Consider the following 57,671-nt stretch of genomic DNA (forward strand, 5'->3'; position numbering starts at 1 on the left):
CGTCAAATCGACCGAAAATACGCTTGATCGACTTACTGTTCGACCATTTGGCGCGTCAATTTCGCTAGGAAAGCGAATTGATCAGCGCTTCCCTAAGTCGCCCCGCCAACTACGAAGCATAAAAGTCTTTCCAAGACCCCATTCAGCATTAATTGCAAGAACAAAACCTTCCTCTGTTCTTCTTGCGCGATATCTTTCCGTTAAATATGTTGTCAGGTAGTTTGCATTATTTTTACGATCAAGTACATCACCTTCCCAAACATTTGCACTCATCTATAAACCTCTAAAAATTCTATCTAACAATATTAGGAAGATTGTCCGCATATGCAGCAAGATGAGATGCAGAAAAATGCGCATATCGCCTTACCATATTTGCACTTTCCCAGCCGCCTAACTCCTGCAAAACATTCAGTGGGGTACCATTTTGCACATGCCAGCTTGCCCAAGTATGCCTTAGATCATGCCAACGAAAATCCTCGATTCAACAACGATTTAGCGCCTTATACCATGCGGCAGTAGTAACTTGAAGAACTGGCTCCCCTTTATAGCTAAAAACTCTAACGGGATGCCTTCCACGTTGCAAAGTGATCACTCGCACTGCGTCTGCATTAAGTGGAACAGCAATAGCTCTTCGCGATTTGGACTGATCGGGATGCACCCATGCTATACGCCGACTCAAATCGACCTGATTCCAACATAAACCTGTTACATTGCTTTTCCTTAGCCCTGTAGCCAACGAGAAGGCAGCCATCTCTGCAAGATGCGGTGGAAGCTGCAAAAGGAGAGATTCGGCCTGTGCACTAGTAAGGTATCGCACCCTGCGTACAGGTTCGCGTAATAGCCTTACTTTTGGCACGACTGGTAACCATTCCCAATCAACAGATGCCCGAATCAAAATTGAACGTAACAATGCAAGCATCCTATTAACCGTACCATTTGCTACGGCATCAAGGTCAGTTCTGCCATTCAGACACGGCCTCAACCTTAATCACCGTAATTTAGTCAATAACCGTAGCTCTACCTGCTATGAGGGTCACAATAGATGTGAAGTGCGATGCTCAACTTTAGATAGATAATGACAAACATTCCTGCCCGCTCAGTATGAAGTTTTTAATCAAGGTTCAGTAGTGCTCCTTCTCCCCTTCTAATCCCGCGTCAGCACTTCCAGCAACTCAATCTCAAACACCAGATCAGCATTCGGCGGTATCAAGCCCCCCTGGCGCTCGCCATACGCCAAGTGCGCCGGCACCCGCAGCTTGCGCTTGCCGCCGACCTGCATGCCTTTCAAGCCGATAATCCAGCCCTGGATGACCTTGTTATTGCTCAGCACGCACTGGAACGCAGCGCCGCGCTGGTGCGAGGAATCGAATTCGGTGCCGTCTTCCAGCCAGCCATGGTAATGGGCCGTGATCAGCGCGCCGCGCTCGGCGGCCTTGCCGGTGCCGACTATGATGTCTTCGATGTTCAGTTCTGCCGTCATGGTCTTGTCTTCCTGTAAAAGTGCGTCTGCGGCTATGTGATCGCGCCATGCAAAAAGCCCCGGCAGTTACCTGGCGGGGCTTTCATCTACTGCTCGAAATTCTGGTGGGCCTCCCGTGAGTCGAACACGGCACCAACGGATTATGAGTCCGCTGCTCTAACCAAGCATGAGCTAGAGGCCCAGGGTATTGCTGGCGTGAGGCGCTGCTGAACTTGCCTCTCGCTGCCGTTTTGGAAACGGACACGCGAGGATAGGGGTATCAGCGCCGCACGTCAAGTCCTATTGGCCTTTAGTTACCTTCCAAGAAGCTTTTCAGCTTGTCGGAACGCGATGGGTGGCGCAATTTACGCAGCGCTTTCGCTTCGATCTGGCGGATGCGCTCGCGCGTCACGTCGAATTGCTTGCCCACTTCTTCCAGGGTGTGGTCGGTGGACATTTCGATGCCGAAACGCATGCGCAGCACTTTGGCTTCGCGTGGTGTCAGGGAATCGAGCACGTCCTTGACCACGCCGCGCATGGAAGCATGCAGGGCGGCATCGGCGGGCGCCAGGGTGTTGTTGTCTTCGATGAAGTCGCCCAGATGGGAGTCGTCGTCGTCGCCGATCGGTGTTTCCATCGAGATCGGTTCCTTGGCGATTTTCATGATCTTGCGGATCTTGTCCTCGGGCATTTCCATCTTGATCGCCAGGGTGGCCGGATCGGGTTCTGCGCCGGTTTCCTGCAGGATCTGGCGCGAGATACGGTTCATCTTGTTGATCGTCTCGATCATGTGCACCGGGATGCGGATGGTGCGTGCCTGGTCGGCGATCGAACGCGTGATCGCCTGGCGTATCCACCAGGTGGCGTAGGTGGAAAACTTGTAGCCGCGGCGGTATTCGAACTTGTCGACGGCCTTCATCAGGCCGATATTGCCTTCCTGGATCAGGTCGAGGAATTGCAGGCCGCGGTTGGTGTATTTCTTGGCGATAGAGATGACCAGGCGCAAGTTGGCCTCGGTCATTTCACGTTTGGCCTTGCGCGCCTTCATTTCACCGGCCGCCATTTGACGGTTGATGTTGCGCAAGTCCGGCAGCGGCAAGACGACGCGCGCCTGCAGGTCGATCAATCGTTGCTGCAGTTCCTTGACGGTCGGAATGTTGCGGCCCAGGATGGCGCTGTAGGCGTGGCCGGCATTGACTTCGCCATCGACCCAGTCGAGGTTGGTTTCATTGCCGGGGAAGACCTTGATGAAGTGGGCGCGCGGCATGCCGCAGCGGTTCACGGCCACGTCGAGGATTTGTTTCTCGATATGGCGCACTTCATCGACCTGGCCGCGCAAGGTGTCGCATAGTTTCTCCACGACCTTGGCCGTGAAGCGGATGCCCAGCAATTCTTGCGAGATGGCTTCCTGCGCCTTGGCGTAGGGCTTGGAGTTGTAGCCTTCCTTTTCAAAGGCGCGGCGCATCTTGTCGAATTGCTGGGAAATCACGGCGAATTTTTCCAGCGCCGTGCGTTTCAGCGTTTCCAGCTGCTCGGCCGAGAAGCCGGCGGCACCTGAGGCGCTGGCCTCTTCCTCTTCTTCCTCTTCTTGCTCTTCCTCGTCGCTTTCTTCCTCGTCTTCTTCGACAGGGGCGGCGACGACAGGGGCGGCGACCGGTTCGTTGTCATCGACCAGGCCGTCGACGATTTCGTCGATCTTGATCTCTTCGTTGGAGATGCGGTCGGCGGCGGCGATGATTTCGGCGATCGTCACGGGGCAGGCGGAAATGGCCTGTATCATGTCTTTCAAGCCATCTTCGATGCGCTTGGCAATCTCGATCTCGCCTTCGCGGGTCAGCAGCTCAACCGAGCCCATCTCGCGCATATACATGCGCACGGGGTCGGTGGTGCGGCCGAAATCGGAATCGACGGTGGACAGCGCAGCCTCGGCCGCCGCTTCCGCCTCGTCGTCGCTGGTGACGACGGCAACGTTATCGGACAGCAACAAGGTTTCGGCGTCCGGCGCGTGCTCGTAGACGGCGATGCCCATGTCGTTGAAGGTGCCGATGATGCCTTCGATGGCTTCCGGATCGACGATGTTTTCGGGCAGGTGATCGTTGATTTCGGCGTAGGTCAGGAAACCGCGTTCCTTGCCGAACTTGATCAGGGTCTTGAGTTTCTGGCGCCGGCGTTCGAGTTCTTCTTCGCTCGCTTCCGTATCGGACGAAAATGCGTCTTTCAGCAGCGCGCGCTCTTTCGCCTTGCGGTCCTTGGCCTTGGCCTTGTCGACGGCCTTCAGCTCGGCCCGCTCGACGGCGTTCAGCGCGGCAACTTCGTCATTTTCTGGCTGGAATTCTTTGGGCTTGCGGCCGCGGCGGCCAGGCACTTTTACCGACGGCAAGACATAGCCAGAGGTATCGATGGCAGCCAGGGTGGCGGCATCGGTGGTCTGGCTGACCGCTGGCGGCGCGCTGGTAACGCGTGCTTCTGGCCGGTCGAGCGCCTTTTCGGCTTTCGTGGTAACTTTAGTGGGCTTTACAGCCGCTTTGGATTCGGGTTTCTTGATTGGCACAGGCGCTTTCGATTACACAACGACTTGCTTTACGGTGGATTAGGATAAAGTTTGCTGCCGGTTCCCTGTCTACCTGCGGGAACCACCATCTTTCGAACCTGTCGACGACCCAGGTCCGACACTGTTACGTTACTTACACCTCATCGGCCACGATCTGCGGGAACCCGCAACCATTCCTTCCCACCGGCTGTCACCAGCCGAAGCGGCAGAAATTGCTGCATCCGACCATGTAGGGAGCGAGAGCCTGGCGCGGTTTGCCTGCGGTGCGTACCCTGCCGCAACACCGAAAAACGCCAGTTGGCCCCGGCTGCCGACACAATCTACCGCGCCGATCAAGAGCCTAACTTACTGAAAACAAATACTATTTACGAAACAGAACTAGCTTGCCAAAGCACACAATACTTAGCATTTAATTATAGCACGCGAAAAATCTTTTTCCAGTTCGCGCCACCCCAGCAGCAAGATTACCGATTTACCAACTCGGCATCGCGCTGACGTTGCAGCTCTCCCTGCTCCTGGGTGATTTCGCGGTAGCGTACACCAATTTTATCGGATGGCAAACCCGACGCAAACAATTGTGCCAGCTCCGCCTTCAAAGCATTCAATTTGATCTCGCGTATCGTGCTCACCAGCCACGATAATTCACTGTCGTAATCGGACTCGGTACCGGCCGCAATCTCGCCGATGATCTCATCATACTCGCTGCCAAATTCCTTCAATTGCTGAGCCAGTGCGGCAAAGCTGCCATGTTCGCCCAAGGCCTGACCAGCCGCCACCAGCTGGCCCAGACTCTGCGCCGCATCGGGGCCCAGGTGCTGGAATGCCGCCAGTGCTGCCGCGTCCACATGCAAGGTCAGGGGCGGATGCGCCACCAGCATGCGCGTGATTTTTAATTCCAGCCCCACCGGCACCGGACGGCCCGACTTGGGCGGTGCGCGGTGCGCGACGGAAACGGGCTTGGCCAGTTCAAACAAGCCTTCAATCTCGGCCGGCGTCGATTGCGTCAGCTGCGCCAGTCCACGCACGATCTGCAGGCGCAGGGACGACGGCGCCATCAGCTGCAGCAGCGGCTTGGCGTCGAACTGCACGCGGGCACGTCCTTCCGGCTCCGATAGATCATGCTCGCCAGACACTTCCTTGAGCAGGAATTGCGACAGCGGCATCGCTTCGTGCACTTGCTGCTCGAAACCTGCCGTGCCGAATTCACGGATATAACTGTCCGGATCATGTTCGGACGGCAAAAACAGGAATTTGATGGTTTTATTGTCCGACACATGGGCCAGGCTCGCTTCGAGCGCGCGGCGCGCGGCGCGGCGGCCAGCCTTGTCGCCATCGAAGCTGAAGATCACGTTATCGGTCTGGCGCAGCAGTTTTTGCACGTGGGTCGGCGTGCACGCCGTGCCCAGGGTGGCCACTGCCTGCGGGAAACCCATCTGCGCCAGGGCGACCACATCCATATAACCTTCCGTCACCAGCACGTAGCCGGCGTCGCGGATGGCCTGGCGCGCCTCGAACAAGCCATACAGCTCGAAACCCTTGGAAAACAGCGGTGTTTCAGGCGAGTTCAGGTATTTCGGTTCGCCATGGTCGAGCACGCGGCCGCCAAAGGCGATCACTTGCCCCTTGGTATTGCGGATCGGGAACATGATGCGTTCGCGGAAACGGTCATAGCGCTTGCGGTTATTGCCGTCTTCATCGACCTTGTCGATCACCAGACCGGCTTCAACCAGGGCCAACACTTCGTAGTCGGGGAACACGGAACGCAGATTATCCCAGCCGCCAGGCGCGTAACCCATGCCGAAGCGGGCGGCGATTTCGCCCGTCAAGCCACGGTTTTTCAGGTAGGCGATGGCGTCGGGCGCGTGGCGCAGCTGGCCGCGATAATAATCGCAAGCTTGCGTCATGGCATCGGACAAGGCCAGGCTTTGCGCCTGGATTTGCGCACGCTGGGCCGGCGGGATCTTGTCATCGGCTTCCGGCACCACCATGCCCACGCCTTGCGCCAGGTCCTTGACGGCATCGACAAAGCCCATGCCCGAATACTCGATCAGGAAACCGATGGACGTGCCATGCGCGCCGCAACCGAAGCAATGGTAAAACTGCTTGGTAGGGCTGACGGTAAAGCTGGGCGATTTTTCACTGTGGAACGGGCACAAGCCCATGAAATTCGCGCCACCTTTTTTCAGCTGCACATAGCGCCCCACGATGTCGACGATATCAACACGGTTGAGCAAATCGGAAATGAAAGATTGAGGTATCACTGGGCTGGGGCGGTGTTGTTATAGGTCAGACTATACTACCGCACGTGGCCTGAGGTTGAGCCAGGTCAACGTGTGGGCTGTTGAATGGCTGCCAGCATGGAAGCTGGCAACCGTCACTACTATTTTGGGGCTTAGGCGGCTGGCGTCAAGGCTTTCTTGATCAGACCGGAAACGACCGACATATCGGCGCGGCCAGCCAGCTTCGGCTTGATAATGGCCATGACCTTGCCCATGTCTTGCGGACCAGCGGCGCCCGAGGCGGCCACGGCGGCAGCGACTTCAGCAGCCACTTCTTCGTCGGACAGGGCGGCAGGCATGTAGCCAGCCAGATGCACCAGTTCGGCTTTTTCGATGTCAGCCAGGTCGGCACGGCCACCGGCTTCGAACTGGGTGATCGAATCCTTGCGCTGCTTGATCATCTTTTCCACGATGGTCAGGATTTGGGTATCGTTCAGCTCGATGCGCTCATCGACTTCCTTGCGCTTGATTTCAGCCAGCAAGAGGCGAATCGTGCCCAGCTTGCCCGCTTCCTTGGCACGCATGGCGTTCTTCATGTCTTCGGTAATTTGTGCTTTCAAGCTCATGGCATTCCTCGTTGGTTATCAGTGAATTGAGTGAATTGGATAATACTGCACAAGCAGCCCAGAAAAACGAAAACCCGCTGCGGCGAACCGGAGCGGGTATGCGACTCATCTGAAGCAGAAGCTCAGGCGAATCAAAACAGAACCCGTGGCGAACAATGCGCCGTGCTACCCGGGTTGGTTCTGATTGAACAGTCTTAGAATAATTTTTTAGGCAGTTGTTGGCTGCGGATGCGTTTGTAGTGACGCTTCACTGCAGCTGCCAGCTTGCGCTTACGCTCAGCCGTTGGTTTTTCGTAGAATTCGCGAGCGCGCAATTCGGTCAGCAGACCAGTTTTTTCGATGGTGCGTTTGAAGCGACGCATTGCGACTTCGAACGGCTCGTTTTCTTTAAGGCGAATAGTGGTCATGTAAAATTCAAACCGTTGAGGTGGTGTATAGGAAGAGATAGATAGTAGCAGCTTTTATTCGAAAAAGGAAGCCCCTGCCCATTTGCGTGCGGCATGCAGCCTGAGAAGCTTGCCAAAATGTGGTGTAAACCACGCATCATCCTGGCAAGAACTGGCGCGCTGCGGCGCCAGCCCCATTCTACACAGGAGATTTACTGCAGCGCAACTCCTGCCGCCATGCCCGAGGCCCAGGCCCACTGGAAGTTGTAGCCACCCAGCCAACCCGTCACGTCGACCGATTCGCCGATAAAGTACAAACCCGGCACTTTATTGGTCATCATGGTCTGCTGCGACAACTCGCGCGTATCGATGCCGCCCCGTGTCACTTCCGCCTTGCGGTAGCCTTCCGAGCCGTTCGGCACGATGGACCAGGCGTTGATCGCCTGCCCCAGCTTGCGCAGTTGCGCATCGGGCAAGTCGGCAATGCGCGCATCGGCGGCCAGGCCATGCACGGCCAGCAGGCAGTCGGCCAGGCGCTGCGGCAGCCATTGCGCCACCAGATTGCCCAATTGCTTTTTCAAGGTGCCCTTGCCTTCGATCAGGGTTTGCGCCACATCGATCTCTGGTAACAGATTGATGACGATCGGCGTGCCGGGTTGCCAGAAGCTGGAAATTTGCAGAATCGCCGGGCCCGACAAGCCACGATGGGTAAACAACAAGTCTTCGCGGAAACGCCCGCCCGTCGCCTTGCGGCCTTTCAGGCTGCCTGTCTCCACGTCCACTTCCAGCGCGATACCCGACAATTCCGCGAACGGCGCCCAGCTGGCAGGGTCAAACGTCAGCGGCACCAGGGCCGGGCGTGGCTCGACCATTTGCAAATCAAACTGCCTGGCGATGCGGTAGGCAAAGTCGGTGGCGCCGATCTTCGGGATCGACAGGCCGCCCGTGGCGATGACCACACTGCCCGCTTCGATCTCGCCGCTGTCGGTGTGCAGCAAAAAGCTGCCATCATCTTGTTTCGAAACATTATCGACCTTGCACGGCATGCGCCAGTGCACGCCGCCAGCGGCGCACTCATCCTTGAGCATGTCGATGATCTGCTCGGCCGATTCGTTGCAGAATTGCTGGCCCTTGTGCTTTTCGTGATAGCCGATGCGGTACTTTTTCACCAGCGCCAAAAAGTCTTGCGGCGTGTAGCGCGACAAGGCGCTCTTGCAGAAATGCGGGTTTTCCGACAAAAAGTTTTGCGGCCCCGCCTGGATATTGGTGAAGTTACAACGACCGCCACCCGAGATGCGGATTTTTTCGGCCAGTTTGGCCGCATGATCGATCAATACCACGCGCTTGCCCTGCTGGGCGGCCACGGCCGCACACATCATGCCGGCCGCGCCCGCGCCGATCACTGCCACATCAAATTGTTTTGCCATAAGAATTCCGGTCACGCCTGATTACAAAGACGCCATTGTAAACGGACCTGCCCTTTATCCACTGACCTTCGCTGCCTGCAGGCATTGCTCCACCTGTTCCGCAATCGATGCCGGCACGGCGATCTCGCCGCGCAGCACGGCCGCGATCCAGTGAGCGGTAGTGGCCGCGTCACGCTCGGCTGGCAAGTGCGGCAATTGCTCCACCTGCAATTGTTTCTCGACCAACACGGTGCGCTGATGGACATGAAACCAGTCGATCTGCTGCGCCTTGTTGGCGTTGGCCACCGTCTCGCCTTCCGTGCCGCGCATCAGGAAAGCGCCACCGCGCTCGGCGGGCGCTGCCGTGGTGAAATACTCGCCCAGCATTTCCAGGTATTCCGGGTGCGTGTAGGACACCAGGCGCAGGGCCGGGCCGGCAAACGGCTGCATGATCTTGACTAAAGTATGGGTGGAATTGCGCACGCCCAAGACCCTGCGCAGCGACAGCAGATGCGCCATTTCCGGCGCCAGCGCTTCAATGGGCAGGAAGGCAACGTCACCACGGAGCATGGCCGCTTCCGCTACGCTGTGGCTGGCACAAGCCGGAACACCGAGCTCGGCCAGCACTTCGGCGGTCGTGACGCGACCCGGATCGCTGCTGACGCCATGCACCAGCACGGGCGCACCGGCGCGTGCCAGCAGCAGCGCCAGCAAAGCCGTCAAATTGGCCATCTTGCGCGCGCCGTTGTAGCTGGGAATCACAATCGGCAGATAGGCGCCGGCCGGCGCGGCCAAGGGAGCAAACGATGCTTCGGCCGCATCGAGGAAGCCGGCGATTTCATCGACGGACTCGCCCTTGATGCGCATGGACAACAAAATGCCGCCCAGTTCCAGGTCCGATACGCGCCCTTCCAGCATGGCGCGGTACAGGGCGCAGGCATCATCGCGCGTCATGCTGCGGGCGCCGTTCTTGCCGCGGCCTATCTCCTTGATGAAGCGGGCGGCAGGAAAAGGCTCTCCAGCCAGGTCGTGATGGGGTATGGATACAGTAGTCATGGCGCCAGCTTACACGGATTTTTCACTCGGGCGCCAGGCCCGCCGCCATGAACGGCAAAGATGCAACAGCACCGCAGAAAAATATTTCCTTACAGAATTGAATCCAGCTTGAATCCAGCGCAAGCACCCCTGCGTATAAAGCTGCAAGGGAGGAATCATCATGGAACACATCGCCAAACAGGAAACCGCCTTCGTCGGCATCGAAACAGGCAAACTGCTGCTCAAGACCGTGCTGCTGTCCGGCGGCCAGGTGCTGTGCAAGGTGGTCGAGAACGACCAGGCCGGCTACCGCTGGCTGCGCAGCTGGCTGCAGCGCAACGATGTGCCTGTGATGGGCTTGCGCGTCTGCATGCGCCTCGATGCACCGTTCAGCGAAGCGCCCGCACTAGGCCTGGCCGCCATGGGCATACTGGTGTGCGACGCCCAGGGTGCGCCGCTGCTGCAATTCGTGCACAAGTGCGGCCTGGACGAGGAAGCGGGGCACAGGGCGGTCGTACTGGCCCATTATTGCGCAGCAGCCCGCCCCGATCCCTGGACGCCGCCCTCGCCCGCCTATCTGGAACTGCGGCTGTGGCTGCGCCGCCTGCAAGCGATACAGCAGGTGCGCAAGCAGGAAGTGACCCTTCTGGACGAGCATTTGCGCAATGGCCAGCAGGCGCTGCACCAGCTGCTGCGCCAGCAAATACGCTGCCTCGATGCGCAGATAGTTGCACATGAAGCATTGATCATGGAACACGTGCGGCGCCACCCGGGCATGCCCAAGCCGCCGGAACTGGCGGGTAGCCGCCGCAATATCGCCCGCTACGCCTTCGGCCATGGCGTGAGCAGCGGCCGCTGAAAACCGCCCTCCATGGCAGGCCCGGCTTACGGCAGAGCCTGCCATAAAAACAACTGATCCCTCCCGTTTTGCTCCCTGCTGCTCCGCCAGGCCGCATTTCCGCTACACTATTGCCTCTTAAGAACGCAATATCGAAAGCCGAGCCAGAATCATGAATACGCCAGACATCGAAAATATCAACGTCACCTCCTTCGCGCCGATGCCTACGCCGGCCGACCTGCACGCCAAACTGCCGCTGTCGGCCAGCGCGTTCGACACCGTCAACCGCGGCCGCGAAACGCTGCGCAACATCATCGACCGCAAAGACCAGCGTTTGTTCGTGGTCGTGGGCCCTTGCTCCATCCACGACCCGGTCGCCGGCCTCGATTACGCGCGCCGCCTGAAAGCGCTGCAAGAGGAAGTCAAGGACACCATGCTGCTGGTAATGCGCGTGTATTTCGAAAAACCGCGTACCACCACGGGCTGGAAAGGCTATATCAACGATCCGTACATGGATGACTCGTTCAAGGTCAACGAAGGCATGGAAAAGGCCCGCCAATTCCTGCTGGACGTGTGCGAGCTGGGTTTGCCGACCGCCACCGAAGCGCTGGACCCGATCTCGCCGCAATACCTGGGCGACCTGATCGCCTGGACCGCCATCGGCGCGCGCACCACCGAATCGCAAACCCATCGCGAAATGTCGTCGGGCCTGTCGACCCCGGTCGGCTTCAAGAACGGCACCGATGGCGACATCAGCATCGCCGTCAACGCGATTTTGTCGTCGGCGCACCCGCACTCCTTTTTGGGCATTAACAGCGAAGGCAATGTGGCCATCGTGCGCACGCGCGGCAACGCCTATGGCCACGTGGTGCTGCGCGGCGGGGATGGCCGTCCGAACTACGATTCGGTCTCGGTGGCGATCGCCGAACAGGCGCTGGCCAAGGCCAAGCTGCCAGCCAACCTGGTGGTGGACTGCTCGCACGCCAACAGCTACAAGAAACCGGAACTGCAACCGCTGGTGATGGCCGACGTGATCAACCAGATCCGCCAGGGCAACCGCTCGCTGGTCGGCGTGATGATCGAATCGAACATCGTTGGCGGCAACCAGAAAATCCCGCAAGACCTGTCGCAACTGACCTACGGCTGCTCCGTCACCGACGGCTGCATCGACTGGGACACAACAGAAACCATGCTGCGCGACGCGCATAATCACTTGCTGAACCGCCCGGCTTAAGGCCTGCGGCTCTACCAGGAACGGCGCCTTGTGCGCCGTTTTTTTGCTTGCTGGCTTTACCCCACCATCTGCACATGCGGCAGCACCGCGTAAGAGCCGGCCAACGCCTGCTCGGCCTTGCTGGCCGGGGTATTCAATTCATTTAAATCCAGGTAGACGCGGCCGTCGAGGATGCGCACCGCGTACAGGCGCGCCATGCCGGTCATCGGCGATACCAGGCAGCCCGCCTCGAGATCGATATTCCAGCTATCGTGCGGCCCCACCAGGCTGTGACCGCGCAATTCTCCGTGCGCCAGCGGCCCGCCCAGGCAGGGCAGCAGGTCCAGCAGCGCATACACCGTATCGTCAGCCGCATGGAACAGGGCCACGCCCGGCAAATCCTGCCAGGCCAGGCCCCGCTGCACCATGCGCGCGCCGGCCTGCGGCAGTTCTTTCAGGCGGCAGATCATTTTCCATTGTTCGGACATCGCTAGCTCCCCAAGAAAGGTATGCTGCTTACCAAGCAAAAGCAGTGCCAGTGAAAAAATGCCATCCACCAGAGTGGCCAAGCCCTGTGAAACCGGCTGCGGCCGCACTGCGCAAGTGCACACTGCCGCCGAAATGGTGCGCCGGCCGCACGGTGGGCCGGCCGGCTTTCCTTTACAATGGCGGATTACTCCCCCCTTACTAGCACCTTCATGATTGTTCTTGGCGTCGAATCCTCCTGTGACGAAACCGGCCTGGCCCTGTACGACACGCAACGCGGCCTGCTGTCGCACGCCCTTTATTCGCAAGTGGCCATGCATGAACAGTATGGCGGCGTGGTGCCGGAGCTGGCCTCGCGCGACCATATCCGCCGCGCCATTCCCTTGCTGGAAGAAGCACTGGGCAAGGCCGATATCACCCTGGCCGACATCGACGCCATCGCCTACACGCAAGGCCCCGGCCTGGCTGGCGCGCTGCTGGTCGGCTCGTCCGTCGCCTGCAGCCTGGGCCTGGCGATCAACAAGCCGGTGCTGGGCATCCATCACCTGGAAGGCCATCTGCTGTCACCACTGCTGGCGTCCGAACCACCCGAATTCCCGTTTATCGCGCTGCTGGTTTCGGGCGGCCACACGCAGCTGATGCGCGTCGATGGCGTGGGCCAGTACACCCTGCTGGGCGAAACCCTGGACGACGCGGCCGGCGAAGCGTTCGACAAATCGGCCAAGCTGCTGGGCCTGGGCTACCCTGGTGGCCCGGCCATTTCGCGCCTGGCCGAGTTTGGCGACCCGCTGGCCTACAAACTGCCGCGCCCGATGATGCATTCCAAGGATTTCAACTTCAGCTTTTCCGGCTTGAAGACGGCCGTGCTGACGGTAGTGAAAAACCATGAAGAAAAAGTCATCGCCAATATCTGCGAACAGGACAAGGCCAACATCGCGCGCGGTTTCGTCGACGCCATCGTCGAAGTGCTGACGGCCAAATGCATGTCGGCCCTGAAGCACACGGGCTTGAAACGGCTGGTGATCGCCGGCGGCGTGGGCGCCAACGCCCAGCTGCGCGCTTCGCTCAATGCGGCAGCGGCAAAAAAACGCTTCAAGGTGTATTACCCTGAGCTGGAATTTTGTACCGACAATGGCGCCATGATCGCGTTTGCCGGCGCCATGCGTTTACAGATCAACCCGGACGCGGCGAAATATGATTACTCGTTCAATGTGCGGCCACGCTGGCCGCTCGATGAAATCCGCGAAATCTGATCACGCCAGCAGAAAATTGCGCGTGCCCGCCAGGGCCGCGCCCTCGTCCACCGTTTCATCCTTCAGCGCCACGCCGGACAATTGCCGGCTGAACGCCTGCGACAGCAGATAGTGCAGGCGATAGGCGGCTTGTGCATACGGCAGCCCTGCGGGACGCACATTGGAAATGCAGTTGCGGCTATCGTCGCGCAAACCCGCTGCGGGCGCCCACGTCAGGTACAAGCCCAGGCTGTCGGGCACACTCAGGCCGGGCCGCTCGCCTATCATCACCAGCACGGCGCGCGCCTTCAGCAATTCACCCACTTCATCGCCGACCGCCACCCGCCCCTGCTGCACGATCATCAATGGTGAAACTGTCCATGTTTCCAGCGCCAGCCTGGCGCGCAGGGCGGCCAGGAAAGGGGCAACATGCCGCTGCACGGCCAGCGCCGACAGGCCATCGGCCGCCACCAGCGCCAGGTCCACGCCGGCCGGCATGCTGGCTAACTGCGTGCGCGAAGCCTGATCGAGCTGGCGCCCCAGATCGGGCCGCTGCAGATATTCACTGCGGTTGGCCGCCGCGCTGTGCAGCAGCAGGCCGGCATGGCCATCGACGCAGCAAGCCTGCGCCAGCGCCACGCCGTCGAGTGCCAGCTGCACCGCGTCGCGCGCCTGGGCGTGGGCCAGTTGAAACGCCAGGTGCGCGGCAGTGGGCGTGCTTACCCCGCGGCGCCCTTGTCCGATGCGCGCCGGCGTGTGGCGGCGCAAGGTGTGCCAGGGATCTTCCCTGTTCATGGCGCTCCCTTGCCATCGAGGCGCAGCAAGGCCGCCTGGAAGGCAGGCGCCAGTACACCATTCAGGCGGCCCTGCGCATCCGTGATCGCCATGGCCTGCAGCCAGGCTTCGAATTCGGGCGCGGCGCGCAAGCCCAGTACGCGGCGCGCATACAGCGCATCGTGGAAGGACGTGCTCTGGTAGCCCAGCATGATGTCGTCGGCGCCAGGCACGCCCATGATGAAATTGCAGCCAGCCACGCCCAGCATGGTGAGCAAGGCGTCCATATCATCCTGGTCCGCTTGCGCGTGGTTGGTGTAGCAAACGTCGCAACCCATGGGCAGGCCCAGCAGCTTGGCGCAGAAATGGTCTTCCAGCCCGGCGCGCATGATCTGCTTGCCGTCGTACAGGTATTCAGGGCCGATGAAGCCCACCACCGAGTTGACCAGCAGCGGCTGGAAGGCGCGCGCCACCGCGTATGCGCGCGCCTCGCAGGTCTGCTGGTCCATGCCCGCATGCGCGCCCGCCGACAGCGCACTGCCCTGGCCCGTTTCGAAATACATGACGTTGCTGCCTACGGTGCCGCGCCCCAGCGACAGGGCCGCTGCACGCGCCTCGGCCAACAGCGCCAGGTCGATGCCGAAGCTGCGGTTGGCCGCCTCGGTGCCGGCCACCGACTGGAATACCAGGTCGACGGGCGCGCCGCGCCGTATCGCTTCGAGGGTATTGCTGACATGCGTGAGCACGCAGGACTGCGTGGGTATCTGGTACTGGCTGATGACGGCGTCGAGCAAGTGCAGCAGCGAGACCACTTGCGCCACATTGTCGGTGGCGGGATTGATGCCGATCACGGCGTCGCCGCTACCATACATCAAGCCATCGAGCACGGAGGCCGCGATGCCGGTGGCGTCATCGGTAGGGTGATTTGGCTGCAGCCGCGTGGCCAGGCGGTTTTCCAGGCCCAGGGTATTGCGGAAAGCCGTGACGACGCGGCACTTTTTTGCCACCAGCACCAGGTCTTGCAGGCGCATCAGCTTGGACACGGCCGCCGCCATTTCGGGCGTGATGCCGGCAGCCACAGCCGCCAGCGTGAGCGTGTCGGCCGCATCGCCGAGCAGCCAATCGCGCAATTCGCCCACGCACAGATGGGCAATCGGCGCAAAAGCGGTCCGGTCATGCGTGTCGATGATCAAACGCGTGACTTCATCGCTTTCATAGGGCACCAGCACTTCATTGAGAAACAGCGACAGCGGCACTTCGGCCAGCGCCATTTGCGCGGCCCCCCTTTCCTGCGCGCTGGCTGCCGCCACGCCAGCTAGCACATCGCCGGAGCGCAGCGGCGTCGCCCTGGCCAGCAAATCTCTCAAGCTGCCGAACTGGTAAGTGTGGCTGGCGATGGTATGGCTGAATCGGGGCATGGGCGTCTCCAGTGGCCCCATACTACACCAGCTTACAGGCTGCGCAGCGCCCCTTCCAGCTGCGGATACTGGAACACAAAACCGTCCGCCAGCAGCCTCCGTGGCGCCACGCGCTGGCCTTCGACCAGCAAATCGGCCTGCTCGCCCAGCAAGCCCCGCATGACAAACGCCGGCGCGGGCATGAACGATGGCCGGTGCAGCACCTGGCCCGCCACTTGCGCGAAGCGGCGCTGCCGGACCGCTTCCGGCGCGCAGAAGTTGTAGGCGCCATCCACCGTCGTTTGTTCGCTGCGCAGCGCCAGGTGGGCGATGCCCCGCAGCACATCGTGCACATGCACCCACGACATCCATTGCAGACCGCTGCCCAGCGGGCCGCCCATACCGAGTTTGATCGGCAGCAGCATTTGCGGCAGCGAACCCTGATGACCAAAGACCAGGCCAAACCGCATGCGGGCCACTTGCACGCCGAATTTTTCCGCTACGCGCGCAGCAGTTTCCCACTCGCTGCATAGCTGCGACATGAAGATGGACTGCGGTGCACTGTCTTCGTCCAGCTCCCGATCATCGCCCTGCGCCTGCACGCCGTAATAACCGATGGCCGACGCCGACAGCAGCACCCTCGGTTTATGTTCGGCACGCGCTATCCAGGCCACCAGTTCCTGCGTCAGGGCCACCCTGCTGCGGCGCAAGGCCGCCTTGCGCGCTGCCGTCCAGCGCCAGCCGACGATGCGTGCGCCGGCCAGGTTGATCACCATATCGATGCGCTGTGCATCTGCCAGTTCACGGACAGACTCGATGCAGCGCACCCGGCCATCGAACAGCCATGCCGATGCCTTCGGCTGGCGCGTCAGCACCGTCACCACATGGCCATCGGCCAGCAGGGCGGCCACCAGTTGCTGGCCGATGAAACCGGTGGCGCCCGTCACCAGCACCGTTTGTGGTGTACTAGCAAAGCCAAGCACTTCTGTTTTTTGCTGTTCCCGGCTGCGCAACTGCCAGGCCGCGTAGCCATCGCGCAAGCCCGACAGGCCCACGCCGACGCCACACAGCGCAAGGAAAACGCTGAGCCAGCCCTGTGGCTGCCATACCAGCGCCGTCGGCAAGCTGGCCCAGTCGCCGCTGTTCAAGGCCAGCAAGGTGATGAAGGCGCCGCCATTAATCGCCAGCACCGTGTGCGTAACCCTCTCCGTGGCGGGCAGCAAGCGCGTGCGGTCTTCCACCACGAAGTCCCACAGGGTCAGCACGATTTCCACACTGAAGATGGCGACCAGCGCCCAGGCCAAGCCACCGTGCCACTCCCAGGCGGACAAGCCGACAAACAGCGCGCTGTAGATCAGGGCGCGCACCGCGTGGATCGACAGCTCGAGCCGCGCCGAGGTCTTTTGCGGCAGCGCCTCGGTCAGTTCATGGTGGTACACAGTGTCGAAGGCGCCCAGGCAGCCTTGCGCCGCCATCAGTTGCAGGGCCAGCAGATGCGTATTCATGATTTTTCCTTGTCGTGTGCGGGGCCGGCGATTTCATGGAAGCGGCCCACCTGCAAAAAAGTCGTGCCAAACAGGGCGTGGCGTATCTCGATGCGGATATTGAATTGCTCGCGGTCGTCGTTGCGGTGGCATAAAAAGGTCTTGCCGGGCGTGAGCAACCCGGGCAGCGGCATGCGCCAGCCGAAGATATCCCAGAAATAGCCATCGCTGGTGAAGTACAGATTGCCGCCCTCGACGTGTAGCCGCAGCTTCATGCCCAGGCCCATGCCCACATATTCCAGCACTTCGCCGCGTTCGCTCTCGGCCATGTAGGAAGTAAAGCGGATAGGCTTGCGGCCATGCAGGCGGTAAGTGCGCTGCTTGAAAATGTGCGGGCAGGCGGGCCGGGAATAGACTTCGATATCGACCGGGAAGTCCGCATCGTCATACGGGATCAGCGCGCCAGCGATGAAGGGGCGCGTGATAAACCCCAGCAGCTTGCCCAGGCGCGAACTGCGCAATTGACTGAGTTCGCCCTGGTAGTACAGGGGCTGGCCCGGCGCAGGATTCTTCTCGAAGCGGCGGCGGATATCGGGATGCAGCTTGCCCCACTCGGCCCCCATCACCTTCCTGAACAGTTCTCCTTCGGAAGGGCTGTTCATGGCTTGCCCGATTTTTTCGATTTCGCCGGCTTGTCGTCGGGGCTGAGGAATTTGGCCACCTTGCCGCCCATGGACAGCATGCGCCGCAGGGTCGCCGGCGGCAGGTTCTTGTAATCGCTATAGGTGGAGCTGAGCATTTCCAGGAAAGCCAGCACCTCGCCCATGCGGACCAGGGTCTGTGGCGCAATCGCCGCATCGTGCTCGCCCTCGATCGCGCACTCGCGCAGCACCGACAGGGTGGGATCGATTTCGCGCCGCTTGCGCTCTTCCATGATGACACGGAAGATTTCCCATACATCCTGCAAGGCGACGAAATGGTCGCGCCGGTCGCCCATCACATGCGTGATGCGGGCCAGGCCCCAGCTTTGCAATTCCTTCAGGCTGTTGCTGACATTCGAGCGGGCCACGTTCAAGGTATCGGCGATGTCTTCGGCCGTCAGCGGCGCATTGGCCAGGAACAGCAGCGCGTGGATTTGCGACACCGTGCGGTTGACGCCCCAGCGCGTGCCCATTTCACCCCAATGCAGAATATATTTTTGCGTGGTCGGACTCAGCTCCATGATTTTCTCTTATTTCTGTCGTTACAGAAATGTAAGATATAAGGGACGCCGAGTCAAGCACGATACCTCAATGGTTTGCCGGTGGCTGGCCCATGGCACGCAAAAAGGCCTGCTGCGAAGCGTACAGCTGCCGGTAGCTCAGATTGCGGTAGACCAGGCCATGATGCGGCGCCAGCTCGGCGATGATGTCTGCCAGCGCCGGATAGTGGCGGTGGCTCCAGGTCGGGAAAAGGTGGTGGGTCAGGTGCAGATTCAGCCCACCCAGCCAGTAGCCGAGATGACGCAAGGCGCGCGGCTGCGGCGTCCAGTCGCAGGCCGTGTAAAACGTGTGCTGGCACCAGTCGTGCTGCAGGCTGTCATCGGCGCCCGGCTGGAAAAACTCCACCTCGGCCCAGTGCGTGCCCAGGATCAGCGCTACCAGTACGCAGGACGCCAGCATCTGGCCCAGCAGATATGTGCTTAGCACCACGCTCCAGCCGACATGGCCTTGCAGCAGCCATATTGGCAAGGCCAGCACCAGCGCCACGTGAGCCAGCTTCCAGCCCAGGAAGGAATACCAGCCAGACCAGCCCTGCAAGCGGCTATTCACCGCCACTGGCGTCTTGCCGAAGCGATCCAGCCAGTCGCCATACCAGTTCAGATAAGGTAGCGACAGCGCCGCCACCATGGGCCAGTACAGGTGTTGATAACGGTACTGCGGAGACCAGCGCTGGAATGGCGTCTGGCGCAAAAAAGGATTCGGTTCCGTGTCGAGGTCATGGCCTTCCACGTTGGCATACGGATGGTGGAAGTGCACGTGGCGGATAGTCCAGAAATCCGTGTCCACGCCCACCGGCAAGGCCACCAGCCGTATCAGCAAGCGGTTCAGCGGCCCGCGCCGAAACACGGCGCCATGGGCCGCATCGTGCAGGGTATTCATGGCCAGGACCATGGCCGTGACAAGGCAGCCAACATAGGCGGCGACAAAGACTAGCGTGCTTGTGGTGCGCAGCGCCAGCAGATACAGCAGCGCCGTCAGCACGACCAGGAAGACAGCCTTGGCATATACGCGCCAGTCGCCAAACCGATCTGTGTGTGCAGCGGCCAGATAGGCGTCGGCCCGCTGGCGCAATGCGCGCCGAAAAACAGAATCGTGCACCGGCTGGAAGCGCAGCAACTGGCTCATGCCCGCGTGCCGGAAGCAGCCGGCCAGCACAGGCGGCGCGCGCCATCGAGACCGTGGAGCAGCAACGCACCCAGGAAAACCATGCCCCAGACATCGCGCGCGCCATACCAGCCCAGGAACAGCAGCGGCATGGCCAGCGCGATCAATATCCAGGCGATGGCGCCCCAGCGGCGGGCATCGGACAAGCCGCCGAGCGCCAGGGTGCCGCCGAAGATCAGCGCAAACAGGATCGCCTGCTGCGCGCCAGCCAGCGCCGCTTCATGGTTGACGTAATAAATCACCAGCCCGAACAGGATCACGCCGCCGATGCCGATATACAGTTCCGGGACGTGGAAAAGGCCACGCGACTGCCACTGCGGGAAGCGCGCCCGCAGCCACTTGAACAGTTTGCCGTTGCTGGCCAACAGCGGGTTGTGCGTGGGCGCCATGCCCTTCACGCCATAATGCATTTCCACGCCCTCAAGTTCAGGCTGGAAGCTGCCGAATACTTTATCCCACAGCAGCAGGGTGCCGCCGAAATTGCGGTTGATGTAGCGCTTGTCGGTGCCGTGGTGCACGCGGTGATGCGAAGGCGTGACAAGAAATTTATCGAGAAAACCCGATTTTTTGATCAATGCATTGTGGTTGTAGAACTGCACGGAGTAATGCAGCGACGAGACGACGAGGAACACTTCCAAAGGCACGCCCAGCACGGCCAGGATGGCGATGAAGGGGAAATTCGTCAGCGAGGAATACCAGGAATTGCGCACGCCCAGCGACAGGTTGAAATGCTCGCCCTGGTGGTGCACCACGTGCACGGCCCATAGCAGTGGAAACTTGTGGTGCAGGCGGTGCATCCAGTAAAAACACAAGTCCCAGGCAAAAAAAGCGAATACCCACTGCACCGCCACCGGCCACCGGTCGACGATGTGAAAATTCGTGTAATGCAGCAGCAGACCGAAGGCGGCCACCTCCACTCCGCGAAATACCCACATCAGGATATGCCCGGAATTGAGGTTGAAAATCACATCCTTCCATGGCACAGGGGTCTTGCGCAGCCATTTCAGGATCAGCAGTTCGGCCAGCACGAAAGCCAGCATGATGAGGAAAGACAGGGCGAATGGGTTCATGATGCGGCTTTCGTAGAAAGAGCGCGGCGACTAAACCGGGATAACGGCAAACGCGCCAGCATGCCACCCGCCACGCCCACGGCCAGGCCGGCGCCGAGGTCGATACCGAGATGGCGGCGTAGCGCGATGATGGCGTAGCAAATGGCCGCGCCCAGCAGTGCGGCCAGCGTGGAACGAAGCAGATGGCGCCGGTCGTACAAGGCCCACACGCACAACAGGGTCAGGGCGCCGTGCAAAGACGGCAGACAGTTTTGCGTGGAGTCCACCGCCTGCAGCCAGCGCAGCGCCTGCGTGCTCCAGCCACTGCCATTGCCTACCGGTGGATAAGCCAGGGTGGTCGGGTATAGCAAAAACACCAGGCCGCAGAGTACGGCGGAAATCATCATGGCGCGCGCCAGCCAGCGCACGCGCAGCGCATCGGCCACCAGATAAGCGTACGGGATCAGGATAAAGAAAGACAGATACAGCCAGATGGCGGTGTCGCTATAGGGAATGGCAAGGTCCAGCGCCGTTTCGGGCAAGAGCGTACCCTGCCCCTGCAGAAAATCGCTGGAAAAATACACCAGGCCCACGCTGCCCCAGCCGGCCAGCAGATACAGCAAACGAGAAGACATCTTCATGGCGCGGCGCGGCGCGTGATGCGGCGCCGTTTTTTGGTGGGATCAAAGGGCGGCAGTGTGCCCGACAGCGTCCATTCCAGCGCATCGACGGCGACGCCCAGGCCATGCAGCACGACGTTCAGGTGTACGCGCAGCGCTGCCAGTTCGGCCTCGCCCAGGGCCGCGTGCAGCAACAGGGAAGCGTCACCTTGCTGCACCAGCCGGTAATCGGCGTCTGGCGGCAGCGCTTGCGCCAATGCCCGTGTCAGCACGTCGGCAAACACGGCGACTGTTTCGCCATCACGCGCAGATGGCAGCACCAGCATGTCGTCGCAGCGCCCTTCGATGCCGGCTATGGCGCGCGTGGCCCGGCCGCAGGGGCAAGGGGTGGCACGCGCGACCAGGATATCGTCCAGGCGGTAACGCACGATGGGCTGGGTGATGCGCGTAAAGTCAGTAATCACGGGCACGAAGCGGCGCTGTTCAGCATCTAGCCACTGCGGCTCGACTTGCACGTATTCCTCGTTCAAATGCAGCACGCCATGTTCACAGGTACTGGCCAAAAAGCCTTCGGTAGCCTGGTAAATCTCATGCACGGCGCCAAAGGCCTGCACGATCAGGGCACGGTCTTGCGGCTCCAGCACTTCGGCCACCGAGATGACTTTTTTCGGCGCCAGCGCCAGTTGTCCAGCGATGACACCCAGGGCCAGCTGGCGCAGCACCTGCGCTGGCGCCACGATCACGGAAGGCTGATAGGCCACCAGTGCGGCGCACAAGATATCAAACGGTTGGAACAGATCGAAAAAAGAAAAGGTCAGCCATGGCGAGCGCACGGCCGTGTACAGATTGCTGTTCGCGCGCAGGAACAAGGCCACTCTTTCACCGGAAAACAAGCCGTCCGGCAGGGCCCTGGCCAGCATCACACCGGCCCATTGCGCTTTTTCGCGGGGGCTGACGGCAAACACGGCCCGCTGCGACGAAGTGCCGGATGACAGGCCCACCGTGATATCGCCCACGGCAGGCGTAAAGTCGCGGCTGCGCTCGGCCGCCATGGCCGCTTCCATCGCGGGCGCCAAACACACGCCGGCCGTATTCATGGCGTCAAAATGTGCCAGCATCAGCGCCTTGTTCATGCCCGGCCACTGCTCCAGCGGCAGATTCCGGTAGGGCGCAAAGTAGCGGCTGCGCGCGCATAACGTTGCCGTAAAACGGGCCAGTTGCCGCCGCTGATGGATTTCCAGCTGCGCGCGGTCAGTAAAACGCAGCCGGCGCGTGCGCCAGTACGACGACAATAACCACACGAGGCGCATCATGGATGGCCCGCCACGGCCACGTAGTCTGGCGTGCCTTCATGCGTGATGCGGATCTGCGCATTACCCGACTGGTGCAACTGGTGCAAGCGCCGCAAAGTAGCGTAATACGGCGCGCGCTGGTGCTGGATGAGGAAGGACAATTCCGACGGTCCGCGCAGTTGCTGAAAACTTTCCGGCACCCAGGCGGCGTCGGACGCCAGCAAGGTCCAGCCATTATCTTGCAGCACGAAGGCGCCGATATGACCGACCGCATGGCCAGGCAATGCAACGATATAGATTTCACCGGTGCCGCTCACGTCGCGCCCAAGGGTAAAAGGATGTAGCGCAGCTGGCAAGGCTGTCTCGGCCACGCTTTCCACAAAGCCCAGGCGGTCGGCGATATCGTCGGGCAGCAGCTCGGGCACGAAAGCCTGGCGCACGGCGGCAAAGCCGGACAAGCCGCGCACGGCGTCCCAGCCTACTTGTGAGCACATCAAGCGGACGGCAGGAAAATCGCGCAGGCCGGCGATATGGTCGGCGTGGAAGTGCGACAGCAGCAAGGTGTGGATATCGTTGGGCGATACGCCATGCGCGCGCAATTGCCCCGGCAGCGATTCGTGCGCGTCGAACGAAATCGGCGTCACCCAGGCGTACAGCCGGTACACGCCTTTGGCGGTGGCAGCGCGAAAGTGCTCGGCGTAGCCGGTGTCCCACAAATACAGGCCGGCCCGCGTTTCGATCAGGTAGGCGCGCGAGGGAAAACAGCGGCTGGCCAGCCCGCTGCCTTTCAAGACCATGCACGATGGATGGGTGCAGTGGCCGACGCGAAAGGTGGTGATGCTAGCCATTGCGCTCCTTGATCAACCTGACGGCGGCGGCTTCCTGGCGCATCCACTGCGCCGTGCGGGCAATGCCTTCCTGCAGGCTGACGATGGGCTGGTAGCCCAGCACCTTGCGCGCCTTGGCGTTATCGAGCGTCATGTCGAAACTGAGGGCGCCGATGCTGTAGGGCGTGAGGGACGGTTCCCGGCGCGTAAAACGCGAGGCGAATTGCATGGCGCGCGCGGCCAGCGCCAGCAAGCGATACGGCACTTTGATGATCTCGAACGGCTGCTGCAAATGCTCGCAAAACAGGCTGCGCAAAATGTCGCACAAACGCGCCGGTTCGCCATTGGTGATATTGAAGGCAGCGCCCGATTGCAGGTTTTTATGTGTCGTCGCCAGCCACATCGCATGCACCACATTGTCGACATAGGTGATGTCGAGCGTGACGGCGCCGCCGTGGGGCAGCGGCAGCTTGCCGCCGCGCTGGGTCAGCACGCGGGCCAGGCGCGGAATCAGCACCTGGTCATGCGGGCCGAAGATGGCGCGCGGGCGCAGGATCACGCAGCGCATGGCCGGATGACGCTCTGCCGCATCCTGCACCAGCTTTTCCGCCATCGCCTTGCTGCGCGCATAGGCGTTCACAAACGTCTCGGGGCGGAAGGTTTCCGGCACCTCGTAGCGGTTGCGGTAATCGAAATACATGGCCGGCGTAGAGATGTGCACGAAGTGGGCCACATGCAAGCTGCCGGCCGCGCGCAGCAGCTGGCCGGTGGCCGTGACGTTGGCGGCGATGAAGTCGCGCTCTGCTCCCCACGGCGACGACAGGGCCGCGCAATGCCAGACGGCGTCCATGCCGCGCACCAGCTGGTCGACCTGCTGCGGCGTGGCCAGGGCCAGATCGAGCGGCACGAACTGGGCGCCCATGCGTTCCAGTTCGAGTCCGACGGCCAGATTGCGGCCGGTGGCGCGCACGTCCACGCCCTGCGCCAGCAAGGTCTGCACGGCGTTGCGCCCCAAGCCGCCCGTCGCTCCCGTGACCAGTATCCGCCTCATCGCGCCATCCTCATAGATCGACCACCATGCCGCCGATGGTCAGGCCGGCGGCCGTGCCCATCATCAGCAAGCGCTGTCCGGCCACGGCCCGCCCCGTCATCACTGCTTCATGCAGCGCGGTGGGAATCGAGGCGGCAACCTGGTTGCCATGGCGTTCAAAGATCTTGATGATTTTAGCATCGGGAACCGCGAGAATGCGCGCCGCATGCGCCAGTCCCAGCGGGCTGGCCTGGTGCGGCACCACCACGTCGATCCGCTCCAGGCCGGCGCCCGATTCGACCATCAATTGCTCGAGGAAGGCGGGCATGACTTTTACAGCCAGGCGAAATACGGCCTTGCCATCCATGCGGAAAAGGTAGTCGGCGGGTTCCACGCCATTGCGCGGATTGCGCTCGGTGCCGCCGCCGCGAATTTCACAGTAGCGCCGCCCTTCCGGATACGTGCCCATCTTGTAGGCGCGGATGCCGGCAGCGCCATCGCCGCGCTCGACGATGACGGCGGCGGCGCCATCGCCAAAGATCATCGACGCTTCCGGCTCGCTCCAGTCGACCCCGCGTGAAGCCAGGTCAGAGGCAACGATGGCGATGCGCCGGTAGCCGCCATCGGCCAGCAGCGAGGCGGCCACGCGGAAGGCGGCCATGAAACTGAGGCAGCTGGCATTGATGTCGAAGGTCGGCGTGCCTGGCGGCAAGCCCGCATGCTGGGCGATGAAGCACGCCGTGTTGGGCAAGGCTTGCTCGGGCACGCCGCAGGCGCCGATCAACAAGTCGATATCGGCCAGTTTGAGACTGGCGTTCTTTAGCGCATCTTGCAGGGCGGCCGCGCCCAGCTGGCTTTGCGATTCATCGGGCGCCGCCACGAAGCGCGACAGCACGCCGCTCTTGCGCAAGGTGTAGCCGGGAGGATGACCGAGTTTGCGGTCCAGGCTATCGGAGCTGACGCTGTGGGACGGCACGGCCTTGCCCGTCGCTATCAAGCGAACTGGAATCATTGTTGGCCTTATGTAAAGTTGGTGCGCTACAGCGTGTTAATCGCTGGCCATGGGCGGCAATTTGTCGCCACAGTTCTTGCAGAACCTGGCGTCGTCGTCGAGTCCTTCTTTCAGGCAGGCGGGGCAGGCCCGCGTGGTGACGAGCTTGACGCTGCGCTGCATCGTCATTTCGGAGCTGATAATGCCAGTTGGCACTGCCAGGATGCCCCAGCCGAGCAGCATCATCAGCGATGAGATGGCGCGCCCGATGTCGGTCTTCGGCGCGATATCGCCGAAACCTACCGTAGTCATGGTACTGATGGCCCAGTATATGGCGGTCGGGATGCTGGTAAAACCGTTATCTGGCCCTTCCACGACATACATCACAGTTCCCAATAAAAACACGACCATCATCACGAACGATAAAAAGATCAAAATCTTGCGCTTGCTGGCCAGCAGGGCGCGGCCCAGCACCGTGTATTCATGCACATACGAGGTCAGCTTGAGGATACGGAACATGCGCAGCAGACGCAAAATACGTACGTCGATCAGCACATGGGCGCCAGGCAAGAGCAAGCCGATATAGGTGGGGATGATCGCCAGCAAATCGATCAAACCAAAAAAACTCTTGGCGTAGCGCACCGGATGCTTCAAGCACAGCAAACGGGCGATGTATTCGATGGTAAACACGATGGTGAAAAACCATTCCAGCGCCATCAGCACGGTGTTGTAGCGGGCGGCTACGGAAGCGATGCTGCTGAGAACGACCACCGTCACGCTCATCAGGATGGCGGCGATCAGCGCCAGGTCGAAAGCGCGGCCCGTGCGGGTTTCCGCCTCGAAAATGACGATATACAGTTTTTCGCGCCAGCCCCGTTCGGGCTTGCCGTAGCGCTGCTTTGCTTCCTGTGCGGCAAGTTGCTGCGGTGTCATGGCCGCGTGGGGGGAGTCTGGCTTCATGGAGATCGTTCTTTCATACAGTGATTATTGTATAGATCATTTGGAAACGATGACCACACGCGCGCACATACTCTAGGACAACTTTTTGGCTAGCAGCACCGCATTGCGCCGCTCCCTTTCCGTTTGCACCACCTCGGCCGCCCGTGCTTCCGGCAAACCCACTGTCTGCAGCACGGTGGTCGTCAGTTGCAGCGCCGATTCCAGCGCCTCGGGCACGACCAGGGTGGCGCCGGCCTGCACCAGCGCCACCGCGTTGGCTTCATCGCGGGCGCGCGCATACACGGGCAGGTGGGGATAATCGCGGCGTATTGATTTCACGGCGTGCAGCACAGAGGCAGGATGATCCATGGTCAGCACCACGGCGGCGGCCCGGTCAGCGTTGACCTTTTGTAACAATTCAGCGCGCGAAGCATCGCCGAAATACACGGGAAAACCACGCGGATGCATGGTCGTGACCAGCTTGGCGTCATTTTCGATGGCCACATAAGCGATATCCTGTTCCGTCAGCACCTTGGCCAGCAATTGCCCTACCCGGCCGAAACCGGCGATGATGACCTGGCTGCCCTGTGGTGGCAACGCGTCGTCAGCCAGATCGGCCAGTTGATGGCGGTGGCGCTGTTCCCACCAATTGCCGAAACCGCGCGCGGCGCGCGACAAGGCGGGCGTGGCAAACAGGCTCAGGCCCACCACCAGCATGACGAACTGCGCCACCTGCGGCGCGATCAATTTCGTGCCCAGCGCATAGGCGACCACGATAAAGGCAAACTCGCCGCCCTGCCCCAGCAGCACGCCCGTTTCCACTGCGCGGCCCCAGTGAAAGCCGCCAAGGCGGAAAATCACGCTGATCACCAAGGTCTTCACGGCAAACAGGGCGAGTACGGCCAGCGGTATCAAAATCGGCGACTTGATGATTTCGCGCACATCGATCTGCATGCCCACCGACATGAAAAACAGACCCATCAGCAAGCCCTTGAAGGGCTCGATGGTCACTTCCACTTCGTGGCGAAATTCCGTTTCGGCCAGCAACAATCCGGCCAGCAAGGCGCCCAGCGCCATCGACAGGCCTGCCAGATAGGTCAAGCCCGCAATACCCAGGGTGCTGAGCAAGGTCAAGGCCATGAAGACGTCGGGCTGGTGCTTCTTGACGAAAAACTGGAACAGGGGGCGAATGACCCTGCGGCCCAGCAGATAAATCAGCAGGATGGCGCCAGCCGATTTCACGGCAGCAAAGCTGAGCAGATAGGCCAGGTCTTCGCTGTGACCGCTGGCAAACACGTCGATCAGGATGAACAGCGGCACCACCATCAGATCCTGGAACATCAAAATGGAAAAGCCCGCCTGGCCAGCCGGCGTCTGCAGGGAACGCCGGTCGGCCAGCAATTGCATCACCACCGCCGTGGACGATAGCGACAGCACCAGACCCAGCACGATGGCCGCTTCCAGTGGCATGCCCAGGTAGTACACCACGATGCCGATCAGGCTGGCACTGGCCGCCACCTGCGCCACGCCGGCGCCAAATACCCAGCGGCGCAGCGCCCACAGCCGTTCGGTGGACAATTCCAGGCCTATCATGAACATCAAAAACATCACGCCCAGCTCGGCCAGGCCGCTGACCTGCTCGGCGCGGACAAACGAGAAATACCTGAGCCAGCTAAAGTCGCCCGCCCACAGGCCGAAACCGAATGGCCCGAACAGGGCGCCCACGGCCAGAAAACCCAGTACCTGGTTGACTTTCAGGCGTTGCAATAGCGGGATAAAAATCCCGGCCAGGGCGAGAAACAGCAAGGTTTCTCGCAGATACGGTAAGGCGTGTTGCTCTTCCAAAATAATCCTGCGTAAAAGGTGATCGGTGGCGTAGCCGCTATTCGCGTAAATTCAGCATATCTGCACGCGGGTGGCCCCAGCCGGGCACATAGGCAGGGCAAGGGCGGGCGCGGAATTGTTCCAGCTCGATGGTCGTGAAATTAGGCAACATGTCTGGATTGAAACGCACATCGGTCAAGCCATGGTCCAGCTTGGGCATGCGGCCAAAACGCAGCCAGGCGTCGGCATAGCAATTGTGCGATTGCAACTGGCGCAAGCTGGCCAGGCTGCCCGTCGCCTGCGCAGACAGGCCGATGCCGGGCGCCAGCTGCCCACCCTGCCCCGTTTCCGCCAAGCCTGCGGGACAGGCATTGGGCGCCAGCGCCGCCGGAAACACGCTCATGGTGCCGCGCCGCAAGGTGTACACATCTGTCTTGCTGTCGAGCGCAACATAAATCCAGCACAGCGGGTGGCTGGGAAACGCCGTCATCGCCACGTCCCACACACGCGTGCCGGGATTGAGTTGCTGCACCGCCGCTTCGACCCGGGCGCGGCCCACGGCGGACGCCACGCCCTGCACACCGATAAAGGTGGCGCCCAGCGCAAACGCCAGCAGCAAGGCGCCCTTGCCGCGCTCGCCGGCACGGCCTTGCAGCACCGTCAACAAGGCACCCAGCGCCAGCAGCACGATGCAGGCGACTGGCGTCAGAAAGTTTTTATACGTAAAGAAACACAGGGCGGCCGCCAGCGCCGCCAGCAGCACAGTCTTCACGATGCCAGAGCGCAAGGAGGCGATCACAGGCACCCCCAGCAAGACCCAGAACATGGGCTCGACGATGAACACCATGTCGCCATACAACCAGCGGCTGTTGAAGGGGTAAAAGGGATGGATGCCATAGGAATTGAGGAAATCCATACCCATGTGCAAGCCAAAGCCCAGCACCATGCACAAGGCCAGCCCCAAGCGGGCAGCACTGCTGTCTTTCAACAGGCGCCGCGCAGCCGGCCACAGCAGCCACAGCATGGCCAGCAACAGCAGCGCCTGCGGCAAGGCCAGCAGCAAGGTATGCGTATGGCCCCGATGATGCAGCAGATAACCGAACGGTGATGGCAGCAGCCTGGTCAGTATCAAATCCAGGTCGGGCGCGTTGCTGGCAAACCAGGCGCTAAACAGAAACAGCGCACGACGGGTGCGCTGGGCGGGTTCCTGGGGTTCAGATGGCAGGCTGCGATGCAGTAATTCACCGGCTGCCAAGCCGATGACCGAATGCGTAATATTATCCATTCGGAAATTCTACAGGGTTTCCTGTTGCCAGGACTACAGCACCTCCAGTTGCGGTCCCCGCATGCCCACCAGCAAGGCACGTCCATCGGGCATCACGCGAAACTCGCCAAACCGGGCTTTTTCCCAGCGCGCCGCCTCGCCTTCCTTGAAAAACCAGGCATCGCTGACCAAGACCCAGCTGCCATTTTTCGGCGTCAATTCCAACAGGAATTCACCGGGCAGCAGCGGCTTGCCGTCGTACAGGCGATGTATCTGCGCCACGCCCCGCGCGTCACGCATAGCCACCACATGGGGGCGGCCGCCAGCCCCGTGCACGCTGGCCTCGACAGAGAGCATGCCCAATTGCAGGAAATTGAGGCGCATAAAATCGCCCTGCATCAAGGAACGGGGATCAACGGGCGCCAGTTCCACAAACACCGGCTCGCCCTTCACAATCAGCTGCTGTTTTTGCCAGATGCCGCCATTGGCCACCAGCAGCACCAGCAGCAAGCCCGCCAGCAAACCACATTGCGATACGCGGCCATGCCGCAGTTTTCCCGCCGCCTGGCGTTCGACCAGATGCAGCATCCCCCGCGTGGCCAGCCACGCCAGCGCGCACAGCACGGCGCCGGCGACGGCCAGCAGCGTGGCCTTGCTGGCCAAGGTCCAGGCCAGCTGGTAATAAAAGCTGCCGATGACCCAGGCGGCCGCCACTGCCGCAGCGGTCGCGACGCGGGTGCGTCCGCTTGCCAGGCAGAACGCGAGGATCAGCAGTACGGGGCCGAGCGCGGGCATACACCAGGCCAGTACAATCAACACCAGCGCTACGCCGATGGCGGGCAGTTGGCGCAACGCCGGCCAGCACCGTAACATCCACCCGGCGGCAGCCAGCGCCAGCAGCACCGACAGACCAGGCAACGTCAAGCTGTACCAGCCGGTGCCGTCATGCCTGGACAGTTCATGCGTGGCAACACCTGCCATACCATCACCCAGGCTGGCGCCCAGCATGAAGGTCATTCCCGACCAGCTGATCAAACCCAGCAAGATGGCCAGTACCCAACCGGTCGAGATGGATTCGATCAAGGCAGCCACGCGCGCACCACGGCCATCATTGAAGACATTTGTTTGCAGCCAGTGCGCGCCCAGCCAGATGACCAGCACCAGTATCCAGGCGCTGAACAAAACGAGAGGATCACGGCCATACAACCAGTCGTGATCGAAGGCGCCTATACCCAGCGCAAGCGCACCACAGGCAAGCACGCCCAGCAGCACACGCAGCCAGTCGCGCGGCAAGGCAGCAGCGACCAGCAGGCTCAATGCACTGAGCAAGAAATACGGCGATGGACCAGACAGATCGCGAAACAGCGCATAGCCCAGCAAGCCACCACCCACCAGCAAACAGGGCACGGCCAGTTGTTCGACAAACAGGGGAATGTCGCGCGCACGTATCACCGATACGGCACCGACTAGCACGATGATCGCCACGATATAGGCGGCCGGTCCCTGACGCATCATGCTTTCCAGCCCGAAACCGAGCGCCAGCATCAGGGGGATGGCGGCCAGCCAGGCGCCAAAAGCCGTCATCAGCACCAGCGGCCACGGCCGCACATCCTGCACCGGGCGCGCAGTACCATCAGGCAACAGACCAGCGTGCGTGGCGTCGGCGATCAGGGCATCCATTTGCTGATCGTTCATGCCGCCTCCTGGCGCGTACGCCACAAGATGCCTTGTACTGTGACCGCCAGCAAGGCAGCGGCAAGCAGCCCCAGCATGACCAAAGCACCGATACCGTCACCACTTCCGCTCAACAGCGCGCGTCCCAGGCCGCCCACCAGCAGGGTATTGAGACCAAGCGCGACGGCGCTCAAGCCGAACACATCGAATAATCGCCGTGTCGCCAGCAAGGCACAGGCGACAGCCAGCAAGGCCAGGCCTGCCCAGTATGGCGTACCCAGCTCATTGCTGAACAGGGCGCTGATGGCCGTGCCTGTGATCAAAATGGTAGCCAACATCAAGCCCAGGCGCAAAGCCCAGGGACCGGCTCCCGTCCAGCGCACCAGCAGCGGCGAAACAAAAGCGCAGGCCAGCAGCAGCACCAGCCAGCCAGTGACGAAAATGCCCAGGTCAGCCGAATCGATGCGCCAGCGGTGGCCCGCCTGCGCCTGCATCCACAGGGTGGCAGCCGTGGCCAGCACCAGCATCCATGGCGTCCACAGCACGTCGCTGCGCGCCACCAGGCATAGCGGCAAGGCCAGCACGGCCCAGACGGCAAACAATTGCCACGGGTCGGCGCCCGTCTGGTAAGTCTGGCCGAAATACGCAAACAGGCCGCCGATGCTCAGCAAGGCGATCAGCAGCAGGGGTAGGCGCGCCTTGGGCAGGCAGAAAGCGCCCACGCAGGACGCGAGAAACACCGCTTGCAGCAAGGCAAAGCGCCCCATGCGGCCCAGCTCTTCCCAGTTGGCGGCTATCCAGAAGATCAACCCCAGGCCCAGCAAGGCGGCGCCCAGCACGGCCACGCCGCGCGGCAGCCAGTAACTGAGCCGTGACGGTTCGCGCTGGAAACCGGCCAGTGCATGCAATTGCCTGGTTTTCTGCGCGTCCAGACCATTGCTTGAGGCGAGTTCATACACGGCGAGGCGTAAATCCATCGTCTGCTTTCTATCTCAGGATAAAGGAGTGCGGAAGAGGCTCAGCGCTCGACCGTCACGCCGCGCCAGAAGGCGAGGTGGCCGGCAATTTGCTTGGCGGCATCTTTGGGTTCTGGGTAATACCAGGCGGCTGTGGCATTGGTCTGGCCATCGACGACCAGGTCGTAATAGCTGGCGGTGCCCTTCCAGGGACAGACTGTCGTATGACTGCTGGGACGCAAGTACTCTTGCTTTACCGCCGAAATGGGGAAATACACATTGTTTTCAACGATCTCGACCTGATCGTCGTTAGCTTGCGCGATGATCGCGCCGTTCCAGCTTGCTGTTGGCATAAAAATATCCTCCTCTGGCGAGTGTAGCGCAAAAGGAGGAGCACTGTGCGCGCCATAGGCGCGGCGATCAAGCGCCGGCGATGATCTGGCGCAAGGCTTGCTCAAACACTTCAGGCGGCTGGCCGCCAGAAATCAGGTGGCGCTCATTGATGATGACGGCTGGCACCGAATTGATACCGTTTTGCTGATAAAAACGTTCGCGCTCGCGCACCTCGTCGGCGTAGGCGCCGGAGGCCAGCACTTCAGCCGCCTTGGTGGTGTCCAGCCCCACCTGGCCCACCACTTTCAGCAGCAGCTCGTGCGACGAAGGATTCTCGCCTTGCGTGAAGTAAGCGTCGAACAAGGCCATTTTCAATTCTTTCTGGCGCCCTTCCAGCTCGGCCCAGTGCAGCAAACGGTGGGCGTCGAAGGTGTTGTAAATGCGGCCACGTTTATCCATGGCAAACGTAAAGCCCAGCGCTGCGCCGCGCGCACGGATCGCTTCACGCGATTGCGCCATCTGTTCTTCGGTGGAACCGTATTTGTGGGCGATATGTTCGCCGATATCCTCGCCTTCAGGAACCATATTGGCGTTCAGCTCGAAAGGCTGGAAATGGATCTCGGCCTGGGCCGTGTCTTTCAGCTTGTCCAGCGCCTGTTCCAGCGACTTGAGGCCTATCACGCACCAGGGGCAGGAGACATCGGAAACGAAATCGATACGGACGGGAGTAGGTGTAGACATGGGCGGACCTTTATCGGAAGGCGATGGATGGCAGCCGCACGGTGCGGCGCCGCAAGCCCAGCATATGCGTGCGGCGCCACAGAAATCAAGCGTTTACTTTTTCTTGCCAGCGACCTTGGCCGCATCCTTCTTGCCGCCTATCTTGCTTTCTTTACCAGAAAGCAAATTGGCGATGTTCTGGCTGTGACGGTAAGCCAGCAGCACGCTCATGGCGATCACCGCCAGCAAGATAGGATCGACACCGAACAGCAAACCGTAATAAAACGGCGCGAACAGGGCTGCCACCAGCGCCGCCAGCGAGGAATAGCGGAAGGCGTAGGCGATGATCAGCCAGGTCGCCAGGGTTGCCAGGCCCAGCCAGACATTGATGCCCAGCAACACGCCCAGCGCCGTCGCCACGCCCTTGCCGCCGACGAAACGGAAGAAAATCGGCCACAGATGGCCGAGAAAAACGGCAATCGCCACCAGCGCCACCGCCGTGTCGCCCACGCCCAGGGCGCTGTCAAAGTGCGAGGCCAGGAAGACGGCCAGCCAGCCCTTGGCGCCGTCGCCCAGCAAGGTCATGATGGCGGCGCCCTTGTTGCCGCTACGCAGCACATTGGTCGCGCCCGGATTTTTCGAGCCATAAGTGCGCGGATCGGCAATGCCGAAAATCTTGCTCATCACCACGGCAAACGATATCGAGCCGAGCAAGTAAGCGGCCACTGTCATTGCCAAGGTTGTGATTACTGGATTCATTTCTTCCCTTTGTTAATTATTTCCCTGACATCAAGGCCAGGGCAGCAGAATATACACCAGGTGGCGACCCGATAACAGCGGTCAAAACAGCCATCAATCTTTCAAGGCGCATTGCACCGGCTTGGCTTGCAGCAAGTCGAGCAGCACCTGGGGCGCCAGCGAGACGAGAAAACCGCGCCGGCCGCCATTGATGTAGATGCGCGGCAAGGCCAAAATGGTTTCTTCCACGTAGACGGGCATGGCCTTTTTGGTGCCGAAGGGCGAGGTGCCGCCTATCATGTAACCGGAATGGCGCTGCGCTACCTCGGGCTTGCACGGCTCAACCGACTTGCAGCCGATGCCACGGGCCAGGTTCTTGGTCGAGACCTTGCAATCGCCATGCATCAGCACGATCATTGGGCGCGCCGCCTCGTCCTGCATCACCAGTGTCTTGATGACATCATGTTCAGGCACGCCCAATTCACGCGCCGACACGCTGGTGCCGCCGTGTTCCTCGTAGGGATAGGGGTGTTCATTGAAGGAAACTTGATGCTTGCGCAGCATCTGCGTCGCCTGGGTTTCGGAAATATGCTCTTTTTTAGCCATGCGTGATACGCTGATCGTTCAGTGAGGAGTACTAATTATGCAGGAAGAAATCCGCTTTGCCACCTTCAATGTCTGTAATCTTGCTCCCGCCGGGGCAAAATTGTATGACAACCTGGAACCGTTGACGCAGGTGCAATACGAGGCCAAGCGCGAGTGGACGGCGCGGCAGATCGACTTGCTCGACGCCGATGTGATCGGTTTTCAGGAAGTTTTCTCGCAAGCGGCCCTGCGCGACGTGCTGGCCCACACGCGCCACTACCGCGACGCCACGCAAGCGGGTATCGATGCGGTCGATGGCAGTGGGCGCATGCTGCCTTCCGTGGCGCTGGTATCGCGGCTGCCATTGGCCGGGCCTGGCATTGCCTATCCCACCTTTCCTGCCGGCGTCAGCTTGCCTAGGGAAGGCCAGGGCACTGATGCCAGCTTGAACCGCTACGCACGCGCCCCCCTGCATGTACAAGTCATGCTGCCTGGCGGAAGCTTGACCGACGTGCTGGTCGTGCATCTGAAATCGCGCCGGCCCGATTACCGCAATGGCGATGGCAACGATGTACTCAACTATGCGCTAGCCAATCTGCGCTCGCTGCAGCGGCGCGGCGCCGAAGCGGTGGCGCTGCGCGTGCTGGCGAGCGAACTGGGCCACAGCGGCCATCCCCGCATCGTGCTGGGCGACTTCAACGACATTGCCAATGCCGTCACCACCGCCATCGTGATGGGCGCCGGTGCAGCATGCCAGCCCGGTGAGGAGATGCGCGAACGCTTGTACGACAGCAACGCCATCCAGCTGCGCCAGGATTATCTGCGCCATGTGGGCTACACGAATATCCACGACAGCGCCTATATGACCATCGACCATATCCTTGTCTCCGAGCATTTTCACCCGGCCTCGCCGCGCGCCATCGGCCTGGTGCTCGACGTCGTTTACCTGAACGACCATTTGCTGCAGGCGCTGCCGCAGGCGTCCGACCATGGCCAGGTGCTGGTGCGCATCAAGCTCCTGGGCAATATCGGCTAGGCAAGCAATCTTGCCAGGGCGCTGCCGGCCAGCTGCGCGCTGGCATAATATCCCTGGTACTGGTCGCAGCCCTGCGCCCGCAAATAGGCCAGTTGCTGCGGGCTTTCCACCCCCTCCGCGATCACGGTCAGTTGCAAGGTGCGCGCCATGGCGATGATGGTGGCCGCCACCGCCGTATCGGCCGGGTCGCCGCCCGGGTCTTGTAGAAACGAGGGATCGATCTTCAGCTTGTCCACCGGGTAATGGCGCAAGTTCGCCAGCCGCGAATAGCCGGTGCCGAAATCGTCGATGGTCAGGGTAACGCCCAGCGCGCGCAATTGCGCCAGCACCTCGGCCAGGCGCACGCCGCCCTTCATCAAGGTCGTTTCCGTCAATTCCAGCGACAGTGCAGCAGGCGGCAAGCCCGATACGCGCAGCGCTTCCTGCACGCTGCCCATCAGATTGTTTTGTATACATTGCGCCGGCGACAGATTCACCGACACGCTCAAGGCATGGCCGGCATCGTGCCAGGCCCGTGCACGCAGGCAGGCGTGACGCAAGACCCAGTGCCCGATCGGCACCATCAAGCCGCATTCCTCGGCGCTCAGCATGAAGCGTTCGGGCTTCAGCAAGCCCAAATGTGGATGCTGCCAGCGCAGCAAGGCTTCTGCACCGACCACCTCGCCGCTGGCAATCTCGATCACGGGCTGGAATTCCAGCACGAATTCGCTCTTGCCCAGAGCATCGCGCAAGCCTTGCTCCAGGCTGGCGCGTTCGATGATCTGCGCATTCATGGCCGCACTGACGAACTGAAAATTATTGCGTCCCAGCTGCTTGGCGTGATACATGGCCGTATCGGCGTTGTGCATCAGGGTATCGATATCTTCGCCGTCGCTGGGAAAGATGGCCACGCCAATCGAAGCCGACACCTGCAATTCGTAGGCGCCCAGCTGGTACACCTGCGTGACGGCTTGCAGCACGCTGGCCGCCACGTGGGCCGCCTGGTCGATGCCGCCCACCTCGGCCAGGATGATGACGAATTCATCACCGCCATGGCGGCTGACGGTATCGACGCTGCGCACGCAGCGCACCAGGCGCCGGGCAACTTCCTTGAGCAGCAAATCGCCCACGTGATGGCCCATGCTGTCGTTGATATGCTTGAAGTGATCGATATCAAGATACAGGATGGCCAGCATGCTGAGCTTGCGCCGCGCTGCCGCCAGCGCCAGCGACAGCCGGTCCAGCAGCAGCACGCGGTTCGGCAAGTCGGTCAGGAAGTCGTGCTCGGCCAGGTGGCGCGTCTGCTCCTCGCTACGTTTGCGCTCGCTGATATCGCTGAGGATAGCCATGTAATTGCTGGCATGAGCATGGTGGTCGCGGATGGCCGTCAGCGATAGCCAGGCCGGGTAGCGCGCGCCGTTCTTGCGTAGCGCCACAATTTCCCCTTGCCAATATCCACGGTGGGCAACCACCTCCCACATGGGCGCATCCAGCGCCTGCTGCTCGGAGACGAAGGGCTGGCCTTTCAGCTCATCGACGCCATAACCGCTGATCTCGCTGTAGGCCGGATTGATGCTCAGCACTTTTTGTTGCTGATCCATCACGACGATGGCCTCGCGTGCATGCTCGACCACTTGCGCCGCCAGGTAGAGCGAGCGCTCGGCCAGCTTGCGCTCGGAAATATCGCGTATCACCGCGTAAAACAGATAGCTATGGCCCAGGGTAATCGAGGTCAGCAAGACTTCGCTCCAGAACGGCTCGCCCGAACAGCGCAGGTATTGCCATTCATAACGCCAGTTGCCCTCCGCATGCGCCTGCGCCGCCATCTGCGTGCCCAGCACGGCCGAGGGATTGCCGCATGCTTGCTGCGGCGGCGAGAAATCGCTGAGACAGCGCCCGATCAGGCGCTGCCGGTCTGCACAGGCAAACAGCGCGATGGCGGCGGGATTGAGTTCGGCGATGACTTCATCGCGCAGCAGCAAGATGGCGTCGGAGGATTTGTCGAACAACTGCCGAAAATTGTCTGCCATCAACAGCAAGGCACTCACCGACATGCCTTGCTGCTGATTGGCCGAGATATCGACATCGATACAGAATACCTGCTGTACCCGCCCCGCCTGCAGCACGGGGAACAGGCTGGAGCAGATACAGCGGGGAGCGATCTCATCAGCGCACAGCTTCCACAGCCGCAAGGACCTGGCCTTGCCCGTTTGCCATACGCTGGCCAGTTCCTCGGCAAAGCCTGCTCCGGCATCGGCCGGTGCGCCCTCGGACCACTCGCCAGCTACGCTGCGCCAGTGCTGGCCCATGGCTTGCCCGGCGTTCACACCATACAGGCGCGCCGCGCCGACGCTCCAGTAGCGCACAAAACCATCGCGGTCCAGGCCGCGCACGGCCATGCCAGGCGCCTGTTCGACGGCCTCGACCAGGATGGACAGCAAATCGAGCGCCCTGGCAGCAGGCCCCATGCCGGGATCGGCAGGAACCAGCAAGCGGCCCGGCGGCGCGGCGGGTCCGGTAATCCGTTCAGACATCAGCTCCCTCCGCGTCACGGCGCTAGCGCAAGCAGCGGCCCGCCCGGCCTGTCCGGTAGTTCCGCCATCCTGTCCATTCTTGCGCGCCAGGGAATCGAGCCATTGACACGGCTCAAGCGTAGCGGATGGCTCCATCTGCCATTTTTGCATTCCATGCCCGTTTTTGTGCACTCTGTCGCATTTGCATGGCGAGTCCGGCAACAACTTCATAAAGTAGCAACATGCGTATCATCGTGTACGGGTGCAAACGGCAGGCGTGCCGTCTGCGTCCGGCATGGTGATACGCTACCCGAATTGCCTGGCCAGCCATCGCCGGAGCCGTATCGAGAACACGCGCCGGACCCTCCCGTTCAAGCTTGCGCAGCCTCCATTAAAAGAGCCTTATGAAAAACGAGACCTTGCCCCCACTACCCACCTCCGCTTCCGCGTCCACCCACCCTGCCAGCCGCGCCCGCCGCTGGCGCGCACCTCTGCTGATCCTGCTCGTCGTGGGCCTGGCCGGCGGCGGCTGGACCGTGATGCAATCCAGGCAGCAGGCAGCCAAGGTTGCCGAAGCGCAAGCGAACAAGAAAAAGCAAGCGGACAAGACCCCCGTGCACGAACTGGCGCAGGGCGATGTGGCGTCCATCGATGCGCGCGCGCTGTCCGTCAGCCTGCCGTTATCGGGTTCGCTGGCGCCCCTGACGCAAGCGACCATCAAGGCCAAGGTATCGGGCGAAATCCACGAAACGACGGTGCGCGAAGGCCAGCAGGTGGCGGCCGGGCAAATCCTGGTGCGCCTGGACGCGGCCGACCAGCGCGCCCGCTTGACGCAGCAGCAAGCCATGCTCGATGAAGCGCAGGCGCGACTGTCGATGGCGAGCAAGAACGAAGCCAACAGCCAGGCGCTGCTCAAGCAGAAATACATTTCGCAGACGGCCTACGACACCACGCAAAACTCGGTCGACCTGGCGCGCGCCAGCGTCAAATCGGCGGCCGCCATGGTCGACATCGCCCGCATCGCGCTGGCCGACACCGTGATCCGCGCGCCGATGGCCGGTATCGTCAGCAAGCGCCACGTGCAGGCTGGCGAAAAGGTGGCGCCCGACATGCCGGTCTACACCATCGTCAACCTGGCGCAACTGACCCTGGAAGCGCCCGTGCCCAGCTCGGAGATCCCGCGCATCAAGATCGGCCAGGACGTGCATTTCAAGGTCGATGGCTTTGGCGAACGCGATTTCGCCGGCAAGGTCACGCGCATCAACCCGACCACCGAAAGCGGCTCGCGCGCCATGCTGGTGTATATCGCCGTCGACAATGGCGATGGCGCGCTGCGCGGCGGCATGTTCGCCAAGGGCAGCATCGTCACGGAGCGTTCGGCAGTGGCGCCGCTGGTGCCATTGACGGCCCTGCGCAAGGACAAGAAAGGCACGGTCGTGTATGCGCTGGTGGGTGGCAAGGTGGTCGAACAAGTCGTCACCCTGGGCCTGCGCAACGAAGATGAAGGGTATGCCGAAGTGACGGCGGGCCTGGTGCCCGGCGCCAAAGTGATCGTCGCCAGGCTCGATGGCGTCAAGCCCGGCCATGCCGTGAAATTTGCCGCGCCAGCCGCGACGCCCGAGGCACAAGCGGCCGTCCTGGCTCAGAAAGGCTAAGCCATGTGGATGACCAAAGTCAGCATACAGAATCCCGTCTTCGCCACCATGGTCATGGTGGCGCTGGTGGTGCTGGGTATTTTCTCTTACCGGGGCCTGGGCGTGGAAAGCATGCCCAGCGTGCAGTTTCCCTTTGCCGCCATCGAAGTGAACTATCCGGGCGCTTCGCCCGAGGCGGTGGAAAACGACATTACGCGCCCGATTGAAGACGCCGTCAACACCGTCAGCGGCATCAAGACCATCCGCGCCAACTCCTGGGAAGGACGCGCCGGCGTCTACCTGGAATTCGAGCTGTCGACGAATATGGACAAGGCCATGCAGGACTTGCGCGACAAGGTGGCCCTGGTGCGCCCGCGCTTCCCCAAGGAAGCCAAGGACCCCTTCATCGCGCGGGCAGAAGGCGACAATGAACGCCCGATCGCCACCATCGTGCTGACCTCGACCGGACATGACCTGCGCGAGCTGTCGACCATGACGGACCAGATCATCAGCAAGCGCTTCCAGGCGGTCGCCGGCGTCGGCCAGGTGAAACTGCGCGGCTTGCGCTCGCGGCAGATACTGATCAGCCTCAAACCGATCGAACTCAATGCCCAGGGCATCGGTGTCGATGAAGTGATACGCGCCATCCAGGCCACCAACACCAATCTGCCGGCCGGCTCGATCAGCCATGGCGCGGCCGAACAGCTGGTGCGGGTGGAAGGCAAGATCAAGGATGCGCGCGAATTTGGCAAGATCATCGTGGCACGGCGCGCCATCGGCCCCGTCTACTTGGACCAGGTGGCAAGCGTGGTCGACGGCGAGCAGGAAGAACTGTCGATCTCGCGCGTGAATGGCAAACAGGCGGTGACCATGGAAATCACCAAGGTGCAGGACGCCAACGTGGTCGAAGTGGGCACCGGCATCCTGAAGGTGGCGGCCGAAGTGCAAAAGACGCTGCCGCCCGATATCGACCTACGCGTGCTGGACGATGAATCGGAACGCGTGCAAAGCCAGCTCAATAACGTCAAGCGCACCATCATCGAAGGCGCCGTGCTGACCATGGTGATCGTGTTCCTGTTCCTGCACTCGTGGCGCTCGACCATCATCACGGGATTGACCCTGCCGATTTCCGTGCTGGCCAGCTTCATCGCCATGAAGGCCTTCGGTTTCACCTTGAACTTCCTGACCCTGATGGCGCTCTCCTTGTGCATCGGCCTGTTGATCGATGACGCCATCGTGGTGCGCGAAAACATCGTGCGCCACCTGGGCATGGGCAAGAACCACTACAAGGCGGCCAACGACGGCACCAATGAAATCGGCCTGGCCGTGATGGCCACCACCTTCGCCATCGTCGCCGTATTCGTGCCGGTGGCCTTCATGGACGGCATCATCGGCCGCTTCTTCCTGCAGTTCGGCATCACGGTGGCCGTCGCGGTGCTGGTGTCGCTGTTCGTCAGCTTCACGCTCGATCCGATGCTGTCGTCGGTCTGGCGCGACCCGGTCAAGGACCGTTTTAAATATGCGCCGTGGCTGGGCCGCTTCATGGCCTGGCTGGAAACCGGCATCGACCGCCTGCACGTCTGGTATGGCAAGGTGCTGGCAGTAGCCCTGCGCTGGCGCAAAACCACCCTGGCCACGGCGCTGGCCCTGTTCGTCGGCAGCCTGATGCTGGTGCCGATGATCGGCGGCGAGATGTTCCCGGAAACCGACCAGGGCTGGGTCAACCTGCGCTTCAAGACGCCGGTCGGCTCCAGCCTGGAATACACGGATACCAAGGTGCGCCAGATCGAGACGGCCCTGAAGGAGTTCCCGGAAATCGATAGCCTGGTGGCCAACGTGGGCACCCAGGATGGCCGCAACACGGCCGAAGTGAACCTGAAGCTGACGGACATCAAGACGCATAAACGCCGCTCGCAGCAGGAACTGGAACGGCTGATCCGCGACCGCTTGACGCCGATTGCCGGCATCACCCTGTCCGTCGGCAACCGCCCCATCTTCATCGCCATTTTGGGCACCGATGAAGGCAAGCTCGATGAAGTGGCGCACCGGCTGATGGACAAGATGCGCACCATCAAGGGCATCGCCGATATCGAATACAGCCAGGAAGGCGCCAATCCGTCGACCACGGTGAAGATCAATAACGAGCTGGCCAGCGATCTGGGCCTGTCGGTGCAGCAGATCGGCACCGCCCTGCGTCCCTTCGTGGCGGGCGACACGGTCAGCCACTGGCTGGCGTCCGACGGCCAGAACTACGACGTCAACGTGCAGCTGCCCAAATCGGGCCGCCAGAAAGTGGCCGACCTGGCCGACCTGTCGCTGGCGTCAAACAAGCTCGATGACAACGGCAAGCCGATCATGATCCCGCTGCGCCAGGTAGTCGACTTCGTGCCGTCGTCCAGCCCGCAAGTGCTGAAGCGCCAGGCCTTGCAGCGCCGCGTTGCCATCTATGCCGGCGTGCAGGGCCGCCCGGCCGGCGACGTCGACGCCGACGTGCAGAAGGCCATCAAGGCCATCGACCTGCCGCCCGGCGTACGCTTCGACGTGGCCGGCAATGCGCAGCAGATGGCCGAAACCATGGGCGGCGCCATGATGGCGCTGGGGATCGCGGTGATCTTCATCTATCTGGTGCTCGCTTCGCAGTTCGGCAGCTTTTTGCAGCCGATCGCCATCATGGTCTCCTTGCCGCTGTCCCTGATCGGCGTGCTGCTGGCATTGCTCATCACGGGCAGCACCCTGAACATCTTCTCGGTGATCGGCTTCATCATGCTGATGGGACTGGTGACCAAGAACGCCATCCTGCTGGTGGACTTTACCAACCAGCGCCAGCGCGAAGGCCTGGGGCAGTTCGAAGCGCTGATGGAAGCGGGACAAGTGCGTTTGCGCCCGATCCTGATGACCACCCTGGCGATGGTGTTCGGCATGCTGCCGATGGCGATCGGCATGGGCGACGGCGGCGAATCGCAGGCGCCGATGGGCCGCGCCGTCATCGGCGGCGTGATCACCTCGACCATTTTGACGCTGGTGGTGGTGCCGGTGGCCTACACCTACCTCGATAGCCTGGGCAAGCGCGCCGCGCGTTTCTTTGGCGGCGGCGCCGATGCGGAACATGCGTCCGAGACTGCACTCCACCCTTGATCAGGCTCACCGTCCTTGCCATGGCAGGGACGGTGTTTTCTGCTTCCTGAAGAGATGTTCAGTTGACGAAAAACACAGGGCTGGCTAGACTCTGCCCGTTATTAATTGAATGGAGTGATACGTGGGTACTGGTTCCAGTGACGGTAGTCGATCGCGGTTCGACGATTAAGCCTGGCAAGACGCGGATTACTCTCCCGCCTTGCCAAGGCAAGGTGCGGTTATACAATAGCGGTGCATGGCGCCGCCCCCTCCCCTACATCGTTTTCCCCATCGGCTGCTGACCTATAGTGGCATGGCCGGGCACACTGCCCGCGCCTGACAAGACTCGCCTGTCCTTCCTGCTCACACAGGAGAAAAGAATGATCTGGTATGACTTTGTGCTGCGCGTTGCCGCAGCCCTGACCCTGGGCGCCCTGATCGGCGCCGAACGCCAGCTGCGCCAGCGCATGGCGGGCTTGCGCACGAATGCGCTGGTCTCCGTCGGCGCCTCGCTGTTCGTGATGGTGTCGGTACTCGAAGCCAATCCGGACGGCCGCTTGCGCATCGCCGCGCAAGTGGTATCGGGTATCGGTTTTTTGGGCGCCGGCGTCATCATGCGCGAAGGCATGACGGTGCGCGGCTTGAACACGGCCGCCACCCTGTGGTGCTCGGCCGCCATCGGTATCCTGTGCGGCCTGGGCTACGCCATGGAAGCGGCCATCGGCACGGGCTTCGTGCTGGTCGCCAACCTGGTGCTGCGCCATATCGCCCAGCGCATCAACGCCCATGGCCTGGCCGCCGGCAGCGAGACGGAAAGCATCTACCGCATCACCGCCGTCTGCGAGGCAGAACAGGAAGTGCTGGTGCGCAAACTCATGCTGCGCATGATCAGCGGCATGCCGGCGCTGATGCTGCAATCGCTGCACAGCGAAGATGCGCCGCAGGCAGGCCGCATCGAAGTGCGCGCCGACCTGTTGACGCCTTTGTCCAGCCTGGGGCTGCTGGAACAGATCGTCAGCCAGGTCAGCCTGGAAGGCAGTGTCTCGGCGGTGCGCTGGGCGCTGGTCAATAACGCAGAATTTGTCGCAGAGCGAGGTGTATGATGAAATTTTTGAAATCGATTTTCCAGGCGGCCACCGTCCGTAAAAACCCTGCCGTGACCACCTATCGCCTGACAGTCACCTGCCCCGCCACGCAAGCGGACCGCGTGGTGTGTCTGCTGCTGGCCGAGCTCAAAAGCGCAGGCCTGGCGCCGTCGCAAATCCTGCGCAGCTGGGACGAAGACAAGAACGTGGTCCAGCTGATCGCCATGGTGCTGTGCCAGCTGGTGCAGCGCGCCGTGCTGGTGCGCTTCATCAACCGCGCAGGCGCCCTGCCGCAAGTGCGCCAGGTACGCTGGGAAGGCGTGGCACCAGCCTGATTAGCTAGTGAAAGCTGGGCCTTGCACGCAGCAGCGCCTGTTTCGTCACGCGCTGCAAGGCCGGTTCGCCATACACGGCCACCAGCCAGGCGCAGCACAGCGAGAAAGTCAATGCACCGGCCAGCGCCACCCAGCGTCCGGCGCCCGCCTGCACCAGGCCCGCCATCAGCTGCGCGCCGGCCACCTGGTGCAGCAAATACAGGGGAAAGGTCATCATGCCGGCGGTTTTCAGCAGGCGCAAAAACCACTGCGGCAGCGCGTGCACGCGATGATTCCTGTGTACCGACAGCACCACCCAGGCCAAGGCGCCCAGCCAGCACAGCACCGGTGGCCAGGCCGAAAAAGCGCTACCCGTGGCCTGGTTCGTTGCCACCGAAGTGAGCACGATCTGCAGGCAGCCCGCAGCGCAGAACACCGCGCACCACAGCCGGTTTTCGCGGCAGCCATGCTTGACCAGTTCCAGCCACAGAAAGACGCCGAGCGCAAAGAAGATGCCGTGGTGTACCAGCAACAACCCCAATATCCTGGAACGGTGCAGTTGCTGCATCCACTGGGCGAATTGCCCCGGCCCGCCCATGGCCGCCAGCCACGCCAGCAGCCAGAACAGGCTGCTGGTCAGGCCTATCGCGATGGCAAGCCGGTTGATCCAGGCAAATTTGCCGCGCACCACCAGCAGGAAGACCAGGAAATAAAAGACGATTTCGATGCCCAGTGTCCAGTAGGCGTAATCGATCCACGGTGCGACGGGGATGAACAGCACACTATGCAAAAACGCCAGCAGCATCTGGTACATGCTCCATTCGCCGCCCACCACCACGGCAATCAGCGTGATGCAGGCGCAAATCCATACGCCCGGCCCCAGGCGCACTACGCGACTGACCAGGAAATCATAGCCCCTTGCCCGCTCGCTGGAGAAAGCGATAACAAAACCGGAAATGACAAAGAAGATTTGCACGCCAACCCAGCCGAAATGGGTGGCGGAAAACAGCTCGGGGAAAGAAATCAGTTGCTGCAAATGGGGCGTGGAGACGGGAGACGGATCGGCCCAGAACCAGAAACCATAGTGGTAAGCCACCACCAGCATGGCGGCGAGAAAGCGCAGCGCATCGAGGCCGATCACGTGCCGGGGATTGAGTGTGGAATGCGTGGACATATTGCCACTGCCTCTGCGTTAAAAAAACATACACAGATAGTAGCTTTTTTATATTTCTATTTGATTACAAAATGGATAGCTATCCATTTTGTAATCTGCCCTGAAGTCTCACGGCTGCCGCTCGCCGCCAGGCAGGCGCATGGTGAACAGGGCGCCGCCACCGGGACGGTTCAGCGCTTCGATGCGCCCGCCATAGGCATGCACGATGGCTTGCGACAGGGCCAGTCCCAGGCCGAAGCCGGGCGCCTCGCCCGCGCGCGCCCTGGCGCCACGGTAAAAACGCTCGAACAGGTGTGGCAATTCATCGACACTGATGCCGGGGCCGGCATCGCTCACGCCCAGCAGCGCATCGTCACCATCGCGCGACAGGTGGACCGTGATCAGGCTGTCGGGCGGCGAGAATTTCACCGCGTTGTCGAGCAGGTTGGCCAGCACCAGGTCCACCGGCCCGGGCGCCACGCGCGCGCTGATCCCTGCATGACCCTCATGCGGATCCTGCAGCACGATGCGGATGCCCCTTGCTGCCGCCACCGTTTCCAGCCGCCGCGCCGCCGCCAGCGCCAGTGGATACAGCGCCACGGTTTCTACGGCACTGCGGTCCTGGCCCACGTCCAGGCGGGTCAGCATCAGCAATTCTTCCACCAGCGTCGTCAAACGCTGCACTTCATCGAGGCAGGACGCCAGCGCGGCCACATACTCGGGCGTTTCCCGCGGGCGGCGCAAGGTGATTTCAATTTCGGTGCGCAGGCGCGACAGGGGCGAGCGCAATTCATGCGAGGCGTCGGCCGTGAAGCGGCGCTGCGCATCGTAGCCCGTTTCCAGCCGCTCCAGCATGGCGTTCAGGGTATCGACCAGGCGGCCGATTTCATCAGGCGTGCCGGGATGGGGCAAGCGCCGCGCCAGGCTCGCTTCGCCGATAAAATGCGCTTGCTGCACCACGTTGTCGATCGCGCCCAGTACGCGCCGCGTCAGCATCTCGCCGGCCAGGCCGACAGCCGCCAGCAAGGCCAGCGCCATCGCCACGAACAGCATGGTGGCCGAGGTCAGCGTGTGATTGACGTCATCGAGCGAACCGGCCACCTGCACTGCCAGGCGCACCTTCCCGTGACGGACGGGAATCGACACCATGCGCACAGGTTCCTCGCCAAAGCGCGGCAAGGTTTCAAACACGGTTTCACCAGCGGCCAGGCGCGCCAGCAAGGCAGGATCGGCCGGCAGGCGGGCCGCCTCCAGGTTACGGCTGCGCGCCAGCACATGGCCCTCGCCATCGATGATCTGCACCAGGCGGTCCAGCCGTGTCAGCGAAGGCGGCGCCATGCCAGGCGCCACTTCGTGCACCGTGACGCCCTGGCGCGGCGTGGCTGGCAGCATCGCCATTTCCGTCTCGCCCAGCGCCAGCAGGGCCGCATCGAGCTGGCCGTGCACGGCGCGCGACAAGCCCCAATAGCCGGCCAGCGCGGTGCAGGCCACGATCGCCAGTATCACTGCCAGGTGCACCAGCAGCAGGCTTTTGCGCAGGCTAAACACCGTCGTTTTCCGCCAGGCGGAAGCCGCGTCCGCGCACCGTGTGTATCAGTTGCGGCAAGCCGGGCGCATCGACCTTGCCGCGCAAATTGCGCACATGGACGTCGATCAGGTTATCGATGCCGATCAGGTCGGCCTGCCAGATCTGCTCGGCCAGGCGCGCGCGGCTGACCACTTCGCCCGCCTGGCGCAGCAGGATCAGCAAAATCGCATATTCCTTGGGCGTCAGGTCCAGCACTGCGCCAGCGCGGGTGGCCTTGTGGCTGACCGGGTCGAGCGCCAGGTCGGCCAGCGCCAGCACCAGCGGGCGGCTGATATCGGAGCGGCGCAGCAGCGCACGGATGCGCGCCAGCAGCTCTTCGAACTCGAAAGGCTTGGTCAGATAGTCATCGGCTCCTGTATTGAGACCCACTACCCGGTCGGCCGTGGCGTCGCGCGCCGTCAGCATCAGGATCGGTGTCTGGATGGCGCGCGCACGCAAATCGCGGCAAAAATCGATGCCCTGTTTTCCGGGTAACATCCAGTCGAGGACGATCATGTCGTAATCGACGGCGTAGCTTTCCTCTTCACCGTCTTCGGCGCTATGCACCACGTCGACGACAAAACCTTCTTCCTGCAAGCCGCGCGCCAGCAGCCGCGCCGCCTTGCGGTCATCTTCTACCAAGAGGATTCTCATGCCTGTCTTTTCCCGTCATGCTGTGTTTTTCTTGGTTTCATTTTACCGCGCCGCGCCTGGCCCCGCCGCCAACCTGAAGAAGGATTCAGGAATACTTGGGAAGTTCTTCAGGCGCGTGCTGCTATGCTTTTCCAGCGCTGAAAAAGCGGCGCAGCTAGCCGTATCAATCAACTCACAGGAGAAAGCGTGGACCCAGACTCGCCTGCCAGCATGTGCCGAAAAGGCCGCCGCTCGATTCCAGCCTGACCGCCGCGCCCCGTGCTTCGCCACGGCACGCCATGGGTCCAGTCCTGGCCCCGCACGGCAACCGTCTTACGCTCTACCCCTCTTCGGCACCACCCACTGACCGCCCGCCAGCGCCCTCGCGCTGCCGGAGCTGGACATGCCTGCGCATGTTCCAGCACAACGCTCATCAATCAATAACAAGGAATACCGGGATGAACTCGACCACCCCTATCTCGCTTGGCGCCTGCAGCCTTTGCGCCATCGCCCTCGCCTGCATGACTTTGTCGGGCTGTACCAAACAAACCGAGGCAGCCACGCCGCCGGCTGCAGCGAGCCATCTGGACGACGGCAGCATCAGCGTGCCGAAAACGTCGCCGCTGCGCCAGCGCCTGCAGATTGCCGCCGTGACCGAACAGGATATCGCCGTGCAAACGAGTGCGCCGGGCGCCATCGAGGCCATGCCTGAAAAACTGGTGAAAGTGACGCCGCCGCTGTCGGGCCGCATCCTGCGCCTGCAGCGCGCGCTGGGCGACACCGTGAAAGCCGGTGATGCCCTGTTCACGCTGGACTCGGCCGACCTGAGCGCCGCCTATGCAGACGACAGCAAGGCCCGTTCGGCCCTGCTGCAGGCGCGCCAGGAGCGCGACCGCCAAAAGACGCTGTTCGAAGCGGAAATCGCCGCACGCAAGGATTATGAAGCGGCCCAGGCAAGCTTCGAGCAGGTGCAGAGCGACGCCCACGCCAGCGCCGACAAGCTGGCCCAGTATGGCGCGCCTGCCGGTGGCAGCTCGCGGCGCGACTATGTGCTGCGCTCGCCGATCGCCGGCACGGTGATCGAGATGAATGGCGCACAGGGTGGCTACTGGAACGATATCAACGCCCCCGTGATGACGGTGGCCGATCTGTCCACCGTCTGGCTGTCGGCCAATGTGGCTGAAAAAGACCTGGCGCAGCTGGCTGTCGGCCAGAGCACGCGCATCACGCTCGACGCCATGCCGGGCCAGCAATTCGAAGGCAAGGTGGCCTATATCGGCGCCGTGCTCGACACCGATACGCGCACGGTCAAGGTGCGCGTATCCATCGATAACCGCAGCGGCAAGTTCAAGCCCGGCATGTTCGCCCATGCCGGCTTTGCCGGCACGACCCGCCGCGTGATCGTGGTGCCGGCTGCCGCCCTGCTGCAAAGCGGCTTGTACACCAAGGTGATGGTCGAGCGCAGCCCCATGCGTTTCGAGCCGCGCACCGTGCAGGTGGGCGCCACCCTGCAAGACCAGGTGGAAATCGTCTCCGGCCTGAAGGCGGGCGAGCGCATCGTCGTCAAGGAAGGAGTGCTGCTCAATGATTGATTCCTTCATCACCACCTGCTTCAAGCGGCGCGGCATCGTCTGGCTGGTACTGCTGTTCGTCACCGTGTATGGCATCTACAGCTGGAAGCAACTGCCGATCGAAGCTTACCCGGACATCGCCGACGTCACCTCGCAAATCGTCACGCAGGTGCCTGGCCTGGGCGCCGAAGAAATCGAACAGCAGATCACCATACCGCTGGAACGCGCCTTGATGGGCACACCGGGCATGCACGTGCTGCGCACGCGCAGCCTGTTCGCCCTGTCGCTGATCACCGTGGTCTTCGAAGATGGCAGCGACGGCTATTTCACGCGTGAACGGCTGCAGGAGCGGCTGGCCACCGTGAGCTTGCCATATGACGCCAAGCCTGGCCTCGACCCCTACACCTCGCCTACCGGCGAAATCTACCGCTACACGCTCGAATCGAAGTCGCGCAGCCTGCGCGAACTGTCCGAACTGCAGTTCTGGACCGTCATCCCGCGCCTGCAAAAAGTGCGCGGCGTGGCCGACGTCAGCAATTTCGGCGGCTTGACCACACAGTTCACCCTGGAACTGGACCCTGCCAAACTCAATAGCTACAGCCTGTCGCTGTCGCAAGTGAAAGACGCCATCAATGCCAACAACGTCAGCGGCGGCGGCAGCATCATCGACCGTGGCCAGCAATCGTATGTGGTGCGCGGCGTGGGCTTGCTGCACTCGCTGGACGACATGGGCAATGTGGTGGTCACGGCCAAGAATGGCGTGCCGGTGCTGGTGAAAGACCTGGGCAAACTGGTCTACGGCAATGTGGAGCGGCGCGGCATCCTGGGCAAGGACAACAATCCCGACACCATCGAAGGCATCACCCTGCTGCTGAAGGATTTCAATCCCTCCGAAGCGCTGGAAGGCATCCATGCCGCCGTCGATGACCTGAACCACAACCTGCTGCCGAAAGACGTGAAAGTGGTGCCTTATCTGGACCGCAGCTCGCTGATCGAGGCGACCTTGCACACGGTAGGATTCACCTTGGGCGAAGGCATGCTGCTGGTGGCCCTGGTGCTGCTGCTGTTCCTGGGCAGCCCGCGCGCAGCGGCCATCGTGGCGCTGACGATCCCGCTGGCCCTGCTGATCGCCTTCATCTTCATGCACCACTTTAAAATTCCTGCCAACCTGCTGTCCCTGGGAGCGATCGACTTCGGCATTCTGGTCGACGGTTCGGTGGTGGTGCTGGAAAACATACTGCGCCGCCGCGAACGCGACCAGGACCGGCCATTGACTTTGCGCGACGGCATAGACTCGACCTTGCAGGTGGCGCGCCCCATCATGTTCGGCATGGCCGTCATCATCGCCGCCTACCTGCCCCTGTTCGCCTTCCAGCGCATCGAATACAAGCTGTTCTCGCCGATGGCCTACGCGGTCGGCTCGGCCCTGGTGGGTGCGCTGGTGGTCGCCCTGATCCTGATCCCCGGCCTGGCCTGGCTGGCCTTCCGCAAGCCGCGCAAGATGTTCCACAACCGCGTGCTGGAAGCACTGGCAGAGCGCTATGGCCGCTTCCTGGAAAACATGGTCGGCAAGCGCCGCTGGGTGGCCGTCGTCTGCGGCGGTGCGCTGGCCGGACTGGTGATATTGGGCGGCACCATCGGCCGCGACTTCCTGCCCTACCTCGATGAAGGTTCGCTGTGGCTGCAAGTGCAGATGCCACCGGGAATCACCCTGGACAAGGCCTCGGAGATGGCCAGCGAACTGCGCCGCGCCACCCTGGAATTCCCGGAAGTGTCGACCATCGTCACGCAGACCGGCCGCAACGACGACGGCACCGATTACTGGACGCCGTCGCATATCGAAGCGAGCGTGGGCCTGCATCCGTATAAAACCTGGAAGTCGGGCATGAGCAAGCAGGAGCTGATCGCAAAAATGAGTGAACGCTTCAAGCGCATGCCCGGCTACACGGTGGCCTTCATGCAGCCGATGATCGATGGCGTGCAAGACAAGCTGTCGGGCGCCCACAGCGACCTGACAGTTAAAATTTTCGGCAACGACCTCGATGAAGTGCGCGGCATCGCCGGCCAGGTGGCCGAGCTGCTGAAAACCGTGCCGGGCGCTTCCGACGTGGCGGTCGACGTGGAACCGCCGCTGCCCAACCTGAAAGTGGAATTGGACCGCGCGGCAGCAGCCCGTTATGGCATCAACGCGGCCGACGTGGCCGACCTGATTTCCACCGGCATCGGCGGCGCGCCTATCGGTCAGGTATATGTGGGCGAAAAAAGCTACGACATCGCCGTGCGCTTCCCGTTTGACGTGCGCTCCAGCCCGGACGCCGTCGCCAACCTGATGCTGACCACAGCCGATGGCGCCAAGGTGCCGCTGGCGCAAGTGGCCAAGATCAGCACCACTTCGGGTGAAAGCGTGATCGTGCGCGAAATGGGCAAGCGCAACATCATCGTGCGCCTGAATGCCCGTGGCCGCGACCTGGCCAGCTTCCTCGACGAAGCGCGGCCACTGCTGGAAAACAAGCTGCATTACGACCACCAGCGCATCAGCCTGGAATGGGGCGGCCAGTTTGAAAACCTGCAGCGCGCGCAAGCCCGCCTGGCCATCATCCTGCCGATGACCCTGGGCGCCATGTTTTTGCTGCTGTTCGGCCAGTTCCGCAACCTGCGCCAGCCGACCCTGGTGCTGCTGGCTGTGCCGCTGGCGATGCTGGGCGGCCTGGCTGCGCTGCATTTGCGCGGCATGACCCTGAATGTGTCGAGCGCGGTCGGCTTCATCGCCCTGTTCGGCGTGGCCGTGCTGAACGCGGTGCTGATGCTGGCGCAAATCAACCGCTTGCGTACGCAGGAAGGCAAGACCTTGCGCGAAGCGGTGCTGGAAGGGGCGCGCGACCGCATGCGCCCCGTGCTGATGACGGCCACCGTCGCCGCGCTGGGCCTGACGCCGGCCATGCTGGCCACGGGCCTGGGCAGCGACGTGCAGCGCCCGCTGGCAACGGTGGTGGTGGGCGGCCTGGTGACGGCCACCGCCCTGACCCTGCTGCTCCTGCCTGCCCTGTATTACCTGATCGAGGCGCGCATTGCCGCGCGCCCGGCCCAGACCGAAGGAGTAAACGATGATGAAACACTTTAATCTCAATCCCCGCCTGGCGGCCCGCCTTGTGCTGGCCACCACTATGGCCGCCTTGATGGCGCCGGCTGCCAGCGCGGCCGCGCCGCTGAACTTCGCCAGCTACCTGGCGGCGGTGGAAGCGCACAGCCTGGAATTGAAAGCACAGAACGAAACGGTCACTTCGGCCAAGGCCGGCGTCGGCATCGCCGGCATCCGGCCCGACCCCGAGTTTTCCATCGGCGCCTCGCGCGAAACGGTGAAATCCGTCGCCAACCGGCCCGTCACCTGGACGCCCACCGTCAGCATGGTGATCGAAACGGGCGGCAAGCGCGACGCGCGCCTGAAGGCAGCCCGCAGCAATGTGCTGCTGGCCGAGGAAACCGTGGCCGGCTTCAGGAGCGAGCTGTATGCCACCGCCGCAGCGGCGTACACGGAAGCGTGCCGCACGCGCGAAGTCGTGGCCCGCAAGGAGCAGACCATGAGCGCCCTGTCGAAAGTGGTCGACGCCAATGGCGTGCGGCGCAAGGTGGGCGACGTGGGCGGTATCGAGCTGCTGCAGTCGCGCGTCGAACGCGACCAGTTCCAGGCCGAACTGATGCAGGCCCGTAGCGACGCGGACAGCGCCATGCTCAATTTGTCGCCAGCGCTGGGCCAGTCTTTCGAGACCCTGTTCCCCGATGCGCAACTGAGCTGCGACTTCACTGCCTTCGAGAGTAGTAGCGTCAGCAAGCTGGTGCCGCAGGCGCTGCGCGAACGCAACGACGTGCGCATCGCCCGCGCCACGCTGGACAATCTGCGCGATGGCGCATCCCTGGTGCGCGCCAACCGCTCGGTCGACCCTACCGTTTCGCTGGGCGTATCGGCCGCGCGCGGCTACCACGACGGCGTCGACGCCAATGGCGATACGGTCGACGGCACGCCGCGCTCGCGTGCGCTGAGCCTGTCGCTGTCGATCCCGATTCCACTGTCGCGGCGCGACAAGGGCGACATCGTGCAGGCCGAAGCCGGCGTCACGCAAGCCATGCTGGCGCTGCGCCAGGCCGAGCTGAAGGCGGAAACCGACGTGCGCACGGCCAGCGTGCAACTGGCTTCGGCCCAGCAGCGCCTGGCGCGCTACCACGACGGCGTGCTGGTCGATGCGCAAAAAGTGGTCGATGGCATCCGCCTATCTTACTTCAGCGGCAATGCCTCGCTGCTGGAGTGGCTGGCGGCCCAGCGTTCGGCCGACGATGCTTATCAGGGCTATTTGCAGGCGCGCGCCGATGTGGCGATCGCCAGCACGCAGCTGCAACTGGCCATCGGCCAGCGTCCCACCCTGTAACGGGAGCCTGCCATGATCAAACCGGGCCACCGCGCCTTTCCCCGTACCGTTTCGCGCTTGCTGGCCAACGATTTGCTGCGCGCGTCGCGGGCCGACGTGCCCGCCGTGATGGTGAGCTTGCGCAGCCGCGAAGAAGGCCTCAGTTCCAGCGAAGTGGCGGCGCTGCAGGCCCGCCACGGCAGCAACCAGGTGGCGCATGAACGGCCGCTGCCCTGGTGGCGCCAGCTGTGGCAAAGCTACCGCAATCCCTTCAACCTGCTGCTGTCGGTGCTGGCGGCCGTCTCGCTGCTGACCAGCGACGTGCGGGCCGCCGTCGTGATCGGCACCATGGTGGTGCTGTCGACCTTGCTGCGCTTTGGCGTCGAGCGCCGCTCGCATGGCGCGGCCCTGCGCCTGCAAGCCATGGTGGGCAACACGGCTACCGTGCTGCGGCGCGACCTGTCGCATGAGGCAGCCGACGATGCGCGCCGCTATTTCGAGGTGCAGTTGCACGGCCGCGATTCCAGCGCGCTGGAAGTACCCTTCATTGCGCTGGTGCCCGGTGAAATCGTGCTGCTGTCGGCCGGCGACATGATACCGGCCGACTGCCGCGTGCTGGCGGCCAAGGACTTGTTTGTCAGCCAGGCGGCGCTGACGGGCGAGTTTTTCCCGGTCGAGAAATTCGTCGACCGCCAGCGCTTTGCAGGTGACAATCCGCTGGAACTGGACAATCTGCTGTTCATGGGCACCACCGTGGTCTCGGGCACGGCCAGGGCGGTGGTGCTGACGACGGGCAGCCGCAGTTATTTCGGCGCCGTCGCCGCGCAGCTGAGCGAGCGGGGACGCGAGCCGACGGCCTTCCAGGCGGGCGTCAACAGCGTCAGCTGGCTGCTGATACGCTTTGCGCTGGTGCTGGCGCCCTTCGTTTTGCTGATCAATGGCGCCGCCCGTGGCGACTGGAGCGAAGCGTGCCTGTTCGCCCTGTCGGTGGCGGTCGGCCTGACGCCGGAAATGCTGCCCGTGATCGTCACGGCGGCACTGGCCCGTGGCGCGGCCATGCTGGCGCGCCACAAGGTCATCGTCAAGCGCCTGGACGCGATCCAGAACATGGGCGCCATGGACGTGCTGTGCCTGGATAAAACCGGCACCCTGACCCAGGATGCGCTGGTGGTGGCGCAGCACACGGATGCTTTCGGCGCCGACAGCGGCACCGTGCTGCGGCTGGCCTTTTTGAACAGCCATTTCCAGACCGGCCTGAAAAACCTGCTCGATACGGCGCTGCTGGCGCATATGCCGCCCGAAGTGGCGCAGGAACTGGCGCAGCGCTACCTCAAGATCGACGAGATTCCCTTTGATTTCCAGCGCCGCCGCATGTCGGTCATCGTCGGCGCAGCAGACAGCGACGATGAAGAAGCGCATCGTTTGATTTGCAAGGGCGCGCTGGAAGACGTGCTGTCCGCTTGCACCGCCGTGCGCCAGGGTAGCGACACGCTGTCGCTGGACAAGGCCGTGCTCGAGCGTTTGCTGCGCGTCACGCGCACCCTGGGCGAGCAAGGCTTGCGCGTGGTGGCGGTGGCTGAACGGGCCGTGCCGCGCACGCAAACTGCGTTTTCAAGGGACGATGAAGAGCAGCTGACACTGGTCGGTTATCTGGCCTTCCTCGACCCCGTCAAGACCAGCGCGGCGCAGGCGCTGGCGGCGTTGACGGCGCAGGGCGTGTCCCTGAAAATCCTCACGGGCGACAATGAACTGGTCACAGGAAAAGTGTGCCAGGAACTGGGCCTGGCCATGTGCGGCATGGTGCTGGGGCCGCAGATCGAACGGCTGGACGATGTGCAGCTGGCGGCAGTCGCCGCCCGCAACACCGTCTTTGCCCGCCTCACGCCGCTGCACAAGGAACGCCTGGTGCGCGCCCTGCGCGGCGATGGCCATATCGTCGGCTTCATCGGTGACGGCATCAATGACGCGGCGGCCCTGCGCACGGCCGATATCGGCATCTCGGTCGATACGGCCGTCGATGTGGCGCGCGACGCGGCCGACATCATCCTGCTCGACAAGGACTTGACGGTGCTGGCGGCCGGCGTGCGCGAAGGCCGCAAGACCTTCAGCAATATGCTGAAATACATACGCATGTCGGCCAGCTCCAACTTCGGCAATGTGTTTTCGGTGCTGGTGGCCAGCGCCTTTCTACCATTCCTGCCGATGCTGCCGCTGCATCTGCTGGTGCAAAACCTGCTGTACGACGTGTCGCAGGTGGCGATTCCGTTCGACCATGTCGATGAAGAATTGCTGACCAAGCCGCTGCAGTGGAATCCAACAGGCATAGGCCGCTTCATGCTCTACTTCGGTCCTTTGAGCTCGATCTTTGACTTGCTGACGTTTGCGCTGATGTGGTGGGTGTTTCACGCCAACACGCCGGCCAGCCAGGGCTTGTTCCAGTCGGGCTGGTTCGTGGTCGGGCTGCTGACGCAAGTGCTGGTGGTGCACCTGATCCGTACGCCAAAACTGTCTTTCTTTGACAGCGTGGCTTCCTGGCCGGTGCTGGCCATGACGGTGCTGATCATGGGCATCGGTATCTATTTACCGATGGGCCCCTTGGCGGGCTACTTCCAGCTGGTCGCGCTGCCGCTGGCCTACTTCCCGTGGCTGCTGGGAATACTGCTGTGCTACGTGGTGCTGGTGACAGCCTTGAAACGCTGGTATATCCGCCGCTACGGCTGGCGCTGAAGCGGCAGATGGTCAAGCCACATGCTTAGTCAGGCTGTGCCGGCGCTGCAGCGGCGTCGGCAGAGTCTGCCTCTGACTCGGACTCGGCATCATCTTCAGCATCGCCCTCGCCATCAGCCGGCTTGGGATTGTTTTTTGCTTCCAGCTTGCGTCGGGCTTTTTCTTCGGCCTTCTTCTTCTTTTCCAGCTCTTTTTGTCGTTTTTCGTATTGGAAATTGGTCTTGGCCATGAACTACCTCTTTAGTTTTTAAATGTAACAGATGAACGCATAAGCACATTATGACGCAACTTATGACGCAACTGCAGCAAACACTCCATTTTCAGCCACGGGGATGATGTTGCGCATGCAAAAGTTTCAAGCGTTCGCGCGCCACATGGGTATAAATTTGCGTGGTGGAAATATCTGAATGCCCGAGCAATAGTTGTACGACACGCAAGTCCGCGCCATGGTTCAGCAGATGCGTGGCAAACGCGTGGCGCAAGGTATGCGGCGACAGGGGCGCCGTAATCCCCGCCTGCAGCGCATGTTTCTTGATAACAACCCAGAACATTTGCCGCGTCATCGCACCGCCGCGCCGCGTCACGAACAGGGCGTCATCCATCTGCCCGTCGAGTATCACGCCACGTGCTTCCTTCAGGTAACGCTCTATCCACAGCCGCGCCTGCTCGCCAAACGGCACCAGCCGCGTCTTGCTGCCCTTGCCCGTGATGCGCAGCACGCCATCGTTCAGGCTCAGCTCAACCGATTTCAAGTCGACCAGTTCCGACACGCGCAAACCGCTCGCATACATCAGTTCGAGCATGGTGCGCTCGCGCAGTCCCAGCGGCGTGCTCACGTCGGGCGCGGCCAGCAGCGCTTCGACCTGCGCCTCGCTCAGGGTATGGACGAAACGGGGTGCTTGCTTGGCTGATACCATTTTCAGACAAGGATCGGCAGCGATGTGCTTTTGCCGCAGGGCCAGCTGGTAAAAACGCTTGAGCACGGACAAACGCCGGTTCGACGAAGTCGCCTTGCTTTCTTCGTGGCGGGCAGCGAAATAGGCTTCGATGTCGCTGGTGGACACTTCGTAGAGGCTGTCGCGCCCGGGCCGCGCCACTTCCAGCCAGCGCGCAAACAAGCGCATGTCGCGCCGGTAAGCATCGAGCGAGTTTTTCGACAAGCCGTCTTCCAGCCACAGGCTGTCACAGAATTCATCGATCAGTGTCACATTGTCGGGCGCCAGCAGGGCATTCATCATGAATAAGCCTCCACGCCCTCATGGGCCAGTAGCCAGCGCTTCACGCCCAAATGAAATCCATTGCCATCGTCGTGGTTGGCAAAACCGCCCAGGCCGCCAGCCGCCGTGACCCGGTGGCAAGGGATTACCAGCGGAAACCAGTTGGCGCCGCATGCCTGGCCCACGGCGCGCGGCGCCGAGCCGATCAAACGGGCCACGTCGCCATAGGTGCGCACCTGGCCGCGTGGAATCGACGCAATCGCTGCCCACACGCGCTGCTGATAAGCGCTGCCCACCGGCGCCAGCGCCAAGTCGAAACGATAGGCAGGATCGGCAAAATAGCGGCTCAGTTGT

Annotated in this window: 49 protein-coding genes, 1 tRNA gene and 1 pseudogene (1 of these 51 running past the window's edge); 12 read left to right on the forward strand and 39 right to left on the reverse strand. The window is 62.0% G+C overall.

Features of this window, described 5'->3' with window-relative positions; genetic code table 11:
- Positions 1-81: 81 nt before the first annotated feature.
- The 10 genes and pseudogenes from HDE72_RS24760 to ybiB all read right to left on the reverse strand — a co-directional run bounded on the left by HDE72_RS24760 (position 82) and on the right by ybiB (position 9,703).
- Positions 82-273, reverse strand: a complete 192-nt coding sequence (locus HDE72_RS24760) for a P-loop NTPase fold protein (protein WP_183747434.1) — start codon at positions 271-273, stop codon at positions 82-84.
- A 19-nt stretch (positions 274-292) separates the two neighbouring features.
- Positions 293-919, reverse strand: a pseudogene (locus HDE72_RS24765) (site-specific integrase).
- Between the two features lie 225 nt (positions 920-1,144).
- Positions 1,145-1,480, reverse strand: a complete 336-nt coding sequence (locus HDE72_RS24770) for an FKBP-type peptidyl-prolyl cis-trans isomerase (protein ID WP_183747437.1) — start codon at positions 1,478-1,480, stop codon at positions 1,145-1,147.
- A 102-nt stretch (positions 1,481-1,582) separates the two neighbouring features.
- Positions 1,583-1,661: transfer RNA gene (locus tag HDE72_RS24775), tRNA-Ile, on the reverse strand.
- A 108-nt stretch (positions 1,662-1,769) separates the two neighbouring features.
- Entirely contained in the window at positions 1,770-4,010 is a 2,241-nt protein-coding gene (gene rpoD / locus HDE72_RS24780; RefSeq protein WP_183747440.1) for an RNA polymerase sigma factor RpoD, read from the reverse strand.
- Between the two features lie 464 nt (positions 4,011-4,474).
- On the reverse strand, positions 4,475-6,271 hold the full coding sequence (gene dnaG, locus HDE72_RS24785) for a DNA primase (protein ID WP_183747443.1): 1,797 nt from the start codon (positions 6,269-6,271) through the stop codon (positions 4,475-4,477).
- A 131-nt stretch (positions 6,272-6,402) separates the two neighbouring features.
- Positions 6,403-6,855 carry a GatB/YqeY domain-containing protein gene (locus tag HDE72_RS24790; RefSeq protein WP_183747446.1) on the reverse strand — a complete coding sequence of 151 codons (453 nt, stop codon included), beginning with the start codon at positions 6,853-6,855 and terminating at the stop codon, positions 6,403-6,405.
- A 194-nt stretch (positions 6,856-7,049) separates the two neighbouring features.
- Positions 7,050-7,262, reverse strand: coding sequence for a 30S ribosomal protein S21 (rpsU, locus tag HDE72_RS24795; RefSeq protein ID WP_008451879.1), 213 nt, complete (start codon positions 7,260-7,262; stop codon positions 7,050-7,052).
- Between the two features lie 191 nt (positions 7,263-7,453).
- Positions 7,454-8,668: a BaiN/RdsA family NAD(P)/FAD-dependent oxidoreductase gene (locus HDE72_RS24800; protein WP_183747450.1), complete on the reverse strand. Its 1,215-nt coding sequence runs from the start codon at positions 8,666-8,668 to the stop codon at positions 7,454-7,456.
- 54 nt (positions 8,669-8,722) lie between these two features.
- Entirely contained in the window at positions 8,723-9,703 is a 981-nt protein-coding gene (gene ybiB / locus HDE72_RS24805; RefSeq protein WP_183747454.1) for a DNA-binding protein YbiB, read from the reverse strand.
- 160 nt (positions 9,704-9,863) lie between these two features.
- On the opposite strand from ybiB, the gene HDE72_RS24810 reads away from it, so the two are divergent.
- Together HDE72_RS24810 and HDE72_RS24815 are read left to right on the forward strand one after the other, a co-directional pair.
- Positions 9,864-10,541, forward strand: a complete 678-nt coding sequence (locus HDE72_RS24810) for a hypothetical protein (RefSeq protein WP_183747457.1) — start codon at positions 9,864-9,866, stop codon at positions 10,539-10,541.
- 151 nt (positions 10,542-10,692) lie between these two features.
- Complete coding sequence (locus HDE72_RS24815; protein ID WP_183747459.1) at positions 10,693-11,754, forward strand: 3-deoxy-7-phosphoheptulonate synthase; 1,062 nt, start codon at positions 10,693-10,695, stop codon at positions 11,752-11,754.
- Positions 11,755-11,810: 56 nt separating this feature from the next.
- Here HDE72_RS24815 and HDE72_RS24820 read toward each other — a convergent pair whose 3' ends face one another.
- Positions 11,811-12,221 (reverse strand): Rieske (2Fe-2S) protein, encoded by a 411-nt coding sequence (locus HDE72_RS24820; protein WP_260176905.1) that lies wholly within the window; start codon positions 12,219-12,221, stop codon positions 11,811-11,813.
- Positions 12,222-12,431: 210 nt separating this feature from the next.
- On the opposite strand from HDE72_RS24820, the gene tsaD reads away from it, so the two are divergent.
- On the forward strand, positions 12,432-13,472 hold the full coding sequence (gene tsaD, locus HDE72_RS24825; RefSeq protein WP_183747463.1) for a tRNA (adenosine(37)-N6)-threonylcarbamoyltransferase complex transferase subunit TsaD: 1,041 nt from the start codon (positions 12,432-12,434) through the stop codon (positions 13,470-13,472).
- Here tsaD and eutC read toward each other — a convergent pair whose 3' ends face one another.
- The 21 genes from eutC to ybaK all read right to left on the reverse strand — a co-directional run bounded on the left by eutC (position 13,473) and on the right by ybaK (position 34,395).
- Positions 13,473-14,246, reverse strand: coding sequence for an ethanolamine ammonia-lyase subunit EutC (gene eutC / locus HDE72_RS24830; protein ID WP_183747467.1), 774 nt, complete (start codon positions 14,244-14,246; stop codon positions 13,473-13,475).
- Positions 14,243-15,643, reverse strand: coding sequence for an ethanolamine ammonia-lyase subunit EutB (locus tag HDE72_RS24835; RefSeq protein ID WP_183747470.1), 1,401 nt, complete (start codon positions 15,641-15,643; stop codon positions 14,243-14,245). The genes eutC and HDE72_RS24835 overlap by 4 nt, the downstream gene beginning before the upstream one ends.
- Before the next feature lie 32 nt (positions 15,644-15,675).
- The gene (locus HDE72_RS24840; RefSeq protein ID WP_183747473.1) at positions 15,676-17,127 is read right to left on the reverse strand and encodes a TIGR01777 family oxidoreductase; all 1,452 of its coding nucleotides are present in this window, start codon (positions 17,125-17,127) and stop codon (positions 15,676-15,678) included.
- The gene (locus HDE72_RS24845) at positions 17,124-17,768 is read right to left on the reverse strand and encodes a DUF4166 domain-containing protein (protein ID WP_183747476.1); all 645 of its coding nucleotides are present in this window, start codon (positions 17,766-17,768) and stop codon (positions 17,124-17,126) included. The genes HDE72_RS24840 and HDE72_RS24845 overlap by 4 nt, the downstream gene beginning before the upstream one ends.
- Positions 17,765-18,328, reverse strand: a complete 564-nt coding sequence (locus HDE72_RS24850) for a GbsR/MarR family transcriptional regulator (RefSeq protein ID WP_183747479.1) — start codon at positions 18,326-18,328, stop codon at positions 17,765-17,767. Before HDE72_RS24850 ends, HDE72_RS24845 begins: the two co-directional genes overlap by 4 nt.
- A gap of 67 nt (positions 18,329-18,395) precedes the next feature.
- A complete protein-coding gene (locus HDE72_RS24855) occupies positions 18,396-19,493 on the reverse strand; it encodes an acyl-CoA desaturase (protein WP_183747482.1) in 1,098 nt (365 codons plus the stop codon).
- Positions 19,490-20,602 carry a sterol desaturase family protein gene (locus HDE72_RS24860; RefSeq protein WP_183747485.1) on the reverse strand — a complete coding sequence of 371 codons (1,113 nt, stop codon included), beginning with the start codon at positions 20,600-20,602 and terminating at the stop codon, positions 19,490-19,492. The genes HDE72_RS24855 and HDE72_RS24860 overlap by 4 nt, the downstream gene beginning before the upstream one ends.
- A complete protein-coding gene (locus HDE72_RS24865; protein WP_183747488.1) occupies positions 20,599-21,222 on the reverse strand; it encodes a phosphatase PAP2 family protein in 624 nt (207 codons plus the stop codon). The genes HDE72_RS24860 and HDE72_RS24865 overlap by 4 nt, the downstream gene beginning before the upstream one ends.
- Complete coding sequence (locus HDE72_RS24870) at positions 21,219-22,514, reverse strand: F390 synthetase-related protein (protein ID WP_183747490.1); 1,296 nt, start codon at positions 22,512-22,514, stop codon at positions 21,219-21,221. Before HDE72_RS24870 ends, HDE72_RS24865 begins: the two co-directional genes overlap by 4 nt.
- Positions 22,511-23,341 carry an MBL fold metallo-hydrolase gene (locus HDE72_RS24875; RefSeq protein ID WP_183747493.1) on the reverse strand — a complete coding sequence of 277 codons (831 nt, stop codon included), beginning with the start codon at positions 23,339-23,341 and terminating at the stop codon, positions 22,511-22,513. Before HDE72_RS24875 ends, HDE72_RS24870 begins: the two co-directional genes overlap by 4 nt.
- A complete protein-coding gene (locus HDE72_RS24880; RefSeq protein WP_183747496.1) occupies positions 23,334-24,371 on the reverse strand; it encodes an NAD-dependent epimerase/dehydratase family protein in 1,038 nt (345 codons plus the stop codon). Before HDE72_RS24880 ends, HDE72_RS24875 begins: the two co-directional genes overlap by 8 nt.
- A 10-nt stretch (positions 24,372-24,381) precedes the next feature.
- Positions 24,382-25,362 carry a 3-oxoacyl-[acyl-carrier-protein] synthase III C-terminal domain-containing protein gene (locus HDE72_RS24885; RefSeq protein ID WP_183747499.1) on the reverse strand — a complete coding sequence of 327 codons (981 nt, stop codon included), beginning with the start codon at positions 25,360-25,362 and terminating at the stop codon, positions 24,382-24,384.
- A gap of 36 nt (positions 25,363-25,398) precedes the next feature.
- Positions 25,399-26,301: an ion transporter gene (locus HDE72_RS24890; protein WP_409254984.1), complete on the reverse strand. Its 903-nt coding sequence runs from the start codon at positions 26,299-26,301 to the stop codon at positions 25,399-25,401.
- A gap of 72 nt (positions 26,302-26,373) precedes the next feature.
- Positions 26,374-28,125 (reverse strand): cation:proton antiporter domain-containing protein, encoded by a 1,752-nt coding sequence (locus tag HDE72_RS24895; protein WP_183747502.1) that lies wholly within the window; start codon positions 28,123-28,125, stop codon positions 26,374-26,376.
- Positions 28,126-28,162: 37 nt separating this feature from the next.
- Positions 28,163-29,389 (reverse strand): metal-dependent hydrolase, encoded by a 1,227-nt coding sequence (locus tag HDE72_RS24900; RefSeq protein WP_183747505.1) that lies wholly within the window; start codon positions 29,387-29,389, stop codon positions 28,163-28,165.
- 33 nt (positions 29,390-29,422) lie between these two features.
- Complete coding sequence (locus tag HDE72_RS24905) at positions 29,423-31,063, reverse strand: GDYXXLXY domain-containing protein (protein ID WP_183747508.1); 1,641 nt, start codon at positions 31,061-31,063, stop codon at positions 29,423-29,425.
- Complete coding sequence (locus tag HDE72_RS24910) at positions 31,060-32,019, reverse strand: DUF2157 domain-containing protein (protein ID WP_183747511.1); 960 nt, start codon at positions 32,017-32,019, stop codon at positions 31,060-31,062. The genes HDE72_RS24905 and HDE72_RS24910 overlap by 4 nt, the downstream gene beginning before the upstream one ends.
- Before the next feature lie 41 nt (positions 32,020-32,060).
- The gene (locus tag HDE72_RS24915) at positions 32,061-32,351 is read right to left on the reverse strand and encodes a DUF427 domain-containing protein (protein ID WP_183747514.1); all 291 of its coding nucleotides are present in this window, start codon (positions 32,349-32,351) and stop codon (positions 32,061-32,063) included.
- 67 nt (positions 32,352-32,418) lie between these two features.
- Positions 32,419-33,072 (reverse strand): DsbA family oxidoreductase, encoded by a 654-nt coding sequence (locus tag HDE72_RS24920; protein ID WP_183747517.1) that lies wholly within the window; start codon positions 33,070-33,072, stop codon positions 32,419-32,421.
- Positions 33,073-33,165: 93 nt separating this feature from the next.
- Positions 33,166-33,810 carry a glycerol-3-phosphate 1-O-acyltransferase PlsY gene (gene plsY, locus HDE72_RS24925; RefSeq protein ID WP_260176906.1) on the reverse strand — a complete coding sequence of 215 codons (645 nt, stop codon included), beginning with the start codon at positions 33,808-33,810 and terminating at the stop codon, positions 33,166-33,168.
- 93 nt (positions 33,811-33,903) lie between these two features.
- Complete coding sequence (gene ybaK / locus HDE72_RS24930; RefSeq protein WP_183747532.1) at positions 33,904-34,395, reverse strand: Cys-tRNA(Pro) deacylase; 492 nt, start codon at positions 34,393-34,395, stop codon at positions 33,904-33,906.
- A 37-nt stretch (positions 34,396-34,432) separates the two neighbouring features.
- On the opposite strand from ybaK, the gene HDE72_RS24935 reads away from it, so the two are divergent.
- On the forward strand, positions 34,433-35,410 hold the full coding sequence (locus HDE72_RS24935; protein WP_183747535.1) for an endonuclease/exonuclease/phosphatase family protein: 978 nt from the start codon (positions 34,433-34,435) through the stop codon (positions 35,408-35,410).
- On the opposite strand, the gene HDE72_RS24940 is transcribed toward HDE72_RS24935, so the two are convergent.
- Entirely contained in the window at positions 35,407-37,923 is a 2,517-nt protein-coding gene (locus HDE72_RS24940; protein WP_183747538.1) for a sensor domain-containing protein, read from the reverse strand. The two genes, HDE72_RS24935 and HDE72_RS24940, sit on opposite strands and share 4 nt — an antisense overlap.
- Positions 37,924-38,306: 383 nt before the next feature.
- On the opposite strand from HDE72_RS24940, the gene HDE72_RS24945 reads away from it, so the two are divergent.
- The 4 genes from HDE72_RS24945 (at position 38,307) to HDE72_RS24960 (ending at position 44,070) form a co-directional block, all read left to right on the forward strand.
- On the forward strand, positions 38,307-39,557 hold the full coding sequence (locus HDE72_RS24945) for an efflux RND transporter periplasmic adaptor subunit (RefSeq protein WP_183747541.1): 1,251 nt from the start codon (positions 38,307-38,309) through the stop codon (positions 39,555-39,557).
- 3 nt (positions 39,558-39,560) lie between these two features.
- Positions 39,561-42,671 carry an efflux RND transporter permease subunit gene (locus tag HDE72_RS24950; RefSeq protein ID WP_183747544.1) on the forward strand — a complete coding sequence of 1,037 codons (3,111 nt, stop codon included), beginning with the start codon at positions 39,561-39,563 and terminating at the stop codon, positions 42,669-42,671.
- A gap of 359 nt (positions 42,672-43,030) precedes the next feature.
- Positions 43,031-43,753: an MgtC/SapB family protein gene (locus tag HDE72_RS24955; protein WP_183675254.1), complete on the forward strand. Its 723-nt coding sequence runs from the start codon at positions 43,031-43,033 to the stop codon at positions 43,751-43,753.
- Complete coding sequence (locus HDE72_RS24960) at positions 43,750-44,070, forward strand: hypothetical protein (RefSeq protein ID WP_183747548.1); 321 nt, start codon at positions 43,750-43,752, stop codon at positions 44,068-44,070. Before HDE72_RS24955 ends, HDE72_RS24960 begins: the two co-directional genes overlap by 4 nt.
- A 4-nt stretch (positions 44,071-44,074) precedes the next feature.
- Here HDE72_RS24960 and HDE72_RS24965 read toward each other — a convergent pair whose 3' ends face one another.
- The 3 genes from HDE72_RS24965 to HDE72_RS24975 form a co-directional block, all read right to left on the reverse strand.
- Positions 44,075-45,223: an acyltransferase family protein gene (locus tag HDE72_RS24965; protein ID WP_183747551.1), complete on the reverse strand. Its 1,149-nt coding sequence runs from the start codon at positions 45,221-45,223 to the stop codon at positions 44,075-44,077.
- Positions 45,224-45,331: 108 nt separating this feature from the next.
- A complete protein-coding gene (locus HDE72_RS24970) occupies positions 45,332-46,750 on the reverse strand; it encodes a HAMP domain-containing sensor histidine kinase (RefSeq protein ID WP_183747554.1) in 1,419 nt (472 codons plus the stop codon).
- Positions 46,743-47,423, reverse strand: a complete 681-nt coding sequence (locus HDE72_RS24975; RefSeq protein WP_183747557.1) for a response regulator transcription factor — start codon at positions 47,421-47,423, stop codon at positions 46,743-46,745. Before HDE72_RS24975 ends, HDE72_RS24970 begins: the two co-directional genes overlap by 8 nt.
- Positions 47,424-47,860: 437 nt before the next feature.
- Between HDE72_RS24975 and HDE72_RS24980 the strand changes: the two genes are divergently transcribed.
- From HDE72_RS24980 to mgtA, 4 genes are read left to right on the forward strand one after another with little or no spacing between them, the layout of a single operon-like run.
- On the forward strand, positions 47,861-48,994 hold the full coding sequence (locus tag HDE72_RS24980; RefSeq protein ID WP_183747560.1) for an efflux RND transporter periplasmic adaptor subunit: 1,134 nt from the start codon (positions 47,861-47,863) through the stop codon (positions 48,992-48,994).
- Entirely contained in the window at positions 48,987-52,094 is a 3,108-nt protein-coding gene (locus tag HDE72_RS24985) for an efflux RND transporter permease subunit (protein ID WP_183747565.1), read from the forward strand. The genes HDE72_RS24980 and HDE72_RS24985 overlap by 8 nt, the downstream gene beginning before the upstream one ends.
- Positions 52,078-53,394, forward strand: a complete 1,317-nt coding sequence (locus tag HDE72_RS24990) for a TolC family protein (RefSeq protein ID WP_260176908.1) — start codon at positions 52,078-52,080, stop codon at positions 53,392-53,394. The genes HDE72_RS24985 and HDE72_RS24990 overlap by 17 nt, the downstream gene beginning before the upstream one ends.
- 12 nt (positions 53,395-53,406) lie before the next feature.
- Positions 53,407-56,100, forward strand: coding sequence for a magnesium-translocating P-type ATPase (mgtA, locus tag HDE72_RS24995; protein WP_183747568.1), 2,694 nt, complete (start codon positions 53,407-53,409; stop codon positions 56,098-56,100).
- Between the two features lie 25 nt (positions 56,101-56,125).
- Here mgtA and HDE72_RS25000 read toward each other — a convergent pair whose 3' ends face one another.
- The 3 genes from HDE72_RS25000 to HDE72_RS25010 form a co-directional block, all read right to left on the reverse strand.
- Positions 56,126-56,329 (reverse strand): hypothetical protein, encoded by a 204-nt coding sequence (locus HDE72_RS25000; RefSeq protein WP_183747571.1) that lies wholly within the window; start codon positions 56,327-56,329, stop codon positions 56,126-56,128.
- Between the two features lie 91 nt (positions 56,330-56,420).
- Positions 56,421-57,338 (reverse strand): site-specific tyrosine recombinase XerD, encoded by a 918-nt coding sequence (xerD, locus tag HDE72_RS25005; protein WP_183747574.1) that lies wholly within the window; start codon positions 57,336-57,338, stop codon positions 56,421-56,423.
- Positions 57,335-57,671: the 3' portion of a methylated-DNA--[protein]-cysteine S-methyltransferase gene (locus tag HDE72_RS25010; RefSeq protein WP_183747576.1), read on the reverse strand. It continues 164 nt past the right edge of the window; 337 of the gene's 501 nt are visible here — the last part of the coding sequence; its start codon lies off the right edge, out of view; the stop codon is at positions 57,335-57,337. Before HDE72_RS25010 ends, xerD begins: the two co-directional genes overlap by 4 nt.

The sequence above is a fragment of the Janthinobacterium saanense genome, assembly GCF_014200675.1.
Lineage (GTDB): Bacteria > Pseudomonadota > Gammaproteobacteria > Burkholderiales > Burkholderiaceae_D > Janthinobacterium.

What these genes read in the sequence shown, in the direction of transcription:
- HDE72_RS24760 (WP_183747434.1), bottom strand. Translation starts at nt 273, where the DNA reads ATGAGTGCAAATGTTTGGGAAGGTGATGTACTTGATCGTAAAAATAAT.
- HDE72_RS24770 (WP_183747437.1), bottom strand. Translation starts at nt 1,480, where the DNA reads ATGACGGCAGAACTGAACATCGAAGACATCATAGTCGGCACCGGCAAG.
- HDE72_RS24790 (WP_183747446.1), bottom strand. Translation starts at nt 6,855, where the DNA reads ATGAGCTTGAAAGCACAAATTACCGAAGACATGAAGAACGCCATGCGT.
- rpsU (WP_008451879.1), bottom strand. Translation starts at nt 7,262, where the DNA reads ATGACCACTATTCGCCTTAAAGAAAACGAGCCGTTCGAAGTCGCAATG.
- HDE72_RS24800 (WP_183747450.1), bottom strand. Translation starts at nt 8,668, where the DNA reads ATGGCAAAACAATTTGATGTGGCAGTGATCGGCGCGGGCGCGGCCGGC.
- ybiB (WP_183747454.1), bottom strand. Translation starts at nt 9,703, where the DNA reads ATGACTACTGTATCCATACCCCATCACGACCTGGCTGGAGAGCCTTTT.
- HDE72_RS24810 (WP_183747457.1), top strand. Translation starts at nt 9,864, where the DNA reads ATGGAACACATCGCCAAACAGGAAACCGCCTTCGTCGGCATCGAAACA.
- HDE72_RS24815 (WP_183747459.1), top strand. Translation starts at nt 10,693, where the DNA reads ATGAATACGCCAGACATCGAAAATATCAACGTCACCTCCTTCGCGCCG.
- HDE72_RS24820 (WP_260176905.1), bottom strand. Translation starts at nt 12,221, where the DNA reads ATGTCCGAACAATGGAAAATGATCTGCCGCCTGAAAGAACTGCCGCAG.
- tsaD (WP_183747463.1), top strand. Translation starts at nt 12,432, where the DNA reads ATGATTGTTCTTGGCGTCGAATCCTCCTGTGACGAAACCGGCCTGGCC.
- eutC (WP_183747467.1), bottom strand. Translation starts at nt 14,246, where the DNA reads ATGAACAGGGAAGATCCCTGGCACACCTTGCGCCGCCACACGCCGGCG.
- HDE72_RS24835 (WP_183747470.1), bottom strand. Translation starts at nt 15,643, where the DNA reads ATGCCCCGATTCAGCCATACCATCGCCAGCCACACTTACCAGTTCGGC.
- HDE72_RS24840 (WP_183747473.1), bottom strand. Translation starts at nt 17,127, where the DNA reads ATGAATACGCATCTGCTGGCCCTGCAACTGATGGCGGCGCAAGGCTGC.
- HDE72_RS24845 (WP_183747476.1), bottom strand. Translation starts at nt 17,768, where the DNA reads ATGAACAGCCCTTCCGAAGGAGAACTGTTCAGGAAGGTGATGGGGGCC.
- HDE72_RS24850 (WP_183747479.1), bottom strand. Translation starts at nt 18,328, where the DNA reads ATGGAGCTGAGTCCGACCACGCAAAAATATATTCTGCATTGGGGTGAA.
- HDE72_RS24855 (WP_183747482.1), bottom strand. Translation starts at nt 19,493, where the DNA reads ATGAGCCAGTTGCTGCGCTTCCAGCCGGTGCACGATTCTGTTTTTCGG.
- HDE72_RS24860 (WP_183747485.1), bottom strand. Translation starts at nt 20,602, where the DNA reads ATGAACCCATTCGCCCTGTCTTTCCTCATCATGCTGGCTTTCGTGCTG.
- HDE72_RS24865 (WP_183747488.1), bottom strand. Translation starts at nt 21,222, where the DNA reads ATGAAGATGTCTTCTCGTTTGCTGTATCTGCTGGCCGGCTGGGGCAGC.
- HDE72_RS24870 (WP_183747490.1), bottom strand. Translation starts at nt 22,514, where the DNA reads ATGATGCGCCTCGTGTGGTTATTGTCGTCGTACTGGCGCACGCGCCGG.
- HDE72_RS24875 (WP_183747493.1), bottom strand. Translation starts at nt 23,341, where the DNA reads ATGGCTAGCATCACCACCTTTCGCGTCGGCCACTGCACCCATCCATCG.
- HDE72_RS24880 (WP_183747496.1), bottom strand. Translation starts at nt 24,371, where the DNA reads ATGAGGCGGATACTGGTCACGGGAGCGACGGGCGGCTTGGGGCGCAAC.
- HDE72_RS24885 (WP_183747499.1), bottom strand. Translation starts at nt 25,362, where the DNA reads ATGATTCCAGTTCGCTTGATAGCGACGGGCAAGGCCGTGCCGTCCCAC.
- HDE72_RS24890 (WP_409254984.1), bottom strand. Translation starts at nt 26,301, where the DNA reads ATGAAGCCAGACTCCCCCCACGCGGCCATGACACCGCAGCAACTTGCC.
- HDE72_RS24900 (WP_183747505.1), bottom strand. Translation starts at nt 29,389, where the DNA reads ATGGATAATATTACGCATTCGGTCATCGGCTTGGCAGCCGGTGAATTA.
- HDE72_RS24905 (WP_183747508.1), bottom strand. Translation starts at nt 31,063, where the DNA reads ATGAACGATCAGCAAATGGATGCCCTGATCGCCGACGCCACGCACGCT.
- HDE72_RS24910 (WP_183747511.1), bottom strand. Translation starts at nt 32,019, where the DNA reads ATGGATTTACGCCTCGCCGTGTATGAACTCGCCTCAAGCAATGGTCTG.
- HDE72_RS24915 (WP_183747514.1), bottom strand. Translation starts at nt 32,351, where the DNA reads ATGCCAACAGCAAGCTGGAACGGCGCGATCATCGCGCAAGCTAACGAC.
- HDE72_RS24920 (WP_183747517.1), bottom strand. Translation starts at nt 33,072, where the DNA reads ATGTCTACACCTACTCCCGTCCGTATCGATTTCGTTTCCGATGTCTCC.
- plsY (WP_260176906.1), bottom strand. Translation starts at nt 33,810, where the DNA reads ATGAATCCAGTAATCACAACCTTGGCAATGACAGTGGCCGCTTACTTG.
- ybaK (WP_183747532.1), bottom strand. Translation starts at nt 34,395, where the DNA reads ATGGCTAAAAAAGAGCATATTTCCGAAACCCAGGCGACGCAGATGCTG.
- HDE72_RS24935 (WP_183747535.1), top strand. Translation starts at nt 34,433, where the DNA reads ATGCAGGAAGAAATCCGCTTTGCCACCTTCAATGTCTGTAATCTTGCT.
- HDE72_RS24940 (WP_183747538.1), bottom strand. Translation starts at nt 37,923, where the DNA reads ATGTCTGAACGGATTACCGGACCCGCCGCGCCGCCGGGCCGCTTGCTG.
- HDE72_RS24945 (WP_183747541.1), top strand. Translation starts at nt 38,307, where the DNA reads ATGAAAAACGAGACCTTGCCCCCACTACCCACCTCCGCTTCCGCGTCC.
- HDE72_RS24950 (WP_183747544.1), top strand. Translation starts at nt 39,561, where the DNA reads ATGTGGATGACCAAAGTCAGCATACAGAATCCCGTCTTCGCCACCATG.
- HDE72_RS24955 (WP_183675254.1), top strand. Translation starts at nt 43,031, where the DNA reads ATGATCTGGTATGACTTTGTGCTGCGCGTTGCCGCAGCCCTGACCCTG.
- HDE72_RS24960 (WP_183747548.1), top strand. Translation starts at nt 43,750, where the DNA reads ATGATGAAATTTTTGAAATCGATTTTCCAGGCGGCCACCGTCCGTAAA.
- HDE72_RS24965 (WP_183747551.1), bottom strand. Translation starts at nt 45,223, where the DNA reads ATGTCCACGCATTCCACACTCAATCCCCGGCACGTGATCGGCCTCGAT.
- HDE72_RS24975 (WP_183747557.1), bottom strand. Translation starts at nt 47,423, where the DNA reads ATGAGAATCCTCTTGGTAGAAGATGACCGCAAGGCGGCGCGGCTGCTG.
- HDE72_RS24980 (WP_183747560.1), top strand. Translation starts at nt 47,861, where the DNA reads ATGAACTCGACCACCCCTATCTCGCTTGGCGCCTGCAGCCTTTGCGCC.
- HDE72_RS24985 (WP_183747565.1), top strand. Translation starts at nt 48,987, where the DNA reads ATGATTGATTCCTTCATCACCACCTGCTTCAAGCGGCGCGGCATCGTC.
- HDE72_RS24990 (WP_260176908.1), top strand. Translation starts at nt 52,078, where the DNA reads ATGATGAAACACTTTAATCTCAATCCCCGCCTGGCGGCCCGCCTTGTG.
- mgtA (WP_183747568.1), top strand. Translation starts at nt 53,407, where the DNA reads ATGATCAAACCGGGCCACCGCGCCTTTCCCCGTACCGTTTCGCGCTTG.
- HDE72_RS25000 (WP_183747571.1), bottom strand. Translation starts at nt 56,329, where the DNA reads ATGGCCAAGACCAATTTCCAATACGAAAAACGACAAAAAGAGCTGGAA.
- xerD (WP_183747574.1), bottom strand. Translation starts at nt 57,338, where the DNA reads ATGATGAATGCCCTGCTGGCGCCCGACAATGTGACACTGATCGATGAA.